The organism is Bradyrhizobium sp. LA6.8, from assembly GCF_040547935.1.
Classification (GTDB): Bacteria; Pseudomonadota; Alphaproteobacteria; order Rhizobiales; family Xanthobacteraceae; genus Bradyrhizobium; species Bradyrhizobium barranii.
This window is the reverse complement of the sequence record NZ_JBEPQQ010000001.1, coordinates 229,315-286,985: the sequence shown is the minus strand read 5'-3', so window position 1 is coordinate 286,985 and position 57,671 is coordinate 229,315. Positions and strand designations below refer to the sequence as shown.

At 64.0% G+C, this 57,671-nt stretch carries 35 protein-coding genes (2 of these 35 only partly in view); 16 read left to right on the top strand and 19 right to left on the bottom strand.

What is annotated here, in order from left to right; all coding sequences use genetic code 11:
* From ABIA90_RS01150 to ABIA90_RS01140, 3 genes are all read left to right on the top strand, one after another.
* Window positions 1-906: the 3' portion of a quinone oxidoreductase family protein gene (locus ABIA90_RS01150; protein WP_354116982.1), read on the top strand. 63 nt of this gene lie to the left of the window's left edge; the window shows 906 of its 969 coding nt (coding positions 64-969); its start codon lies off the left edge, out of view; it ends in the stop codon at window positions 904-906.
* Between the two features lie 256 nt (window positions 907-1,162).
* Entirely contained in the window at window positions 1,163-2,536 is a 1,374-nt protein-coding gene (locus ABIA90_RS01145) for a cation-efflux pump (protein WP_166098345.1), read from the top strand.
* 228 nt (window positions 2,537-2,764) lie between these two features.
* Window positions 2,765-5,095: a PAS domain-containing sensor histidine kinase gene (locus ABIA90_RS01140; protein ID WP_354116981.1), complete on the top strand. Its 2,331-nt coding sequence runs from the start codon at window positions 2,765-2,767 to the stop codon at window positions 5,093-5,095.
* A gap of 106 nt (window positions 5,096-5,201) precedes the next feature.
* Here ABIA90_RS01140 and ABIA90_RS01135 read toward each other — a convergent pair whose 3' ends face one another.
* Complete coding sequence (locus ABIA90_RS01135) at window positions 5,202-6,095, bottom strand: LysR family transcriptional regulator (RefSeq protein WP_014496684.1); 894 nt, start codon at window positions 6,093-6,095, stop codon at window positions 5,202-5,204.
* A 224-nt stretch (window positions 6,096-6,319) separates the two neighbouring features.
* Here ABIA90_RS01135 and ABIA90_RS01130 point away from each other — a divergent pair, with 224 nt between their 5' ends.
* From ABIA90_RS01130 to ABIA90_RS01110, 5 genes are read left to right on the top strand one after another with little or no spacing between them, the layout of a single operon-like run.
* Complete coding sequence (locus ABIA90_RS01130; protein WP_354116980.1) at window positions 6,320-6,796, top strand: formate dehydrogenase subunit gamma; 477 nt, start codon at window positions 6,320-6,322, stop codon at window positions 6,794-6,796.
* Window positions 6,793-8,349, top strand: coding sequence for a formate dehydrogenase beta subunit (locus tag ABIA90_RS01125; protein ID WP_354116979.1), 1,557 nt, complete (start codon window positions 6,793-6,795; stop codon window positions 8,347-8,349). Before ABIA90_RS01130 ends, ABIA90_RS01125 begins: the two co-directional genes overlap by 4 nt.
* Window positions 8,350-8,359: 10 nt before the next feature.
* Complete coding sequence (gene fdhF / locus ABIA90_RS01120; protein ID WP_354116978.1) at window positions 8,360-11,233, top strand: formate dehydrogenase subunit alpha; 2,874 nt, start codon at window positions 8,360-8,362, stop codon at window positions 11,231-11,233.
* A gap of 4 nt (window positions 11,234-11,237) precedes the next feature.
* On the top strand, window positions 11,238-12,068 hold the full coding sequence (fdhD, locus tag ABIA90_RS01115) for a formate dehydrogenase accessory sulfurtransferase FdhD (RefSeq protein ID WP_354116977.1): 831 nt from the start codon (window positions 11,238-11,240) through the stop codon (window positions 12,066-12,068).
* A complete protein-coding gene (locus ABIA90_RS01110; protein WP_354116976.1) occupies window positions 12,055-12,291 on the top strand; it encodes a formate dehydrogenase subunit delta in 237 nt (78 codons plus the stop codon). Before fdhD ends, ABIA90_RS01110 begins: the two co-directional genes overlap by 14 nt.
* Here the strand turns inward: ABIA90_RS01110 and ABIA90_RS01105 are convergent.
* Window positions 12,248-15,235, bottom strand: coding sequence for a bifunctional [glutamine synthetase] adenylyltransferase/[glutamine synthetase]-adenylyl-L-tyrosine phosphorylase (locus ABIA90_RS01105; protein WP_354116975.1), 2,988 nt, complete (start codon window positions 15,233-15,235; stop codon window positions 12,248-12,250). The genes ABIA90_RS01110 and ABIA90_RS01105 overlap by 44 nt on opposite strands.
* The gene (locus ABIA90_RS01100; protein ID WP_063984542.1) at window positions 15,232-16,686 is read right to left on the bottom strand and encodes a sensor histidine kinase; all 1,455 of its coding nucleotides are present in this window, start codon (window positions 16,684-16,686) and stop codon (window positions 15,232-15,234) included. The genes ABIA90_RS01105 and ABIA90_RS01100 overlap by 4 nt, the downstream gene beginning before the upstream one ends.
* 913 nt (window positions 16,687-17,599) lie before the next feature.
* Here ABIA90_RS01100 and ABIA90_RS01095 point away from each other — a divergent pair.
* The 3 genes from ABIA90_RS01095 to fcl all read left to right on the top strand — a co-directional run bounded on the left by ABIA90_RS01095 (window position 17,600) and on the right by fcl (window position 22,006).
* Window positions 17,600-19,909, top strand: coding sequence for a polysaccharide biosynthesis tyrosine autokinase (locus ABIA90_RS01095; RefSeq protein ID WP_354116974.1), 2,310 nt, complete (start codon window positions 17,600-17,602; stop codon window positions 19,907-19,909).
* Window positions 19,910-19,977: 68 nt separating this feature from the next.
* Window positions 19,978-21,048 carry a GDP-mannose 4,6-dehydratase gene (gene gmd, locus ABIA90_RS01090; protein WP_354116973.1) on the top strand — a complete coding sequence of 357 codons (1,071 nt, stop codon included), beginning with the start codon at window positions 19,978-19,980 and terminating at the stop codon, window positions 21,046-21,048.
* Window positions 21,020-22,006 (top strand): GDP-L-fucose synthase, encoded by a 987-nt coding sequence (gene fcl, locus ABIA90_RS01085; protein WP_354116972.1) that lies wholly within the window; start codon window positions 21,020-21,022, stop codon window positions 22,004-22,006. The genes gmd and fcl overlap by 29 nt, the downstream gene beginning before the upstream one ends.
* Window positions 22,007-22,049: 43 nt before the next feature.
* Here fcl and ABIA90_RS01080 read toward each other — a convergent pair whose 3' ends face one another.
* The 9 genes from ABIA90_RS01080 to ABIA90_RS01040 all read right to left on the bottom strand — a co-directional run bounded on the left by ABIA90_RS01080 (window position 22,050) and on the right by ABIA90_RS01040 (window position 32,696).
* Window positions 22,050-22,412 carry a helix-turn-helix domain-containing protein gene (locus ABIA90_RS01080; protein WP_071915570.1) on the bottom strand — a complete coding sequence of 121 codons (363 nt, stop codon included), beginning with the start codon at window positions 22,410-22,412 and terminating at the stop codon, window positions 22,050-22,052.
* A gap of 265 nt (window positions 22,413-22,677) precedes the next feature.
* Window positions 22,678-24,129: an undecaprenyl-phosphate glucose phosphotransferase gene (locus tag ABIA90_RS01075; protein WP_354116971.1), complete on the bottom strand. Its 1,452-nt coding sequence runs from the start codon at window positions 24,127-24,129 to the stop codon at window positions 22,678-22,680.
* Between the two features lie 209 nt (window positions 24,130-24,338).
* Window positions 24,339-25,379, bottom strand: coding sequence for a peptidylprolyl isomerase (locus ABIA90_RS01070; RefSeq protein WP_354116970.1), 1,041 nt, complete (start codon window positions 25,377-25,379; stop codon window positions 24,339-24,341).
* Window positions 25,376-25,969, bottom strand: a complete 594-nt coding sequence (locus ABIA90_RS01065) for a hypothetical protein (protein ID WP_354116969.1) — start codon at window positions 25,967-25,969, stop codon at window positions 25,376-25,378. The genes ABIA90_RS01070 and ABIA90_RS01065 overlap by 4 nt, the downstream gene beginning before the upstream one ends.
* Window positions 25,970-25,971: 2 nt before the next feature.
* Window positions 25,972-27,771, bottom strand: coding sequence for a putative porin (locus ABIA90_RS01060; RefSeq protein WP_354116968.1), 1,800 nt, complete (start codon window positions 27,769-27,771; stop codon window positions 25,972-25,974).
* A gap of 52 nt (window positions 27,772-27,823) precedes the next feature.
* Window positions 27,824-28,543, bottom strand: a complete 720-nt coding sequence (locus ABIA90_RS01055) for an energy transducer TonB (protein ID WP_354116967.1) — start codon at window positions 28,541-28,543, stop codon at window positions 27,824-27,826.
* A 9-nt stretch (window positions 28,544-28,552) separates the two neighbouring features.
* Window positions 28,553-28,957, bottom strand: a complete 405-nt coding sequence (locus tag ABIA90_RS01050) for an ExbD/TolR family protein (protein WP_027534659.1) — start codon at window positions 28,955-28,957, stop codon at window positions 28,553-28,555.
* A 4-nt stretch (window positions 28,958-28,961) separates the two neighbouring features.
* The gene (locus tag ABIA90_RS01045) at window positions 28,962-30,902 is read right to left on the bottom strand and encodes a DUF2341 domain-containing protein (RefSeq protein WP_502916614.1); all 1,941 of its coding nucleotides are present in this window, start codon (window positions 30,900-30,902) and stop codon (window positions 28,962-28,964) included.
* On the bottom strand, window positions 30,903-32,696 hold the full coding sequence (locus tag ABIA90_RS01040; protein ID WP_354116966.1) for a ShlB/FhaC/HecB family hemolysin secretion/activation protein: 1,794 nt from the start codon (window positions 32,694-32,696) through the stop codon (window positions 30,903-30,905).
* A gap of 178 nt (window positions 32,697-32,874) precedes the next feature.
* On the opposite strand from ABIA90_RS01040, the gene ABIA90_RS01035 reads away from it, so the two are divergent.
* Both ABIA90_RS01035 and ABIA90_RS01030 read left to right on the top strand, forming a co-directional pair.
* The gene (locus ABIA90_RS01035; protein ID WP_354116965.1) at window positions 32,875-33,663 is read left to right on the top strand and encodes an RNA polymerase sigma factor; all 789 of its coding nucleotides are present in this window, start codon (window positions 32,875-32,877) and stop codon (window positions 33,661-33,663) included.
* Window positions 33,614-33,877 carry a FecR/PupR family sigma factor regulator gene (locus ABIA90_RS01030; RefSeq protein WP_161495879.1) on the top strand — a complete coding sequence of 88 codons (264 nt, stop codon included), beginning with the start codon at window positions 33,614-33,616 and terminating at the stop codon, window positions 33,875-33,877. The genes ABIA90_RS01035 and ABIA90_RS01030 overlap by 50 nt, the downstream gene beginning before the upstream one ends.
* A gap of 48 nt (window positions 33,878-33,925) precedes the next feature.
* On the opposite strand, the gene ABIA90_RS01025 is transcribed toward ABIA90_RS01030, so the two are convergent.
* The 7 genes from ABIA90_RS01025 to ABIA90_RS00995 form a co-directional block, all read right to left on the bottom strand.
* On the bottom strand, window positions 33,926-34,780 hold the full coding sequence (locus tag ABIA90_RS01025) for a lytic transglycosylase domain-containing protein (protein WP_354116964.1): 855 nt from the start codon (window positions 34,778-34,780) through the stop codon (window positions 33,926-33,928).
* The gene (locus ABIA90_RS01020; protein WP_354116963.1) at window positions 34,780-35,298 is read right to left on the bottom strand and encodes a hypothetical protein; all 519 of its coding nucleotides are present in this window, start codon (window positions 35,296-35,298) and stop codon (window positions 34,780-34,782) included. The genes ABIA90_RS01025 and ABIA90_RS01020 overlap by 1 nt, the downstream gene beginning before the upstream one ends.
* A 61-nt stretch (window positions 35,299-35,359) precedes the next feature.
* Entirely contained in the window at window positions 35,360-36,559 is a 1,200-nt protein-coding gene (locus ABIA90_RS01015; protein WP_354116962.1) for a polysaccharide biosynthesis/export family protein, read from the bottom strand.
* Between the two features lie 329 nt (window positions 36,560-36,888).
* A complete protein-coding gene (locus ABIA90_RS01010; protein ID WP_071915580.1) occupies window positions 36,889-37,101 on the bottom strand; it encodes a hypothetical protein in 213 nt (70 codons plus the stop codon).
* A 288-nt stretch (window positions 37,102-37,389) separates the two neighbouring features.
* Complete coding sequence (locus tag ABIA90_RS01005; RefSeq protein WP_354116961.1) at window positions 37,390-50,817, bottom strand: filamentous hemagglutinin family protein; 13,428 nt, start codon at window positions 50,815-50,817, stop codon at window positions 37,390-37,392.
* A gap of 297 nt (window positions 50,818-51,114) precedes the next feature.
* On the bottom strand, window positions 51,115-51,951 hold the full coding sequence (locus tag ABIA90_RS01000) for a hypothetical protein (protein WP_354116960.1): 837 nt from the start codon (window positions 51,949-51,951) through the stop codon (window positions 51,115-51,117).
* 227 nt (window positions 51,952-52,178) lie between these two features.
* Window positions 52,179-53,681 carry a substrate-binding domain-containing protein gene (locus ABIA90_RS00995; RefSeq protein ID WP_071915583.1) on the bottom strand — a complete coding sequence of 501 codons (1,503 nt, stop codon included), beginning with the start codon at window positions 53,679-53,681 and terminating at the stop codon, window positions 52,179-52,181.
* 547 nt (window positions 53,682-54,228) lie between these two features.
* Between ABIA90_RS00995 and ABIA90_RS00990 the strand changes: the two genes are divergently transcribed.
* The 3 genes in view from ABIA90_RS00990 to ABIA90_RS00980 are tightly spaced (at most 50 nt apart) and all read left to right on the top strand, a layout consistent with a single transcriptional unit that may run on beyond the window.
* On the top strand, window positions 54,229-55,158 hold the full coding sequence (locus ABIA90_RS00990) for a peptidylprolyl isomerase (protein ID WP_354116959.1): 930 nt from the start codon (window positions 54,229-54,231) through the stop codon (window positions 55,156-55,158).
* A 50-nt stretch (window positions 55,159-55,208) separates the two neighbouring features.
* Entirely contained in the window at window positions 55,209-56,123 is a 915-nt protein-coding gene (locus ABIA90_RS00985; RefSeq protein ID WP_085402769.1) for a glycosyltransferase family 2 protein, read from the top strand.
* Window positions 56,124-56,168: 45 nt separating this feature from the next.
* Window positions 56,169-57,671, top strand: the 5' portion of a protein-coding gene (locus ABIA90_RS00980) for a glycosyl hydrolase family 28-related protein (protein WP_354116958.1). The gene runs 693 nt beyond the window's last position; only the first 1,503 of its 2,196 coding nucleotides appear in the window; it begins with the start codon at window positions 56,169-56,171; the stop codon falls past the right edge of the window.

Here is a 57,671-nt window from a genome sequence, read left to right as displayed (position 1 = left end):
AAAGGCACGCAGGTGCTGGTCCGCGTCCGCGCCTGCGGGCTGAACCGCGCCGACACCGGCATGCGCAAGGGCCACGCCCATGGCGCCGCCGGCGGTGCCGGCACCGTGCTCGGCATGGAATGGGCCGGCGAGGTCGCCGAGCTCGGACCGGATGCCAAGGGCGTGAAGGTCGGCGACCGCATCATGGGCTCGGGCGGCGCGGCGTTCGCCGAATACACCCTGGCCGATCACGGCCGGCTGTTCCGCGCGCCCTCGAACATGAACTTCGAGGAAGCCGCCACCCTGCCCGTCGCGCTCGCGACCATGCACAACGCGGTCGTCACCGTCGGCGGTGTTCAGCCTGGGCAAGCCGTGCTGATCCAGGGGGCGAGCTCCGGCGTCGGTCTGATGGCGATGCAGATTGCGCGGCTCAAGGGTGCCAAGCTCGTGATCGGCTCGTCGACCAATGCCTATCGCCGCGGCCGGCTTAGGGAGTATGGCGCCGACCTCGCCGTCGACTCCTCCGACCCCAAATGGGTGGACGAGGTGCTGAAGGCGACGAACGGCGAAGGCGTCGACCTCATCGTCGACCAGGTCTCGGGCAAGGTCGCGAGCCAGAACCTCGCCGCCACCAGGGTCAAGGGCCGCATCGTCAATGTCGGCCGGCTCGGCGGCACCCATGCCGACTTCAACTTCGACCTGCATGCGGCACGCCGGATCGACTATGTCGGCGTCACCTTCCGCACCCGCACCATCGAGGAGGTCCGCGAGATCTTCGACGAGGTCCGCAAGGACATCTGGGGCGCGGTCGAGTCACGCAAGCTGCAGCTGCCGATCGACAAGGTCTATGCCTTCGCCGACATCGACAAGGCGTTCGAGCACATGGAGGCGAACAAGCATCTGGGGAAGATCGTCGTGACGCTGTGATCCCTGGCCGGGCGACGAGCGCCCGGTCTCGTAGGGTGGGCAAAGCGGAGCGTGCCCACCACAGCGGTTGATCAGGAGACACTTGTTGGTGGGCACGGCGCTACGCGCCTTTGCCCACCCTACGAGACTGAGCCGGTGGCATAAGCGAGCATTCAATTCGGAAGCATTCGCAATAGTTTCGCTCCTGCAACTCACTCGCGACTACAGCTGTGGATCGTCGCTTGATGTTCAGCCCTAGGCTGCTAAATCCCCGGCCATGAGCGCACAGCACAACAAGACCTCGGTCGCCGCAATCTCGATCTTCGCCAGCGGCGGCATGGCGGCGGCCAAGTTTGCGGTCGGGATCGCGATCGGCTCGCTGGCGCTGATTTCGGAGGCCCTACATTCCTCGATCGACCTGGTCGCGACCATCATCACCTGGGCGGTGGTGCGGGTGTCCGACAAGCCGGCCGACGAAGAGCACCATTACGGCCACGGCAAGCTGGAGAGCATCTCCGCGCTCGGTGTCACCGCCCTGCTCTACGTGCTGGCCGGGGGCATCCTGGTCGAATCCTACAGCCGCCTGCGCGAGGGAACTCCGCCGCCGACCATCTCGGCCGTACCGTTCGTGGTGCTGGTGATCGACATCGTCGTGAACCTCTGGCGCGCCCGCGCCCTGCATCGTGCCGCGCGGGAGACGCGCAGCCAGGCGCTCGCGGCGGACGCGCTGCATTTCGCCTCCGACGTACTCGGCTCGTTCGCCGTGATCATCGGCCTGATCCTGGCCGCCCTCGGCTTCTGGTGGGGCGACGCCGCGGCGGCCGCCGCCGTCGCCGTGATGATCGCCCTGCTCGGCCTGCGCATGGCCGGCTCGACCGTGCAGACGCTGGTCGATCGCGCCCCCGAGGGCGCGCAGGAGAAGGCCACGGCCGCGATCCTTGGCGTGCCCGGCGTGATCGACGTCGAGCGGCTGCGGCTGCGCATGGTGGGCGCGACCATGTTCATCGACACCATCGCGAAGGTGCCGCGAACCTATCCGATCGACCGCGTCGAGGAGATCAAGCGCAAGGCGCAGGCGGCGGTCGACAAGGCATTCGGCGACGCCGACCTTACCTTCACCGCCGTCCCCGTCGCGCGCGACAACGAGACCGTGCGCGACCGGATCATGGTCATCGCACACAATTCCGGCCTCGCCATCCACCACGTCACGGTGCACGACCTAGGCGCCAAGCTGATCGTCGGCATCGACCTCGAGGTCGACGCCGGGATGCAGCTCGACGCCGCCCATGACATCGCCAACACGCTGGAGCGCAGCATCCAGGAGGAGTTCGGCGCCGACGTCGAGGTCGACGTCCATATCGAGCCATTGGAACCGGAACTGCCGTTCGGGGTCGATGCCGTGCCGGAACGGGTGCGGGCCATCGCCTCCGCCCTGACGGAATATGCCGCCGGCGGCGAGATCTACGACATCCACAATGTGCGTGTCCGCAACACCGACGCCGGCGAGATCGTCAATTTCCACTGCCGTGCCACGCCCTCGATGAGCGTGATCAAGGTACACGAGCATGTCGACGCGATCGAGCGCGCGCTCCGTCGCGCGTTCCCGGGCGTGAAGCGCGTGATCAGTCACGCCGAGCCGCCGCGGGCGTGACGCGAAATGTGCGAGGAGTCACACGTTCTCGTTTCGGACTCGCCGCGCACGTAAGTTTGCGGACGCAAAACGCGCGAACTGCGCGTTGGATAAGAATAAATTCGCGTTAACGATTCGTTGACTCTCGACAGCCTGCGAAAACTGGATTCAAATCAGGCTTGATTCGGAAGCGATGTGGGGCTGCTTCCGAACTCAAGTTGCAAGCAGGTTTTCCAGGGGGCAGAAGGCATGTCGCGTGCAGACGCCGCGAACGTGCGCGTCCAATCCGATTCGATCAAGGGATTGGCGCAATCGATCGCGAAACCTGCCTACCATCGGCTCCTGATCGCGGAGCCGGCGCTGCGCCGCGCCGTGCCGACGCTGATCATCGCGTTCCTGGTCACGATCTGTCTCGGCGCGTTCGTGCAGGTCGTCGATCAGACGCGCCAGAAGCGGCAGGTGCTCCGCCACGACATCTCGGCGCTGGCCGACCTGCTCGCTGAGCGGATCGATCGCCTGACCTCGTCGCGGCAGGAGCGGCTCAAGAACATCGAGAACCTGCCGACGCTGCTGCCCGATCTCATCCCGTCCTGGGGCACTGCCTCCGGCCGCCACGTCGTCGTCACCTCGGCCGGCGTCGATCGCCGCATCCTCGCCCGCATTCCGATCGACCGCGACCCCTCAGGCAACGACCGCGTGCTCGATGCAATCACCACGGCGCAACTGGTCGCGGCGCCGCCGCGCGACAACAACGTCTCCGACATGACGCTGCCGAACGGCAACGCCGCGATGGCGACCTCGCGGCAGATCAAGTCGCTGCCGGGCCTCGTCACCGTGATCCAGGAGCGCAACGAGCCGATCTGGGGCTCGGACGCCGCGCTCTCGGTGACGCTGTCGGCGACCACCGGCTTCGTCGTCCTGATCCTCGGCTTCGCCTTCCACTGGCAGTCGACCCGCGCCCGCGAGGGCGACCTCATCAACGACGCCGTGCGCGGCCGCATCGACACCGCGCTCAACCGCGGCCGCTGCGGCCTGTGGGATTGGGATTTGTCGCGCGGCCGGATATTCTGGTCGCAGTCGATGTTTTCGATGCTCGGCCTCGACGGTCGCAACGAGCTCCTCACCTTCGGCGAGGTCAACGCGCTGGTGAAGTCCGACGACATCGACCTGTTCGAAATCGCCGACCAGCTCATCTCCGGGAAGATCGACCATATCGACCAGACCTTCCGCATGCAGCACGTCGACGGTCACTGGATCTGGCTCCGCGTCCGCTGCGAGAAGACGCACGGAGCGACCGATTCCAGCGTGCACCTGATCGGAATCGCCGTCGACATCACCGAGCAGAAGAGCCTCGCTGAACGCACCGTCGAAGCCGATTTGCGCCTGCGCGACGCCATCGAGACCATTCCGGAAGCCTTCGTGCTGTGGGACGCGAGCGACCGCCTCGTGCTCTGCAACTCGCACTTCCAGCGCCTGCACAAGCTGCCCGACAGCGCCGTCATCCCCGGCACCTCCTACGAGACCGTGCTCGAAGTCGGCCGCATGCCGGAGGTCCGCACCCGCCACAACGAGACGGCCAGCCAGGGTCCGGGCGCACGCACCTTCGAGGCGCAGCTCGACGACGGCAGCTGGCTGCACATCAGCGAGCGCCGCACCAAGGACGGCGGCTACGTCTCGGTCGGCACCGACATCACCCGCATCAAGGAGCACGAGCAGAAGCTGGTCGACAACGATCTGCGCCTGCGCGCCACCGTCATCGACCTGAAGCGCTCCCAGGCCGCCCTCGAGCGCCAGACCAACGAGCTCGCCGACCTCGCCGAGAAGTATCAGCGCGAGAAGACCCGCGCCGAGGAAGCCAACCAGACCAAGTCGAAATTCCTCGCCAATATGAGCCACGAGCTGCGCACGCCGCTCAACGCCATCATCGGCTTCTCCGAGATCATGGGCTCGGGCATGTTCGGCGAGCTCGGCTCGGAGAAGTACCAGGAATACTGCCAGGACATCCTGACCAGCGGCCATTACCTGCTCGAAGTCATCAACGACATCCTCGACATGTCCAAGATCGAAGCCGGCCGCATGAAGCTCGACATGGAAGAGCTCGACCTCGGACAGACGCTCGCGGAGTCCCTCCGTGTCGTCTCCGGCCGCGCGCAGGACAAGCATCTGACGCTCGACGCCGGGATCGAGAAATCGATCTCGGTCGTTGCCGACCGCCGCGCGACCAAGCAGATCATCGTCAACCTGCTCTCCAATGCGGTGAAGTTCACGCCCGACGGCGGACGCATCGTGGTGCGCAGCCGTCAGCTCGACGACAAGATCGTGCTATTGATCGCCGACACCGGCATCGGGATCGCGCCGCATTCGCTGGCACGGCTCGGCCGCCCGTTCGAGCAGGTCGAAAGCCAGCTCACCAAGACCTATCACGGCTCCGGACTTGGACTTGCGATCGCGCGCTCGCTGGCGCAGCTCCACGGCGGCTCGATGCGGCTGCGCTCGAAGATCGAGGTGGGCACCGTCGTCCGCGTGACCCTGCCGCGCGATGCGATCAAGGCGGCGTCCGGGATGTCGGCTGCGGCCTAGAGCATTATCGGCTCTGATTGATTCAGAACCGAAGCTCTAGATTCTTGTTTTGACGCGTTTTCTTCACGCGAACCGGTATCCACTTCGCTCGAAGACGCTGTAGACCCTACAATTGCAGCGACGGCGCCACTTCGCGCGCGACGTTGACCAGCGCCGCGATCAGCGGCGTCATCGGATCGCGCTGCGGGATCACCATGCCGATGCTGTAATTGACATCAGGATCGGTGATCGGGATCGAGCGCACCGTATCGGACAGGCCGAGCGTCTCGGCAAGCTTGGCCGGCATCACGCTCGCCCAGCGCCCCGTCTTCACATGCGTGAACAGCACGAGCAGCGAGTTCGAGGTCAGGGTTGGCGTCGCCTCCGCGCCGACCGAGCGGAGCGCGCGGTCGATGATGCGGCGGTTCTGCATGTCGGGCGTCAGCAGGCACAGCGGCACCTGCCCGACCTCCTTCCACGTCACCGTCTCGCGATCGCCGAACATTCCATCCGGCGCGGTCAGCAGGCGATAGCTCTCGTTGTAGAGCGGGATGGTGCGCACCTTGCCGATCGGCTCGTTCTCGATATAGGTCAGCCCCGCATCGACCTCGAGATTTTCGAGCAGCCCCAGCACCTCGGATGAGGTCGTCGACTGGATGCGGAAGCGCACCTCGGGATGCTTGGCGCGGAACGGCGTCGTCAGCTGGGCGACCATGCCGAGCACGGTCGGGATCGCCGCGATGCGGATCTCGCCGGAGAGCTGATGCTTCAGCCCGTTGATCTCGTCACGCATGGCGCGGGCATCGCCCACGATCCGCCGCGCCCAATCCAGCGCCCGCTCGCCCTCGGGGGTAAAACCCTGGAAGCGGGAGCCGCGCTGCACCAGCATCACGCCGAGGATCTCCTCGAGCTGCTTGAGCCCGGTCGACATCGTCGGTTGCGTCACGCCGCAGACTTCTGCAGCGCGTCCGAAATGCCGCTCCTTCGCCAGCGCCAGCAGCAGTTCAAGCTTGTCGATCAACCGGTCGTCCCCTCGGATGCCATCGTGGCATGCAAGCTAGCACGGCAGGTCATTACCAACACGGAAAAACCGGCAAGCGGAACGCGATTAATTGCATTTCCGTATCGTCCGATTGCACTTCCAGATCGATCGGAATTCGCAATCGCAGCATGAGACAGCTTTATTGATCTTCGAACGATTCCAAATAGTTTGCGATCAAGGGACGCTCAATCTGAGAACAAAGAATGACAGCGGTTTACGAGCCTTGGGACGAGACGCGCGGCGCCGAGATCATCGCCGAACATGCGAAGCAAGAGGGCGCGACGCTGGTCATCCTGCACGCCCTTCAGGAGGCGTTCGGCTACGTGCCGGAGGCGGCGATCCCCATGGTGGCGCAGGCGCTGAATCTGTCGCGCGCCGAGGTGCATGGCGTGTTCACTTTCTACCATGATTTCCGCCACAAGCCGGCCGGGCGTCATGTCCTGAAGCTTTGTCGCGCGGAAGCCTGTCAGGCTGCGGGGGGCGATGCTCTCGCTGCGCGCGCCGAGGCGAAGCTTGGCGTGCCCCTCGGCAAGACCACCGCCGATGATCGCGTCACGCTGGAGCCGATCTACTGCCTCGGGCTGTGTGCGACCGCACCGTCCGCCATGCTCGACGGCCGCCTCATTGGCCTGCTCGATGAGAAGCGCCTCGATGCACTCGTTGCGGAGGCCCAGCGATGAGCATGCGTCTATTCGTCTCACGCGACGCGGGTGCGATTGCGGTTGGCGCCGACGAGGTTGCGCTGGCGCTGGAGCAGGATGCGGCCAAGCGCGGCGTTGCAGTCGAGATCGTCAGGACCGGCTCGCGCGGCATGTACTGGCTGGAGCCGCTGGTCGAGGTCGCGACGCCGCAGGGCCGGATCGCCTTCGGCCCGGTGACCGAGGCCGATGTGCCCTCCCTGCTCGACGCCCTCGCCAGCAACACGCCGCATCTGCTGCGACTCGGAGCGACCGACGAGATCCCCTGGCTGAAGCGCCAGACCCGCCTCACCTTCGCCCGCTGCGGCGTGATCGATCCGCGCTCGCTTGACGACTACCGCGCCCATGGCGGCTATAAGGGCCTCGAGCGCGCGCTGTCGCTCGGCTCGGATGCGATCCTCGCCGAGGTCACCGCATCCGGCCTGCGTGGCCGCGGCGGTGCGGGCTTCCCGACCGGCATCAAGTGGAAGACCGTCGCGCAAGCGAAGGCCGACCGCAAGTTCATCGTCTGCAACGCCGACGAAGGCGACAGCGGCACCTTTGCCGACCGCATGATCATGGAAGGTGACCCCTTCCTGGTGATCGAGGGCATGACGACCGCCGGCATCACCGTCGGCGCGACCAAGGGCTACATCTACATCCGCAGCGAATATCCGCACGCAGTCGAAGCGATGAACGCGGCCATCAAGGCAGCAAAGCGCGGCGGCTATCTCGGCGACAAGATCGGCGGCTCCACCTACAGCTTCGATCTCGAAGTGCGCGTCGGCGCCGGCGCTTACGTTTGCGGCGAAGAGACCTCGCTGCTGGAAAGCCTCGAAGGCCGTCGCGGCCTGGTCCGCGCCAAGCCTCCGCTGCCCGCGCATCACGGCCTGTTCGGCAAGCCGACCGTCATCAACAACGTGCTGTCATTCGCCGCGATCCCCTACATCCTGGCCGAGGGTGCCAAGGCCTATGCCGATTTCGGCATGGGCCGCTCGCGCGGCACGATGCCGATCCAACTCGCCGGCAACATCCGCCATGGCGGGCTGTTCGAGACCGCGTTCGGCGTGACGCTCGGCGAGCTCGTCGACGACATCGGCGGCGGCACGTTCACGGGCCGCCCGGTCCGCGCGGTGCAGGTCGGCGGCCCGCTCGGCGCCTATTTCCCGCGCGCGCTGTTCGACACCCCGTTCGACTACGAAGCCTTCGCCGCACGCGACGGCCTGATCGGCCATGGCGGCATCGTCGTGTTCGACGACAGCGCCGACATGCGCAGGCAGGCGCGTTTCGCCATGGAGTTCTGCGCCATCGAATCCTGCGGCAAGTGCACGCCCTGCCGGATCGGCTCGACCCGCGGCGTCGAGACCATCGAAAAGATCATCCGCGGCGAGCGCGTGAGCGAAAATCTCGCGCTCGTCGAAGACCTCTGCAACACCATGAAATTCGGCTCGCTCTGCGCACTCGGGGGCTTCACGCCCTACCCCGTGCTCAGCGCATTGAAGCATTTCCGGGAAGATTTCATCCCGGCCCCGACCACGCTTCAGGCCGCGGAATAGGAGAACGACGATGTCTCTGATCGAAGAAATCGACTACGGCACGCCACGCTCCAAATCGACGACGATGGTGACGCTGACCATCGACGGCAACCAGGTCACGGTGCCCGAGGGCACCTCGATCATGCGGGCCGCGATGGATGCAGGCCACCAAATCCCAAAACTCTGCGCGACCGACATGGTCGACGCGTTCGGCTCCTGCCGCCTCTGCGTCGTCGAGATCGAGGGCCGCGCCGGAACGCCGGCCTCCTGCACCACGCCTGTCATGAACGGCCTCGTCGTGCACACCCAGAGCGAACGGCTGAAGAAGCTGCGCAAGGGCGTGATGGAGCTCTACATCTCCGACCATCCGCTTGACTGTCTCACCTGCGGCGCCAACGGCGATTGCGAATTGCAGGACATGGCCGGCGCCGTGGGCCTGCGCGACGTGCGCTACGGCTATGAGGGCGAGAACCACGTCTTCGCAAAATCCCATGGCGAGATCAACGCCGCCTGGATGCCGAAGGACGAGTCCAATCCTTACTTCACCTACGATCCCTCCAAGTGCATCGTCTGCTCGCGCTGCGTCCGCGCCTGCGAGGAAGTGCAAGGCACCTTCGCACTGACCATCTCGGGCCGCGGCTTCGACAGCCGCGTTTCGCCCGGCATGAGCGAGAGCTTCCTCGGCTCCGAATGCGTCTCCTGCGGCGCCTGCGTGCAGGCTTGCCCGACCGCGACGCTGACGGAAAAGTCGGTGATCGAGATCGGCCAGCCCGAGCACTCCGTCGTCACCACCTGCGCCTATTGCGGCGTCGGCTGCGCCTTCAAGGCCGAGATGCGCGGCGAGGAAGTCGTGCGCATGGTGCCGTACAAGGACGGCAAGGCCAATCGCGGCCATTCCTGCGTCAAGGGCCGCTTCGCCTGGGGCTACACCAACCACAAGGAGCGTATCCTCAACCCGATGATCCGCGAGCGGATCGAGGATCCCTGGCGCGAAGTGTCGTGGGACGAGGCGTTCTCGTTTGCCGCTGCCAAGATGCGCGGCATCCAGAAGAAATACGGCCGTGACGCCATCGGCGGCATCACCTCGTCCCGCTGCACCAACGAAGAAACCTATCTGGTGCAGAAGCTGATCCGCGGCGGCTTCGGCAACAACAATGTCGACACCTGCGCCCGCGTCTGCCATTCGCCGACCGGCTACGGCCTGTCGCAGACCTTCGGCACGTCGGCCGGCACGCAGGACTTCGACTCGGTCGAGGACACCGACGTCGCGGTCATCATTGGTGCAAATCCCGCCTCCGCTCACCCGGTGTTCGCGTCGCGCCTGAAGAAGCGGCTGCGCCAGGGCGCCAAGCTGATCGTGATCGATCCGCGCCGGACCGAAATGGTGGAATCGCCGCATGTGAAAGCGCTGCACCTGCCGCTGATGCCCGGCACCAACGTTGCCGTCGTGACCGCGCTGGCGCATGTCATCGTCACCGAGGGCCTCGCCAACGAAGCCTTCGTGCGCGAGCGCTGCGACTGGGCCGAGTTCGAGGAATGGGCCGCCTTCGTCGCCCAGCCGAAACACAGCCCGGAAGCCACCGCGATCCTCACCGGCGTCGATCCCCAGGTGTTGCGTGAAGCCGCGCGCATCTACGCCACCGGCGGTAATGGCGCGATCTATTACGGCCTCGGCGTCACCGAGCACAGCCAGGGCTCGACCACCGTGATCGCGATCGCCAACCTCGCGATGGCGACCGGCAATATCGGTCGCCCCGGCGTCGGCGTAAACCCGCTGCGCGGCCAGAACAACGTGCAGGGCTCTTGCGACATGGGCTCGTTCCCGCACGAGCTGCCCGGCTATCGCCACATCTCGGGCGACGCCGTGCGCGACCAGTTCGAAGCGTTGTGGAACGTCAAGCTCAACCCGGAGCCGGGCCTGCGCATTCCCAACATGTTCGATGCCGCAATCGAAGGCACGTTCATGGGCATCTACGTGCAGGGCGAGGACATCCTCCAGTCCGATCCCAACACCAAGCACGTGGTGGCGGCGCTGTCGTCGATGGAATGCGTCATCGTTCACGACCTCTTCCTGAACGAGACCGCGAACTACGCCCACGTCTTCCTGCCCGGCTCGAGCTTCCTCGAGAAGGACGGCACCTTCACTAACGCCGAGCGCCGCATCCAGCGCGTCCGCAAGGTGATGTCACCGAAGAACGGCATGGCCGACTGGGAGGTCACCATCGCCCTCGCCAAGGCCATGGGCTTCGAGATGAACTACAGCCATCCGTCCGAGATCATGGACGAGATCGCGGCACTGACGCCGACGTTTACCGGCGTCTCCTACGCCAAGCTCGACGAACTCGGCTCGGTGCAGTGGCCGTGCAACGAGAAGGCGCCGGAGGGCACCCCGGTGATGCATATCGGCGGCTTCGTCCGCGGCAAGGGCAAGTTCATCGTCACCGAATATGTCGCGACCGACGAGCGCACCGGCCCCCGCTTCCCGCTGCTGCTCACCACGGGCCGCATCCTCAGCCAGTACAATGTCGGCGCGCAGACAAGGCGCACCGAGAACGTGATCTGGCATGCCGAGGACCGGCTCGAGATTCATCCGCACGACGCCGAGCAGCGCGGTGTGCGCGACGGCGACTGGGTGCGGCTCGCGAGCCGTGCGGGCGAAACCACGCTGCGCGCGGAGATCACCGACCGCGTCTCACCAGGCGTCGTCTACACCACCTTCCATCACCCGGACACGCAGGCCAACGTCATCACCACCGACTATTCGGACTGGGCCACCAACTGCCCCGAATACAAGGTCACGGCGGTGCAGATCTCGCCATCGAACGGCCCGTCCGACTGGCAGAAGGCATACGACGCGCAGGCGCAGCACTCCCGCCGCATCGCGCCGGCCGAGGCCGCGGAGTAACGGCATGCACGTGCCGGTCCAGGCCATCGACCGCGAGATCTGGCGCGACGGTGTCGCGTCCGAAGGCGCGCGCCTGATCCCGGAGGAGACGCCGCTGGCGCTGACCTATAATGGCGGCACCTATGCCGTCATGATGGGCACACCGCAAAACCTCGAAGATTTTGCGGTCGGCTTCAGCCTGGACGAAGGCATCATCAGGTCGGTCGATGACGTCAAGTCACTCGAGGTGGTCCGCCTCGACGACGGCATCGAGCTGCGCATGTGGCTGGCGTCGGAAGATGCCGCGCGCATCAGCGAGCGGCGGCGGCACATTGCCGGCCCGACCGGCTGCGGCATTTGCGGCATCGATTCGATCGCCGAGGCCGTGCGGCCTGCGGCCGTCGTCCCACCAGGGTCCAGCTTCACGTCGCAACAGATCATGACGGCGATGCAGGCGATCGCGCCCCTGCAATCGATCAACATGCAGACGCGCGCGGTCCACGCCGCGGCCTTCTGGTCGCCATCGAATGGCATTGTGGCCCTGCGCGAGGACGTCGGCCGCCATAACGCGCTAGACAAGCTCGCAGGTTCGCTGGCGCGCAGCCGGACGGACGCTAGCGTGGGCATGGTGCTGCTGACGAGCCGTGTCTCGGTCGAGATGGTGCAGAAGACGGCCGCAATCGGCGCCCCGGTGCTGGTCGCCGTCTCCGCGCCAACCGCGCTCGCGGTTCGCACCGCGGAGGCCGCCGGCATCACGTTGATCGCGATTGCCCGCAGCGATGGGTTTGAAGTATTCACGCACCAGAGTCGCGTCACGGCTCATCGTGCTCAGGAGATTATCGATGACGTCGCCTGACCGCCTCGTCTACATGGCTAACCAGATCGGTACCTTCTTCAAGAGCCAGGGCCACGACAAGGCCGTGCCGGGGATCGCCGACCACATCAAGAAGTTCTGGGATCCCCGGATGAAGCGCGCGATCTTCGCCCATCTCGACGCGGGCGGCGCAGGCCTGGAGCCGAACGTGCGCGAGGCTCTTACCTCGCTGAAGCAGACGACGTCCCTTCCAGCAGCGCCGTAAATACGCGCCTCACCTCGCTCTGCGTTTCCTTGACGCGCGCCTCCAGCGACGAGAAGTCGGGCGCATCGCCGGCGCGCGCCATCACGCGCTGAAGGTCGGTGCCGGCGGTCTCGGGCTTGAAGCCGTCGCTGACGCAGAGCCGCAGGATCTGCGTCAGGTCGTGATAGAGCCGCGCCGCCGCGCGAAGGATCTCCGCCTCCGATTGCGGGAGCACGTTGAGCTTGGCGGCGTTGTCCAGAACCTGAAGGGTGCTGACGTCGAGAATTTCAGGCTTGTCATGGGCGTGCACGAGCTGGAGATATTGCGCGATGAAGTCGATATCGACCATGCCGCCTGCAGCGTATTTGAGATCCCAATGGTCGCTCTCGCCCTTCTCCTGCGCGATGGCGCGCCGCATGTCGGCGACGTCGTTGGCAATGGTCGCCCGATCGCGGCGGCGGGTCAGGACATCGCGGATGATACGCTCGATCCGCTCACGGAATTCATCCGAGGCCGATACCACGCGGGCGCGGGTCAGGGCCATGTGCTCCCAGGTCCAGGCCTCGTTGGCCTGGTAGTCCGCGAATGAGACGAGGCTCGACGCCACCGGACCGGCGCGTCCCGACGGGCGCAGCCGCATGTCGATCTCGTACAGCACACCGTAATTGGTGCGTGTGGTGAAGGCACTGATCAGGCGCTGGGTGAAGCGCGCGAAGTAGTGGGCGCCCTGAAGCGATTTGGCCCCGTCGGAGTCCGGATTGTCGCTGTCGAAATCGTACAGCAGGATCAGGTCGAGATCGGACGATGCCGTCATCTCGCGACTGCCGAGCCGGCCCATCGCGATGATCGCGGTCTCCTGATCCTTGATACGTCCGTGTTGGGCGGCGAAGCGTTCGGCGACAAGATCGTGCACGGTGTGGACGATGCCTTCGGCGACATCGGCGAAAGCCGTGCTGGCCTGCTGCGCCGAGACCGTACCGGAGAGAATGCGCGTGCCGATCAGGAACAGGCTCTCCTGCCCGAACAGGCGGAGACGGTCGAGAAACTCCTCATAGGAGTCGGCGTCGCGCACCGTCGCGGCCAATCGCGCCGACAATTCCTGCTTGTCCGGCATCGCGCCGAAGAATCTGGGATCGATCAGGCCATCCATGAGCTGCGGCTTCCGCGCCAGCATCTCGCCGAGCCGCGGCGCCGCGCCGAGCACCAGCGCCACGAGCGCGACGAGATCGCGGTTCTGGCCGAGCAGCGTGATCAGCCGGCCGCCAAGCTGGAGTGCCTGGAGGAACTGATCGAACGCCACGACGGCGCGATCCGGCTCCTCGGCCCGCGCGAGGCCGTCGATCAGGGCCGGCACGAACTCGACGAAAGCGCTTCGCGTCTGGTCGTTGCGGAACACGCGGTAGTCGCCTGTGATCCAGTCACGTATGGTCTGCGCGAGTGCGGCCGGCTTCTTGAAGCCGAGCGTCGTCAAATATTGCAGCAGGCGCGGATCGTCAGGACCTGCACTGTAGTCGAGCGCCGGCAGCTTTGCCGTGCCGGTCGGGTCATCGCCCTCGAACAGCTTTTCGTAGTGTCCCTGCACGATCTGGAGCTGCCGCAACAGGTCGCGCGCAAAGGCTTCGCGATCCGGATAGCCGAAGAAGCGCGCAAAGCGCTCGACCGCCTCCTTGTCGTCGGGCAACGCATGGGTCTGCTCGTCGGCGATCATCTGGAGGCGGTGCTCGACACGGCGCAGGAATTCATACGCAATGGTCAGCTCGTCACGCGCGGCAAAGGTGATCCAGTTGCTGGTGGCGAGAATATCGAGCGCGGCGAGCGTCGGCCGCACCCGCAACTCCGGATGGCGACCGCCGGCGATCAGCTGCTGCGTCTGCGCGAAAAATTCGATCTCGCGAATGCCGCCGCGCCCGACCTTGACATTGTGCCCCTCGACCGCGATCTCGCTCTGGCCGCGATAGGTCTGCATCTGACGCTTCATGTCGTGGACGTCGGCAAGCGCGGCGAAGTCGAGATGCTTGCGCCAGACGAAGGGCGCGATTTCGGCGAGCAGCGCCTCGCCCGCTTTGGCATCGCCGGCGCAGGCACGCGCCTTGATCATCGCAGCACGCTCCCAGGTGCGCCCTTCCCGCTCGTAATAGTTCAGCGCGGCGTCTCGCGAAATCGCCACTTGCGTCGAGGACGGATCGGGACGCAGCCGCAGGTCGACGCGGAAGACGTAGCCGTCATAGGTACGCTGCTGGAGAATGCGCGCCACGCCCTGCGTCACCCGCACGAAGAACGGCTGCGGCTCGATGTCGGGCGCGAGCGTCGTGGCATCGGGATCGAAGAACACGATGAGGTCGATGTCGCTGGAATAGTTCAGTTCGCCCGCCCCCATCTTGCCCATCGCGAGCACGATCAGGCCGCAGCCCTCTTCCGGAGCTTCGGGATTGGGCGGCAGGATCTTTCCACGTGCGGCTTCCTGCCGCAGCTGGTACTGGAGCGCCGCCTGCACCGAGGATACCGCGACATCGGTCAGCGCCGCCGTCACCCGCATCACCGGCCAGACGCCGCCGATATCGCACAGCGCGGTGAGAAGCGCCGCTTCGGCCTTCATCCTGCGAAGCAGCCGCATCACCTCGGCTTCGTCGCCTGCCGCGAGCACCGCGTCCCTCGCCTCCGCGATCAGCAGGGCGAGATGCGCATCCGGATCGCATTCCAGCAACCGGATCAGCCGCAGCGGGTCAGTGCGCACCAGATCGAACAAATAGGGCGAGAATTCTGCGATGCCGGCCAGAATATCCCGCGCGAAGGGATGAGCCAGCAACACGCCAAGACGGGCCGATTGCGCCGGCTCGAGCTCGGCCAGCCAGCTTTCAAGACGTCGTTCGTCGGTGGTGGAAGCGGCAATATGGGGAGCCTCCGCGAAGCGCGCGGCCAGGCCCTCTCCATGCTTGTCCGCGTTTCCCGGCGCGGAGTGGTTCATGCCACCTTCTGTGGCACATCCTGCATTGGCGGAGCAACCCTGTCGCCGGCGCGCGCCGGGAGCACCAGCGTGGCGACGAGGCCGGGCTGGGCATCACCCAGCCGCAATTCTCCGCCATGCAACGTCGCAACCGCGGCGGCAAGGCTGAGACCGAGGCCGGAGCCCGGCAGCGTGCGGCTGGCTTCAAGCCGCACGAATCGCTCGACGACATGCTTGCGGTCGGCTTCGGGGATACCGGGGCCGCGATCGGTGACGCTGAGCAGCACCTGGTCGCCCTCGCGCCTCGCCTCGATGATGATCTGCCTGGAGTCCATGCTGACCACGGTTCCACCGGTCTGCGCGACCGGCTTGCCGTACTTGATTGCGTTCTCGACCAGGTTGGCGAGCGCCTGGCTGATCAATTCGCGGTTGGCGTGAACCGGCGTCGGCTCGGCCTTGACCTTCAAGGTCATGCCGTCGTCCTCGGCCAGCGGCTCGTAGAGCTCGTGAATGCCGCCCGCGACTTCGGCGGCGTCGAAATCATCCATGTTGCCGCGCGCCTGGCCGGACTCGGCGCGCGCGATCATCAACAGCGCATTGAAGGTGCGGATCAGGCCGTCGGATTCCTCGATGGTCCGCTCCAGCGCCGCTCGGTAATCGGTCTCGCTGCCCGATTTCGCCAGCGCCTCCTCGGCGCGGTTGCGCAGACGCGTCAGTGGCGTCTTGAGGTCGTGGGCGATGTTGTCGGAGACTTCCTTCAGCCCCGCCATCAGCGCCTCGATCCGCTCCAGCATCGCATTGAGGTTTTCCGCAAGACGATCGAGTTCGTCGCCGCTGCGTCCCACCGGCAGGCGCCCGCTGAGATCGCCGGTCATGATGCGCTGCGCGGTGCCGGTCATCGCGTCGATGCGCGTGAGCACGCGGCGCGCGACGAAGATGCCGCCGCCGAGGCCCAGCACGACCACGATCAGGATCGACCATTGCGCGGCCTTGGCGACGATCCCGAACAGGCGCCGCCGCTCGTCGAGGTCGCGGCCGATCAGGAGGCGGAAACCGTTTTCGAGCTCGGTGACGCGCACCAGCGCGCGATGGTCGCGCTCGTCGGCGTCCTCGATCCGCTTGTAGGCCGTCTCCGACCAGCCGCGCGTAGCCATTACGCCCGGCGCCAGCGAGCCGACATTGCCGGCGATCGCCTGCCCGGTCGGCGTGGTCACGAGATAGAGGTTGGCGCCCGGCCGCAGCGCCCGGTACTCGATCGCGAGCACGAGGCCGCGCAGGCCGCGACGGCCGTAGATCTCGTTGATCTCCGAGGTCTCGGCATTGACCGTCTGCGTGATTTCCTCGGTGATCAGCCGCCGCGTATTCCAGGCGAAATAGCCGAGCAGCGAGGCCGCGAAAATCGCAAACAGGAACAGGTAGACCAGCGTCAGCCGGAATGCCGTGGTGCGGACGAGTTTACCGAATGCCGTCACGGATCCGGTACCCAATCAGAGCGCTGCGCGTGCTATCACCGGTCATCGCAACTTCTCTTATTCCCTTTTGTTTCAAGCAGTTACCGCATCTTTTGCCGCCTAGTTCCCGGCCGTCTCTGGCGAAAAAGCGGCAAGTTGGCGCGACTCTCTTCCGAGGCATCTGGTCGGCAGAATGGAACGTTAAAGTGGCACTCAATTCGAACCAAGTTAAATCCCTGCAAGCTAGATGCGGACGGCGGGGCTATCTGGTCATGGGCGGGAGCGGCGATCGGGTGTGGCCTTCCGCTTCACTGACCTTGACGGTAAACGGCGCGCAAATGGTGTTCGCCAGGACCGGCGAACGCGAAGCACGGCCGCGACGTACCGACGTTGAGCGGCGAGTCCAACGATGCCCGCGAATACAAGGTCACCCTGAAGTGCGATAGCGTCGTTCCGCGCGTCGAGACGCCAGCCCGGCAAGACGTGAGGCATGGACTGCAAGCCACTGAACCTTGCGAGATCACGGAACGGAACCCGCCCCGGCGGATGCGCCATTTCCTCGACATGCCGACGCGAAACGACGGCGCGTGACATCCGGCGTCGTCCGCCGCGATAACACATAACATATCGAACGACGCACCTACATCAGTTCATATCAAACTGTTGCAAATGTGTATTATTTGTTCGCTAGAGAAAGCCATCAACGTTACGGGGGCTGGCGTCACAACTCGGCGGGCCGGGCTCGGTCATGGCAAGACCATGAGTCGAGATACTCCTAGCTGGTAGAGTTATGCGACGATCAATGCGTCTCCCGCTGCCCTTGGGACCAGACAGGGTGAGATGCCCCGGTCAGGTGGAATTTCCCTGCGGTCGTGGTAGCGCCTTTTTGCTCCGAGCAACCGCCCGCCCGCCGAGGATGTGATCGACGATGGACATGCCGTTGCACAGAACCCGCGTCAACTACAGCGGTGGGCGGGAAGAAGCTTCGTCCTCGATGTCGGCCTTGATCGACCAACTGTCCGGACTGGCCCGGCGGCAGTATCGGGTCATTCTCATCGTGCCAGCCGTGGCCTTAGCCATCGGCCTGCTCTATCTGCTCATCACTCCCTCGCAATACACCGCGACCGCTACGCTTTTGATCGACAGCAGCACGCTGCGGGTCCTGCAGAACCAGTTGCAGCCGCAGGGGGATATTCCGCTCGACACGCTTCAGGTGGGCTCCCAGGTCGAAATTCTCGCGTCGCGCAAGCTGGGACTCGACGTTGTAAGGAGCCTCAAGCTCGCCGACGATCCGGAATTCGCCGGCGGCTGGAGCCTGTTCGCGCGTCCGGACGTCACCTCAAACACGGTGGAAGAACGTGAGCAGAGGGCGCTCGATGAGTTTCTGGCCCACCGCTCCATCACGCGCGGCGACAAGACTTATGCGCTGAACATCTCATACACGTCGCGTAGCCCCGAGACCGCGGCCAAGGTCACCAACGCGATCGCGGAGGCCTATATCGACGACCAGCTCGGCGCAAAATACCAGACAGTCACCCGCGCAGGCGCCTGGCTGCAGGACCGGATCAACGAGCTGAAGTCGAAGGCGGCGACAGCCGATCGCGCCGTCCTGGAGTTCAAGGAAAAGAACAACATTGTCGACCTCGGCGGACCGAACGTATCGGCCGGCAGCGCGAGCCGGCTCATCGGCGAACAACAGCTGTTCGAGCTGAACAGCCAGCTCGCCGCCGCGCGCGGCGCCACCAGCGAGGCCAAGGCCCGGCTCGACCGGATCGAGCAAGTCCGGAAAATGGACGTCAGCGAAGGCGCCGTCGCAGATATCCTGAAAAACGAGGTCATTACGCGGCTCCGCAATCAGTATGTCGACCTGTCTGCGCGCGAGGCCAACATCTCGACGAGATATGGTGCGGATCATACGGCCGCGATCAACCTGCGCGACCAGATGGAGGAAACGCGCCGAAACATCCGCGGGGAGCTCGGACGGATCGCTGGCAGCTACAAGAGCGATTACGAGATCGCCAAGACGCGCGAAGAAAGTTTGGAGCGGTCGCTGGCCAGCCTGGTATCCGAGGGCCAGCTCACCAACCGCGATCGGCTTGGATTGGCCGAGCTCGAAAGCTCGGCCAAGGTATATCACACGCTCTACGACACTTTCCTGCAGCGTTATATGGAGGCGATACAGCAGCAGTCGTTTCCGATCACCGATGCACGCGTGATCAGTCCAGCCGTCGCGCCGAAGAAGAAGAGCAAGCCGGTGGCGTCATTCGTCCTTGCCATCGCGCTCACGATGGGCCTGATGGCGAGCTTTGGAATTGCAGCCTGGCGCGAGGCAGTCGACGGCGTCTTCCGCACGGGATCGCAGGCCGAACAGGAATTGGGCGTCCGTTGTCTGTCGGTGATTCCGCTCGCGGCTGGACAGGCACCTCGTGCACCATCACCTCCGCGATCGATCGCGACCGGATTCGATGCAGAGGCCGGTCGACTGGGTCCGCCACCGCAAACCGTGGAGAACGTGGCGGCGGATACACCCCATTACGCATTCATCGATCCGTTGAAGCGACGCGCAGTCGACGATCCGATCTCGGTCTTCACCGAAGCGTTTCGCGCAATCAAGATGAGAGCGTGGCTGGAATCCACCATCCGCGAGAACAGGCTGATCGGCATCACCTCGACCGTCGCGGGCGAAGGCAAATCCACTGTTGCCGCGAACCTTGCGTCGCTGTTGGCCGATGCCGGTCGACGCGTGATCCTGATCGACGCAGACCTTCGCAATCCTACGCTTGCCCGCTCGCTCACGCCACGGCCGTCAGCCGGATGGCTGGAGGTGCTGAGCGGGAAGATCGATCTCGCACAGGCCACGGGCCGAGACGCCGCCACGGGACTGGCGCTGCTGCCTCTGCTGCTGACCGAAGCTCCGGTCCATTCCGACGAGGTGCTGGCGTCGCAGGGATTTCGAACCCTGCTTGATCGACTGCGCGAAAGCTATGATTATGTTATCGTCGACCTTCCGCCGATCGCACCCGTCGTCGACGTGCGTGCGATCGTCCCGGTGATCGACTCCTTCGTGTTCGTGGTAGAATGGGGAAGCACCAGGATCAAGGCGGTGCGGCGCCATCTGCTAGCCGAGCCGGACCTACACGATCGCCTGCTTGGCGTGGTGCTGAACAAGGCCGATCTGAGGGTTCTCGAAAAATTTGAGCAGCCGGGTGTTTATCAGAATGGATACTACAGAAGTGGCAGCTAGAGGTGCCGTTGAATTGATGCTGAGAGGGCGCAGCGCCGGATCCCCGCTGCGGCGGGACGAGCCCTAGGATGAGCAAGCGGATCGCTCTCATCACCGGCGTGACCGGTCAGGACGGCGCCTATCTCGCCGAATATCTGCTGTCGCTCGGCTATGTCGTGCACGGCGTCAAGCGGCGCTCGTCCTCGTTCAACACCGCGCGCGTCGATCACCTCTACCAGGACCCGCATGTCGGCAACGTGCCGTTCCTGATGCACTATGGCGACATGACGGATTCGACCAATCTGATCCGCCTGGTGCAGCAGATCCGGCCGACCGAGATCTACAATCTCGCAGCTCAAAGCCACGTCGCCGTCAGCTTCGAGAGCCCGGAATACACCGCGAATGCCGACGCCATCGGCGTGCTGCGCCTCCTGGAAGCGATCCGCATCCTCGGCATGGAGAAGGAGACGCGGTTCTACCAGGCCTCGACCTCCGAGCTCTACGGCCTGGTGCAGGAGATCCCGCAGAAGGAGACGACGCCGTTCTATCCGCGCTCGCCCTATGGCGTTGCAAAACTCTACGGCTACTGGATCACGGTGAACTACCGCGAAGCCTACGGCATGTTCGCGTCGAACGGCATCCTGTTCAACCATGAGAGCCCGATCCGCGGTGAGACCTTCGTGACCCGCAAGATCACCCGCGGCGTCGCGCGTATCGAGGTCGGGCTGGAACAGACGCTCTATCTCGGCAATCTCGAAGCCAAGCGCGACTGGGGTCATGCCAGGGACTATGTCGAGGGCATGCACAGGATCCTGCAGGCCGACAAGCCCGACGACTTCGTGCTTGCCACCGGCGAGATGCGCTCGGTGCGCGAGATGGTCGAGCTGTCCTTTGCGCATGTCGGCCGCCGCATCGCATGGCGCGGCAAGGGCGTCGAGGAGACCGGCGTCGACGAGACGAGCGGTAAGACCGTGGTGAAGATCGATCCGACCTATTTCCGTCCGACCGAGGTCGATCTCCTCGTCGGCGACGCCAGCAAGGCGCGCGAGGTGCTCGGCTGGACGCCGAAGCGCAGCTTCGCCCAGCTCGTCGAGGAGATGATGACGAGCGACCTGGCGGAGGCAAAACGGGATGCGGCCAGTGGCAAACGCACCGTTTGAGCTGAGGGGCAAAAGCGTCTATGTCGCCGGCCATCGCGGCATGGTCGGAGCCGCGCTGGTGCGCCGGCTGGCGCGGGAGGACGCGCGGCTCGTCACGGTCGACCGGCGCGAGGTCGATCTCTGCAACCAGGCCGCCGTGTTCGACTGGTTCGCCAGGACGCGGCCGCAAGTGATCTTCCTCGCCGCGGCCAAGGTCGGCGGCATCGTCGCCAACAACACGCTGCGTGCCGAGTTCATCTACGACAACATCGCGATTGCCGCGAACGTGATCCAGGCCGCGCATCTCAACGGCGCCGAGAAGCTGATGTTTCTGGGCTCGTCCTGCATCTATCCGAAGCTGGCGCCGCAGCCCTTGCGCGAGGATTCCGTGCTATCAGGTCCGCTGGAGCCGACCAACGAGCCCTACGCGATTGCCAAGATCGCCGGCATCAAGATGGCGGAGGCCTATCGCAGCCAGTATGGCAGCGACTTCATCAGCGTGATGCCGACCAATCTGTACGGGCCCGGCGATAATTATCACCCCGAGCTGAGCCACGTCGTCGCCGCGCTGATCCGGCGTTTCCATGAGGCAAAAGTCGCAGGCGCAAAGAGCGTCATCGTGTGGGGCACCGGCACGCCGCGGCGTGAGTTCCTCTATGTCGACGACATGGCGGATGCCTGCGTGCACCTGATGAAGACCTATTCGAGCGCGGAGCTGGTCAACATCGGCACCGGCGAGGACATCACCATCGCCGAGTTCGCGCGCGTCGTGGCCGCCATCGTCGGCTACGGCGGCGAGATCAGTTTTGACACCTCGCGTCCCGACGGCACACCGCGCAAATTGCTGGACGTCAGCCGGCTTGCCAAGCTCGGCTGGCGCGCCACAACCTCGCTCGAGGATGGCGTGAGGCGCGCTTACGAGGCGTTCCTGTCGAGCCATCCAGCCGCGGTACGCCAGCTGTCTGAGGTCTTGCGCTAGACGAGTAGGGATTATAGGGCGGCCCGAAAGGCCGGTTCTGGCACTAGCCGCTGTCGGGGCGCCGCAAGCGCGTTCCTTGGCGCGCCCGAAGTTCCTCTTCGTATTTCAGCTTTTCCAGCAGCATGTCGGTCACAAGACGTCGCAATTGCGCGTTTTCGAGCTCTAACCGCTTGATTGTGTCCACACTGCTGGCGTCGGCCGAACCGAGCGGCCGGCCATCGGCTTCGCTGCGCCGGCCACCAACCGGCTCGGACGAGTCGGGCATCTTCTTCCAGCGGTGGTAGGTCATGATGCTGACGCCAAGCGCCTTCGATATTTCCCGCTGGGTCTTCCCCTTGGCCGCAAGTTCGTTGGCTTGCGCCAGCTTGGCCGAAATCTCCTCCGAGGCATGCCTCTTGCCAACCATCGTGGTCCTCTCCGGCCAGAATCTTGCCAGTCCGGACTTAGTAAGCGCGAATCGTGAACGTTTTCAATAGGCCAGCGAGAAATCCTGGACCGGCTATCGGCCGGCAGACCCGTCAGCGCATGCGTCCGCCGATGCGAGAGGACATCATAAAGTGCGGTCCCGTGCTCCAACCGGTCGCACCGCCGAACAGATCATTCCCAAATGTACTAATGTTAACTCTTGCGACGACACCGCTTCGAGGCCGGTTGCGGCCGAAAAGCTCTGGTCAATATGCGTTGCGCGGCCGGACCAATTCAAACGCCGTCCTCAGCATGATATGAATATCCAATATCAGGCTCCAATTATCAATATACCATAAGTCGAGTGCAACTCTCCGTTCCATGAGCTCGAGCCGCGGCGTGCCCCCGCGATAGCCTTGAACCTGCGCCCAGCCGGTAATTCCCGGCTTGACGTGATGACGGAACGCGTAGTTCGCGATCACGCTGCCGTATTCGTAGTCGTGCACCAGCGCGTGCGGGCGCGGCCCGACGATCGACATATGGCCCTGGATCACGTTGAGGAGTTGCGGCAGTTCGTCGATGCTGGTCTGGCGGATCAGGCGTCCGACCCGGGTCACGCGCGGATCCTGCTTCGTCGCCTGCACAACCGTGCCGCCGTCCTCCTGGACGCTCATGCTGCGCAGCTTGTAGATCACGAACGGCTTGCCGTTGAAGCCATGGCGGCGCTGCCGGAAGATCACCGGCCCCTTCGACTCCAGCTTGATCGCGATTGCGACGAAGATCAGTGCGGGGGACAGCACGACCAGCGACGTCGCCGCGACGATGATGTCGAGCAGCCGCTTCGTCAGGCGATCGAGAACCGACAGCGGTGCCGGCTGCACCTCCACCATGTAGAGCCGTTGAGGCATCGAAGTCTGGTGGCGCAGCACGGTCGACACCGCGCGATCGGGTAACAGGCGCACCGGAAGCGGAATGACGCGCAACCGGTCGAGCAAAGCCTCGATGTCGCGGGGACCGGACCAGGACAGCGCGAGCACGATCTCCTCGGCAGCGGCCTCCCGTATGCGCTTCATCAGCTCGTCTTCGTGCCTCCCCGGAGCAGAGAGTTCTGGCGCTTCGTTTCTCGGCAAAATGATGCGCTCGACCTCGTGCAGGCCAAATCTGGCGAGCAGGTCGCTCCTTCCGAACTGGGCCAGCTCGCCTTGCGTTCCGATCACCACCACTCGCCGCCCGCGGATCGTGCCGGCGACAAGCGCCGAACGAAGGCGTCGTTTCCCCAGCCAGCGCGCGACGAGAAGGCCGGCGCCGCCGATCGCGAAGAGGCAAACGACCGAGCCACGCGAGGCGTCGCCGCCGGATTTGAACAGAAACAGCACGACCGCGAGGACGAGAGCAGCAAGACACCAGCCGGCCAGGACCCGCCCGCCGTCGAGTTCGTCGTCCAGCAGCTGGTTCAACCGGTAGAGACCGAGGAAATGCGCGACCAGGACATAGGCGAAACTCGCCACCAAACCGAGCCCGGCATAGAAGGAGCCGTCGGCGGTGCCACCAAGCGCGCCCTGATAGGCGATGCCGCCGATAGCGCCCGCTGCGACGATGATCGAGCCGTCGACGGCCGCGAACAAGGGCTCGATGAAGCTGAACGGGATAGCCAGACGGACCCGCGATCGGCCCTCGAACGCCGATATCGGCTCACCCGCATTGGTCAGGTCGGTCACTATTCGCCCCCGGGGTCGGTTCCCGATCCGGATAACACGGGCATTGTACCATAATTATGATACTTTTACTGTCGATTAACCAATGCATCATCCGTGGATGACGGCGCCTTCGCCTCGTCATCCGATTGACATGAATCTGCAATCCGCCGCGTGCTCAAGCGCGATGAGATCAGGCTGAATTGCCATCGCGCTTCAGGCTACTTGTTCGACTAGCGCGACGGCGCAGCGTCCGGCTTGGCGTCGGGTTTGGGCTCGATCAGCCTGGACAGCGCGATCTCGTTGACCACGGGCGGGGTCTGCTTCAGCAGCTCCGCCACATAGGCGCGGCGGTTGGCCTCGATGCGCTCGGCCCGCATCCGCTGCACGAGAGCCTCTCGCACGTCCGCCAGCGGCCGCGTATGCGACGCCTCGGTGTCGAGCAGCTTCAGGACGTGCCAGCCGTCCTCGAGCCGGATCGGATCGGCAATGCCCGACTTCGGCAGGCCGGTGACCTGCCCGCGGATCTCGCTGCGCATGTCGGGCTCGGCGACCCAGCCGATCTCCCCTTCCCGCCCCGCGGTTGCCGCATCGTCGGACGATGCCTTCGCGATCGGACCGAACTCCGCGCCGGGCTGCTTGATCTTCCGCACGATGTCATCGAGCTTTTTGCGCGCGGTGTCCTCAGCCGCCTTGTCGGCGTCCTTGGCGAGGTTGACCACGATCTGGGCGAGACGGAAGCGACGGGGAACGAGGAACGCGCTGGCGTTCGCCTCGTAGACGCTCTTGATGTCGGCCTCGCTCGGATAGCTGTCGCCGAGCGCCGTGACCGATTGCAGGTAGCTCTCGACGATCAAAGTATCGCGTGCGCGCGCAAGCTGCGTCACGACGACCGGCTGCTGGTCCCACTTCTTGGCCGCGGCCTCCTTGAGCACCAGGCGGTTGGCGAGGATCGCGCGCACCGTCTGGCTCAGCAGCGCCGGATCACGCGCCATCGCAGCCTGCTGGCGCGCATCGAGAAGCTGGATGGTCGCGCGCACTTCTTCGGCGGTGACGTCGCTGTCGCCGACGCGGGCGATGATCTCGCTGCCCTTCACGGCCGCATTGTCCTGCGCCGCAGGAGCTGGTTGGGCCGCCGCCGGAGTGGCCGGCGCAGGCGTTGCGCGCGGAACTGCGGGCTGGGGCGGATTGCGCGTCTGCGCGAGTGCCGGCGATGACGCCGCGGCGTGGAGCGCACCGGCTAGCAGCACGAGCTTGAAAACGTTCCGGGTCATGGCTTAGCCTTCTGTTCGATGATCTGGTCGCGAAGATCCTGGGCGGCGCTCTGATGCTCGACCCGCTTGAACCCGATCACGGGATCGTGGTGGATCACCTTCTCCAGCGGATCCATCTTCTCATATTGCTTGACGGTATCGTCGGCGATCCTGACGAGACGGACATTCTTGGCCTCGCAGGCTTTGGCGCTCGCCTTCCAGCTCGTCGCCTCGCCTTCGAACTTGGAGCGCTCCGCGTCCTTGGTCCGCGCAACGCCCGCCGCCTCGCCATAGGCGGCCTTCCACTTCTCCAGGGAATCGTCGCGCTCGGCGATCCGCTCGTTGAAGTCCTTCACCGCCTGGCGATAGGCCTGCTCGGCTTCCTTGACCTGGGCGCGATAGCCCTCGATCTGCTTACGCAGGCGGTCGCGCTCCTGCTCGGCCGCGGTCAGCTTGGCCTGGACTGCGGCCCGTTGATCCTCGGCGGCCCGCGCCTGCGCGGTGGCGCTGCGCAGCGCCTCGCGCAAGCGATCGCTTTCCTGGTCGGCATGGGCGGCCGAGGCGACGACGAGCGCCAGTGCAGCAATTGACGACAGACGCAACAGCCGCATGATCAGAACCTCGCGTTGAGATCGAGCTGGACAATGTCGACCTTGTACGGCAGGCCGGCGATGTTGTTCGCGCTCATCCAGCGCACCGAGCCCCAGATGTTCTCGCCGAGGCCGACATTGCCGCCGATGAAATAGCCCTTGAGATTGGTGCCGCCGAGGCCGAAGTCGGAATCGACGAACGCATCCACCATCGCGTCGGACTCGAGATATTTGTAGCCGACATGCGCGTTCCAGTCCCAGAGATGCTTGATCTCCTTGTTGCCGACGGTCATGCGCGCAAGCCAGCCCTGGTTGCCGCCGTTGTACACGCTCGCGCTGCCGTCTGTGGTTGATCCGAAATTGTTCGGAAACACCGCGACAGCGGCAACGGCGCTCCGGTTAAATGCCGTATTCCAGATATACTCACCGTCCAGGATGATGTGAATCGGATTGAACTGCGCAAAATCAAGCTGCGCGCTCGCGACCACCGGCCGGAAGTCGCTGGCAAGGCCGTAGTACTGATATTGCGCCGTAGTGAGGGGCGTGAACGCAAGGTTGCGCAAGCTCATATACGTGTTGCCCTTTTGCGCGAAGGAAGGTCTCAGCACATCCGTGTCGCAGATATCGCTCGCAGTGATGACCAAGCACTCGCTGGAAAGTTTGCCCTTCACATTGGTGAAGTCATAGTAGGCGAATGCCAAGGTGAGATTGGTTTCGGAATCTAGTCTTGCGCCGAAACCACCCTGGGCGCCGAACAGCCACTTGTCTCGGCTCGGCATCTTCGCTGGTCCCGACAGGTCGGCAGTATTAAGCCCCGCGTTGAGATCAGTGTTGAAGACCGGGAAGGCGCCGCCGACGAAGAAGGGCGTGAAACCCTCTGCAACTTCCTGCTTGGCCTGAATTGCGAAACCATCGAAACCGAGATCCTTGTACCAGACCAGATCCGTCGGCGACCAGAATGGATTGTCGAAGCGGCCGACAGAGCTGACGAAGTCCCGTACCGGCTCATACTTGAGGAAGGCGCGGTCGAGCCAAACTGCGTACTTCGAGAAGTTGCCGCCATTTCCGCCGAACGTCTGATTGGTCGAAATGGGTGAGCTGCTCTCCCCGGTCGCGATCCTCAAGCCTGCGGTGAACCCGTCGAACAAGTCAACGTCGGCTCCCAGTCGCGCACGAAAACGAAAGCGGGTGCGGTTCTGCGTCGCGTTGTAGGTCGGTGGGAAGTAAGGATTCGTCGCGACATCCTCATTGAACGGCGAACCTGTATTGATGGCGTTGAAGTTCTCGAGGTACCCATTATTCCCCGCCGGGAAATAATCTCCCTCATACCGCGCACGGATGTCGCCGTAGAATCGGATCCGCTGCGCCCATTCCGGGTATTTCCCGGGCGACGCCCAATTCTCCTTGTGAGCGCGGTCCATCACCTCGGCCCTGATCTCCTCGCGCAGCTGCTTCTTGACGATCTCGGGCACGTAAGTGACGCGCTTGGTGCCGGGCGGCGACGTCGCATCGGCGGCGCTGGTCGCCGTCTTCTCCGCGCCTTCCGCCTTGGCCGCGGCATCGCGCGTCGCCTGGCGGGCGACATAGGCTTCGTCGTCGGCCTGCTTGACCAGGACTGCGGCCTGCTCCTCGCTCAGCGTTCCCTGCTTCACGAGTAGATTGATCAGGTTGACCGTCGCGTTCGATGAAGGCGGCGCGTCGCGCGAGACGGTCGGACGCTTGCCCTGCGGCATCCCGTCGTCCTGCGCCGCGGCGGGGACTGCGAGCGCAAGCAGCACCGCTGCCGTCGCTGCCAGTTCTCGCGTCTTCATTTCACGCCACATGACATCACCTCTTCTGCTCTCAACTCACTCACAGTCACTCGTCTCACCGCACTCACCCCCGGTTCTGGCCCGTGAGGCGGATGATCATCGGCATCGGCATGTCCTTCGGCGGCGGCTCGCGCGCGCGCAGGCCGCCCACCACCTGGTCTCGGATGGCCACGTCGAGCGCATTGTCGCCCGTCGATGGCGACAACTGCACGCGACTGACCCGGCCGGAATTGTCGAGCCACACCCTGGCGACGGTGCGGAACGCGGCATCGCGAGATTTTTCATTCGCCTGCAGTCCCGCGTCGATCTGCGATTGCAGCATGCTCGCGTACCAGCCGAAGCGGCTGTTGCCGCCGCCTCCGCCGCCCCCGCGCCCCTTGCCCTGTGCAAAGCCGCCGCTGCCCGGCCCGGTGCCGAGACCGAGATCCGGCGGCCCCGGCGTCGGATCCGGTCCGGCATCGGGCGGCGCGTCCTTTGGAATGTCGACCGGCTTCTCCTCGGCGACATCCTTGACCGGCGTCTGCTCAATCACCTTTTGCTCGGGCTGCTGTTCCGGCTGCTGCTCGGGCGGGGGCGGCGGTGGTGGCGGAGGCGGCGGCGGCGGAAGCACCATCGTCACCTGAAGCTCGTTCACCTTGCGCGGCGGATCCTTGTCGCCACTCATGACCATGATGACGACGCCGGCCACCAACGCGATCACGACCAGCGCCGAACCGCCGAGCAGCAGATAGCGCCGCCATGCCGGCGGGCCGTCGTCGTCGTTGCTGTCGTCGTCCCACGCCATCGTCCCGTCTCATCGCGCCGACGGCTTGGTCGCCATGCCGACCTGGGTGAAGTTGAGGCGGCCGAGCAGATCGAGCACGTCGACGACGTTCTGGTACTGAGTCTGGCTGTCGCCGCGCACGACGATCGGAAATTCGGGCGTCAGCGCACGCTGCTGCACCAGTCGCTGCTCGAGCTCGGGCAGCGTCACGGGAATGGTGTCGAGGAACAGCTTGCCGTCGTTGGCGACCGTGATCGCCTTGGTGGTCTGCTGTGCGAGGCTCGGCGCCGCGCTCGCCTTCGGCAGGTTCACCTTCATGCCCTGCACGGTCGCCGTGGTCATGATGATGAAGATCACCAGAAGCACGTAGGCGAGATCGAGCATCGGCGTGATGTTGATGTCGTCGTACGGCTTGCTTTCGGACTGGACTTGCATGGGTTCACTCCGCCGCCTGCTTCACCGGCTCTTCCGGCAATTCGTAGGACTCCGCGATCCGCGTGATGAACTCATCGACGAAGACCTGCATCTCGCTGCTGACATCCTTGATGCGGATCGTCAGGTAGTTGTAGGCAAACAGCGAGGGGATCGCGACGCCGAGGCCTGCGACGGTGGCGACCAGCGCGGCCGCGATACCCGGCGCAATCGCATTGACGTTGACGTCGCCGCTGGCTGCGATCGCCGCGAAGGTGATCATGACGCCGACCACTGTGCCGAGCAGGCCGAGGAACGGGCCGCCCGAGATCGCGATCGTCAACATCACCATCAGGCGATTGAGGCGCTGGCTCTCCCGCACGAAGCCGCTGTCGAGCACGGCGCGGATCGACTGGATTGCCTGCGGCGACAGCCGGCGGTAACCGCCGCCCGCAAAGCGGCGCCGGATCTCCTGCGCACCGGCCGCGAACAGGCGGTAGAGCGGCGCGGCATGGACCACCTTGCGCTGCTTCTTGCCGAGCTCGCCCCCGAAGCTGGGATCGTTCTCCTGATTGTCGAGCTGGAGCAGCCCGCCGATGTCGGTCGAGGTCTCGCGAAAATGCTTGAGGAAGATCGTGTTGCCGGCCGAGACGCGGTTCAGATACGAGATGCGATCGACCATGACGTACCAGCTGATCAACGCCATGATCCCGAGCAGGCCGATGACGACCCAGCCATCGAGCGTCACCGAGCGCAGGATCACGCCGAAATAGCCGCCGCTGAACCAGCCCGCATTCTCCTCGTCGACGCTGAACGAGATCAGCTTGGCCTGGTCGGGCCCCTGCCCGACCGCCGACAGCTTGATGAAGCCGGCCGAGCGCGCGATCTTCGCGATCGCAAGCTCGTCGACGTCACCGGCAAAGCCGGCGGCAGAGCCAGCAGGCGCGGCCGCGGTCGGCGTCGCCTGTGCCGCGTCGGCTGCGGGCGCGGCTGCATCCGCGGCGGGAGCTGCCGCGGCAGCGGCGCGACCGAGTTGCGCCACGCCGGTCATGGTGGGCAGGGCCGCAGCAAGCGTCGCGACCTGGTTGCCGTCGACGTAAAGGATGATCTGGGTGCCCTTCGCCGTGAATGCGACCTGGTGCCAGGTCCCGGCCGCGATCGCCGTCCCGCCGGCGGCACGCTGCGTATTGCCGCCGCTCGTGACCTCCACGAACGCCACACCGTTGTCCAACCCAACCGTCAGCCCGTTCGCGCCCTCGTTACGAGAGAACAACACTGCGCCCGGCTGCGGCGCAGTCATCTTGATCCAAAGCGACCAGCTGAGTTCACCGCCTTCCGCGGTCACGAGCGAGGGCGAGCCGGGAAGCGTAAGCGCAGTCTGCCCATCGAGGCGCGCGCCCTGCCCGATGATGGCGCCGTCGGCAGCCGGGACCGCGTTCTGGGCGGTGTTCGCCCAGGCGGTGATGTCCTGCGCCGGCGTCGAGCGGTCGTTGAAATGATAGACCAGCAGGGTGTCGGGATCGTAGGTGCCCTTCGCGTCGACCGCGGTCGGCGCCTTCTGGTTTCCGTAGTAGAGCCAGATGTCGTTCTTGGTCCCCGGCTTCAGCTCGGGAACGCCGACCCAGACCAGCGCTTCGCCGAGCAGCGAGTCGTATTTCTCGACATGGTGCTTGAGCGGCGTCTTGTCGTCACCGGCAACGAAGCGAAGGTCGCCGCCGTCCTCCTTCGCCCCACCGAAGCGAAAATTGCCGACATGCAGACGCACGAGAATCGGCGTGGTGCCGATGGCATCGCTGATCCCTGCGCCGGACGGACCGGTGTCGATCGTAATCTTCTTGCGCAGCGTCCACTGATCGTTCCACCACGCCGCCGCGGGCGACGGCCACAGTGCGGCGAGGAAGACGAAGGCGAGCATCACCGGCCCGCTCAGGCGAAGTCCGGGGCGTGATCCAAAGCGAAGGAGCGACATCTAGAATTCTCCCCAGACCCGAAAGCTGAACCGTGGATGATTGGCGACGGTGACCTGCTGGCTGGTCAGCGGCATACCGACGAAAACAATGCTGTTGAGGTAGCGAAGGGTCTTCATGCGCATGCCGACTCCGTAGCTTGCGAGGTCGAAATGCGATTCCTGATCGATGAGCGGCTTGTGGATTCTGGTATTGCCGCCGTCGGCGAAAGCGAAGAAACGAACATCGTCGAAGGCGTTGTACTTGATGGATTCGCCGAGCGGATTCGGCAGCTTCTGCTCGAGATATTGTGCGAGATTGGGCGTGCGCAGCTCCAGCGTCCCGGCGACGCCGTAATCGCCAATCACCTCGGATTCGAGATAACCGCGCACCGTGTCCTGTCCGCCGAGGCTGAATTGCTCGCTGGACACGAGCGGCTGATCCGCCGCCTGTCCCTGCAGTTTTGCGTAGAGCTGGAACCCGCCGGCGAAATCCTGGGTGTGCGAGATATCGGCGTGCAGCGTGATAAAGCTCGCGGTCGCGTCGAAGCGCTTGGCGTCGAACTCGTCGCGGCTGGAGCCGATGCCGCGCAAGCCTGCCGTGATCGTTGCGTTGAGCTGCGTGAGCCGCCCCTCGCCCTGCCAGGTTGCACCATAGGTGCCGACGAGCGGCACGTAGGTCACGGGCGAGTCAAAGGCATCGGAGCCGAGCTTGAGCGACTGCTTGAAATCCTTGTAGTCGATCCCGAGGGACAGCGTGTGGAACAGTTCGCCCCTGGACGGCAGCGTCAGCACCGCACGTCCACCGACCACCTGGCCGGGGCCGACAACATTCGAGCCGCCGACAGTCGCGACCGAGCTGTCCGAGGTCAGGCCATAGACGAGGACGCTGAGCCAGTCGATTTCGGTCCGCGCCAGGTACGAGCCCGACACGACCATGGCGTCCTTCGGATTCATCGGCGAGACCTGGTACGTCCAGGTCATGGAGTGACCGAGCTGCCAGAGATTGTCGTAGCGCATCGAGATGCTGGTACGCAGCGGCGTGGTGCTCGGGCTCTGCTTGTTGTTCAGCTCGATGCTGCCGTGGAGCGGAAGCGTGTCCTCGATGTTGAGATCGACGTCGACGGTGCCGGGCGCGACGCCAGCTCGCAGCGCCGGCGTGACGCGCCGGTCGGGCCAGCGGTTCAGCGCGACGATGTCCTTCGTGACGTCCTGAAAATTCGGCAGCGTTCCTTCCTTCAGTGATGGCGCGCTGCTCTTGACGTTGTCGAGGTCGAAATAACGCGAGCCCTTGACGCGCAAACGTCCGACCCGGTTCTCGGTAACCTTGAGCACGACGAAGCCGCGTTGCGCATCCTGCTGCGGCACGGCCACGCTGACGGTCTGAAGGCCCTTGTCGTGATAGGCCTTCTCCACCGCGGCGCGGGCCTTCTCGACATCCTGCGAGCTCTTGTCCGGACCGAGGAAGGGATAGACCGCAGCCTCGATCTCGATCTGCGGCAGATTGTCCGCGCCCTCGACACGATACTCGTCGATATCGAAACGGGTTTCCGGTGCTGCCGGCTTGGCCGCCTCCGCCTCACTCTTGGCCGGCTTGGCGTTTGCGGGCGCAGCAACAGCAGGCTTCGCCGCAGCCGGCTTGCTCGCGTCGGCCTCGGATTTCGCCGCGGCCGGCTTCGTGCAGATCGCGCAGATGATCAAGCCGCAGATGGCGAGACGCGAGGCACATGCCGCATCAGACCGACCACTCCGCACAGCGCGCAGCGGCGGCGGCGCATGACGGCGCGCGCCATTATGATACAGACGACGCGAATTCACCCCAGCCTCGATATCATGCTCGCATTGCAGACGCCCTTCGGCGACCGCAGCGTCCTTCGGACAGCCCGAAACCGACCGAGACGCCGGTCTGCGAGGGCCTTATCCGATAGACGTTGCGCGCGCAGGCGCAGCGAAAACTTTTTTACGATGCTCGCGACGCCACTCGATCGTTCGTGTGATGATTTCACGCAACATAACGCCACCATCACTCGATGTCTGTTACTCGATAACAGTTCGTCACATTACCGTTGTGCGGCCTTACTACCGTCCGGCCACAAATTGGGGACTGAGTGAAGTGGGGCGTAGCATGACCATCGACAGCATCAGCAGCTTGCGGACGCTTCTGCTCGCAGAGTATGTCGACTTCGATCGCAGGTTGACGCGCCGGCTGGGCTCCTCGGACCTTGCTTCCGAAGCGCTCAACGAAACCTACCTTCGTCTCGAAGGCATGCGCGAGCTTGGGCCGGTGCGCAGCCCGAAGGCTTATTTATTCCGCATCGCGCTCAATATCGCTGCGGACCGCCGCCGCGCCGAGAAGCGCCGCCTCACCGTCGACGAGGTCGATGCCCTGCTCGAAATTCCCGACGACCGGCCCGACGCCGCGCGCGTGATCGAGGATCGCTCCGAGGTCAATCTGCTCAGGCACGCAATCGCCGAGCTTCCCGAGCGCCGCCGACGCGTGCTGACGCTCTCGCGCATCGACGGCATGCCGAACCGAGAGATCGCGGCCCTTCTCGGCGTTACCGTCCGCACTGTCGAGACCGACCTCAAGCAGGCAGTCGAGCATTGCGCTGATCGTCTCAAACGTCCCGTGCGGACCAAATTCGGTTTTCAGCGTCCAGCTTCGTCTTACGTACATAGATATGCCGATCGCGAGCATCCGCTCACGCCCGGCGTGTGCGGGAAAGCGCTGGATCGTGACGAAGCGAAGCCATCAGGTCGATCACTTGGATCCCTTAATCCGTGAAGCCCTTTCATGGATCATGCGCCTCAAGTCGGGCGAGGCGACGCTTGCAGATGCCGAACAGCTTATGGACTGGCGCGGGCGAAGTTCCGCGCATGAAAATGCTTTCCGCGATGCGGTAAAGTGCTGGCGCGCCATCGGCCAGGCGCTTGCAACCGGCCGTCCCGCGCCGGCAAGCCGGCGGCGGCGCGCATCGAAGGGCAAAGCCCGCACATAATGCATCAGGCTCGACCTGCGAGCCGCAGGTTCCGCCTCCTGCAGCCTGTCAATGCAAATCAGACGGCGTCTTGCGAGCGGCCACGCCGCGCAGGCGCGTGTTCAGAGCAGCGAAATTGATCGTGCTGCCTCCCGTCAGGACCCGACCACGTGCGGGCGCGCCGCCCGCCGAAGTCCGTCCGAACGTCGGTGGTGGAACGGAGCCAGTGACGGCGACGCCGTTGGCCGCCAGATGCGCGCGGACGCGTGTGCAATACTCGACCGACAGATACGAGAATCGTGTCTCGCCATGGCCGGCGCGATATTTCATCGTCGCGGTGCAGAGATCGCCGTTGGCCCGGCGCCAGGCACCGGCGAGATAGCGGACGCCGTAATGCACGTTGACCTCGGGCGAAGCCAGCTCCGCCGGCGTCCCGGCAAAACCCATCATCCGTGCAGTCGGCAGCATCACCTGCATCAACCCGACTTCGCCGTCCATGCCGACCACGGCGGGATTGTATCGGCTCTCGACCGCCATCACTGCATCGACCAGCGCGGGCGGCAGGCCGAAAGCCAGCGCTTCGCGCTCGACCAGTTGCCGGTACTCGGCACGGCCGGCGCGCCAGTCGCGACCGAACATGGCGCTTGTGCGGTACGTGAAATTGGCAAGCAGCGGATTTGCGGGAGGAAAATCGGCGGCAGTAAGCGGACGCGGCGCAAACGGCTCGAGCGCCAAAGGCTCCACCGCGCCATCATCCGCATCGTCCACGGAAGCCGCGACGTGGCCGATTTCGGCCTTGCTGCCGTCTTCGTGCTCCTGGGCGCGCCCCTCGCCGCTCGCGACGATCAGCAGGCACAGCGCCGCGACCCGCCACGACCAGCGTGTGCTTCGACTGGCTTGCAGATGTGAAGCAGATCCAGGCATCAGCGGTGCGGCGGCACGATGGTAGGAGCGGATGGCCTAAAGGGAACGGCCGAACGACCGTAATTTGAGCCATATTGCTGGCGAATCGCCGCCTCGTTCGGGTTGCCGACACGCACGTCGGACGAGCGCGCGTCGACCGGTGGCAGGTTGAGCGAAGGATTGACCTTGTTGACCTCGCGTTTGAGTTGCTGGTTGATGCAACCGAACGCGCTCTCGTTTCCGATCTGCACATCGACGCAGCGTTCGTATGTGGGCTTCGTCCCCTGCCCGCCGATGATTGTGCCCTGCCGCTCTACCGGCGGATTGCCCGGATTGGCGGATTGCGCCCCCGCACCTCCCGCCGCCGCGAGCGCGACGAGACCGGCCGCGAGAGCGCGGCCCCCCGTGCGCGCGGACCAATGCAAAACTCGGCTCATGGCCCTGTTCCTCCACCAGCCGGCAGGTTCGTTGGCCGGGCCGCGGGCGAGCATTAACATAATTCGATATCGTCGGATCGTATCCTGCATGATGAGTAACATTTGCGGACCCGCCGTCAAGCCGCCTCCTCCGCCTCCATCATCAGAATGCCCGCCCCGCGCTTCACTGCAAGACGGTGGTCGTCGAGGAGGTCGGCCCCGGGAAGCGGATGTTGTTGACGAGGCTCACTCCGCTCTCTGCAGTCACGAGCGCCGTGTTGATGAAGGTCAGAACCTTCGTGACATCCACTTGCGCGGCGTTGGCGGCGTAGAGCACGTCGAACGGACGCATCGATAGCTTGGTGGCGATGAAATATCCGGCCGGATCCTGGAAGTTGACGTTGAAGACGATCGGCACGGAATCGCCGTCGAACCTGGAGCAATCGACACCGAGCCGTTGCGCCACCTCGCGCGGCTCGCGGCGATAGAGGAAGACGGATGCGGGATCGGCCTGGAGGTCGAGCAGGCCGCGCGCCTTCGCGACCGCTTGCGTCAGATTGATACGCCAGGCATCGAAATTGAACTCGCCCTGCTGGCCGGTGGCGCCGAACGCGATGAATTTCATCGGCTCACGGTAGAGATAAAGGCGGTCTCCAGGCTGCACGAAGGCGTTGCTCGCCGGGAAATAGACCAGATTGCCGAACGGCACCGTGGCGCGCTTTCCGTCGCGCTCGAGCACGACCCACGTCTCCCAGCCGGCGCCGCTGATGCCGCCCGCCCGCGTGATCGCGTCGGTGATGCGGTCCTGCGCGCCAGCCGACGGCATGGGGAAACGCACCGGCGTCCTGACCTCGCCGAACACGCTGACGAGCGAGGAGCGCTGCTGGCTGGATGTCACCACGACCTGCGGGTCGATCGCGCGTTTCTTGATCTGGGCAAGAATGTCTTCCTGAACCTGCACATTGGTGCGGCCCGCGGCGCGGATCCGGCCGGCATATGGCACCGTGATGTTCCCGTCGTTGTCGACGGCCTGATCGGGCAGATTCACGAAATTGCCCGGGCGCACGCCGGCTTCCAGCGGCACGTAGAGCCCGCCCGCCGCGGCCTCGAAGATCGTGACGCTGATGACGTCGCCTATGCCGAACTTGATGCTCGAGGGCGGACGCGTGTCCGCGAGATTTCCGGATAGTCCGTTGGGCTCGTATTTCTCGAGCACCTGCAGGACCTCGGGATTGAGCTTGACCACGGCAAAGGGCAGCACCGCCGTGTTCTCGTTCCTGATGTCGAGACTTGCCGGCCCTGACATCGGAATGAACCCACAGCCGCCGAGCACGGCCGACGAGATCAGGCAGCATGCGATCAACAAGAACTTCCAAAATCGCATGACCGTTCGTTTCACACCAAGCTGACGCACACCTGGACCGGCTTGCGGGACGCCTCGCGGCGGAGCATGCCTCCCGCGCCGCCGGCGCAGGTGATGTGCGGTTCCTGCTGAGTAGACGCTCGGCGCAACGCATCTGCGAAAACGAGCACGGCAGCCGACGAGACTTCAGGGCCACAAATCCCGCGGACGCCGCCGCGCGTTTCGCGCGCGGCCGATGAACCCGACGGAATCGGTCAACCGAACGTGTCACCGCCCCCGCAGCGATCGCTCGGGTGGATCGATTGCTCAAATCGGCGAAGACGCGGCGGCCGAACAGGCCCCGGATCACATCAGTTCGAGGACAACAGCTCGCGCAGGCGCGCGAGCTCGATCTGAGTTTCCGAGACCATACGCATCAACAATGCATTCTCGTGCTCGAGATCTCTGATGCGGCGAAGCCGGCCGTCCTCGTCCTGTTTCAGACCAAGATCGTAGACGTTGGCCTTCAATCTAGGCAGCGCGGACTCGGAGCAGACCGGTTCGGTCGGATTCGTCGCGCGCATTTCAACCCCCAAAAACAAAATTACAGACAGGCCGTCTCCAAAATGGGACGGACAGCAGCCCACTGCCCGTCTCCCAGAAGCCTGTTGCCGACCTTGTAGGTCTGTTTCTTATCGTTGCTGTGACCAATCCTAAACAAGAAGTCAGATTTCTGGACGAAAAGCGTTCATTCGATGGCGGGTGTGCTCAGCTTCTCCCGCGTCTCGCTCAATCGTGATGGATGACGGCGACACGGAGCTGTCGACCGCGATCCCGCAAGCCGATCAATCTCGAGTTGAACGCGCAGACCATCACTGCTTGTCGTTCCCCGATGGCGTCGTATCGGACTCCTTCTTGTCAGTCGCCTGGTCATCCTGACCGTCGCCGCCGCCATAGCCGATCACCTCGACGATGAAGATCGAACCCTGTCTGCGGGCCCCGGTTGCGGTTGGCGTTTCCGCCGACTTGGCGGCCGCGCCGGCCGTATTCGAGCCTGCCGTGAGCGCGCCGATATTGGGAACGGATACGGTCGGAATTCCGGTCGTGCTCCCCTGCACCTGGAAATTGCTGGCGTTGGCGATGACGGGGGCGACGAAGACGGCGCTGCCCGAGGCGCGCACGCCGGCGGTGCCGAAATCGATCGTGCCGCGCGGTGCGAGAAGATAAAGCTGGGACGCGGCTGCTTGCGACGACGCCTGCAGCGTGCCGATGCCCGCGCCGGTCACGAAGCCGCCAAGATCGATCGACTGGTAATCATCCTGATCATACAGCACCTGCAGCGCCGGTGCCGACAAGGTCGTCTTGGAGCCGCGGCCGGCGTCGAGATTGCCGTTGGAGCTCCACATCAGGATGTCGCCACCCTGGGTCGTGAGCACGCGGCTCGAATTCACCAGCACACTTTGGTCTGTGAAGGTGTTGATCGCGCCGCCACCAAGGGTGAGGATGCCGATATCCCGCAGCTTCAGCGCCGAGTTGGGTTCGGCCGCAAGCGAGCCGACGATGATGTTGCCGCCCGGGCCGAACATCGAGATATCGCCGCCGAGCTGGGTCTGGACCGTGGCATGCAGCAGGTTCATGTCGCCAGTCTTGACCAGCTGGCTGGCGCCGTTGCTCCCGCTGCCGAGCACGTTTGCCGTGTAGCCCAGTCTCGCCGGGAACATCGTCTCGATCATGCGGTAGCCGCGCTGCGTGTCCGACGACGTGCCGCCCTTCTGGCCGATGCCGACCGCTTTGAGCTCGGCGAAGAATACCTGGTCGATAAAGACGTGCTGGAGGTCAGCGGGCAAGGCATGGAAGGCCGCGAACACGCTGGCATCGGTGTCACTGTCGCCTGCCGGCTTACCGATCCGGCTCAAGAAGGAGCGCAGCTCGGACATGTAGTTATGTTTGACGCTGCCGGCATTCGCCGGATCGATATAGGAATTCACCACGGCGGCGTAATCGACACCGAACTTGGTGCCGAACATCGTGATGATGTCGGCGCCCTGCTTGGTGCCGGCAGCGTCCGTCAGCGTCGCATTGCGCCGCGGATTATTCTCCGGGCCGAGCAGCGACTGGTTGTAGATGCCGACCGAACCGCCTCCCGTTTTTTCCGAAATATAGATGTTTCCGACCGGCGTCGGGCTGGAATTGCCCACCGACAAAATGCCCTCCTGAACCGGAGCCTGGGTCGCATTGTCAAACGCCGCCGGGAGGAATGGGCCAATATCGCCGCCGGCCTGAACCACGAGGAAGCCGGGTCCGGCCACCTGCAAGCCACCGCCATTGTTAAAGCCGGTGTAAGTGATGTTCCGGCCGGCTGCGATCGTGCTGACGTCGCTGGTATGGATGTTCTGCACGATGATGTTGAGATCGACGATGTCGCGCCCCGCATAGATGCTGGTCGGGCGATTGATCTCGATGCGCTGATAGACATTTTCAGTCGAACTGGTGGTCCTCTTGCCGTAGCTTCCCGTTGCCTTGATATCGCCGGTCGCGGCGTAAATGCGGGCGGTCGTGTCGAAACCGTCGGCTACATCGTTCTCATGCGCAAGGATCGCACGGCTGGACGACTCGTCATTGCCGCTATTGGGACGGAACGGATCGAACGCAGCGTCGATCAGAGACGGCCCGGCGGAAATAAGCGGGCGTGAGATCGATTGCGACGTCGATGTCTGCGGGTAACCGAACGTGAGGTCGATGCTGCCCTGCGCCAACAAATTGAAAGTGCCGTGCTCGGATGGGCTGAGCACGATGCCCGGCGCTGGAACCGCAGCCGAAGCACCCGAAGCATTCTGATTCAGGATGTTGCTGATCCCGGTCGTTATCAGATTGCCCTGCAACGCGATGGCCTCGAAGCTCGCAGGATAAGTCGCCGGAGCCGCCTGAACATTCAGGCTGTTGGCGGGATTGATGGAGATCGCGGTGGGCGCGATCGCGATCGTCACGTCGCCCGACTGCGCCACCAACCGAACCTTGCTAGCGGAGCCGTAGGCATCAAAATACAGCGGTATCGTCGGGTCGGGCTTCGGCTCCAGGGGATTCGCCTTGCTCGGTTGCTGGGCGTGCAAGGCAGCCGGGTTGACAACACCCGCCATCGCGATCGAGCCGTTTGCCGTCATCGTGATCTGCCCGGTATCGACAGCAAGCAGCGGAAGGTTCGGAAGCTTGAGCGTGCTGTTCGCGTATCTGTAGACATAATCGTTCTGGCCGATGTCGCCGCCCGCGACGATGCTGGCGTGGCCGGAACCCTCGTAGAACGAGCCGCCCCGGATGTCGCCGCCGGCGCGCACGACCATATTGCCGCTGCCGTAGAGATGGGTCACGGGCGTGCTGTTCGCCGACAGGCCGCCGGTGACGCGCCCAGTCGTCGGAGCCGATACCGACACATCGAGCATATTGCGGCCGGCAAGAACGCTCACATTTCCGCCTGCGCTCAGGAAGCCCTGCTGAAAGCTGCCATACTGGATCCACCACGCGGTTTGCGAGGCGATCTGCGTTCCAACCGGCGCGAAGACACCGGCTCCGACGATCGAAGCACCGGCGCTGGGCGTCACACCGGAATTGGATAGCAGCCAAGGCTGATAGTACTGAGGCACTTTCTTGTAGACCGTGTTGCCGTTCGCATCCTTTGTTGCGATCACCTTGGTGCCGCCCACGACATCGCGCTGCGCGTCGATGACGACGTCCCCGCCCTTTTCGGGGAATGCCGCAGCGGTCGGCGGGCCATAATAGAGCTCAGTGGCTCCGGCCGCGAAAGCCGCGTTGCCATATCCCAGCACGCGGGGCTCGAAGAAGCCGTCCGGATTGGTCACGACAACGACGGAGGCCTGCAAGCTGTAGGGATTGGCATAGGTCGCGGTATTGACGCCAGCCGCGTAGATCACGCCAGGCGCAGCGACGTCCCTCATGATCACATCTTGGGCTGCCGAGATGGTGATGTTGCCAGTGCCCGTCCGTATCATGGTCGGAATGCTGACATCGACCTTGGTGGTGCCGTCTTTCAGGAACTGGCCATAGCTGCCGTGCTTGTCGACGATGACGTCTCCCCTGCCGTTCGCAAGGGGGACCCTGCCGGTCGGATTGGCGCTCGAGACATCGGAACCGGCGGTCAGGATGTAAGCCCAGGACGACGGCGCCGTCGCCGTCTTGATGTTCGCCTGGCTGCAATCGACGGTGCAGACGAGCAATGTGTGCGGGAACAGATCGGCACTCGCGAGATCCTGCGAAGTCGGGCTGATGCCGTTGCCGCTATCGCCGATCTTGTAGGGCGCGATCGGCAGCTGGCCGGTGGTATAGTCGTTCAGATAGATCGAACCGAGATCGACCGAGCGGCTGGTCGCATAGTTCGCGAGCTTGTCCGTGTAGCCCTTGTCGAGATAGTTCGCGAACTGGAAGAAGCCGTCGGAAATCGAGGCGTTGACGTTGATGTTTCCGGCAGCGCGCAGCGACAGCACGCCGGCGTCGAGCCCGCCCCAGGGTGTCGCGAGACGGTAGGTGAAGTTCACGTAGCTCGATGCCGGATCGAAATAGGTCACGCCGCCGTCGGTTGCGAGGTTGCCCACCGTACCAGCCGCCAGATTCCAGTTGCTGCTGACGGTGATGTCGCCCTTGGAGTTCACCAGGTCGACGCCCGGCTGCACGTGCACGACGTCCGCGCCGAGGCTGTTGACCAATGGAGCAAGGCGCGTGAACAGGTTGGTGAAGCCGTAGCTCTGCCCGTTATAGCTCCACGTTCCCTTGGTGATCTGGGAGACCGTGTCGCCGAAGAAGGCATTGCCCGTGCCGGCGCCGCCGGTAAAGGAGGCAACGCCCGGCTTGCCTTGGTTGGCCGGATCGAACGCCGCGTAAACGCCGCTCGACGTCAGCGGAATGTAGTCGTTTGTGGTTGGCACGAACTGCAGGTTGCCGTTGACCAAGGTGGTCGAGCCCGACATGTTCGATACTTTTGTGAATGTCGCCGTCGCTTGGCCGTTGTTACCGCTGACGCCGAGGGAAACGGATAGCGATGTGCCGTCATAACCGGTGGAACCAGGCGCGAGCGACAAGGATGCTGAAACGATCTTGACGGTTGACAGCACACGACCGAACAATCCGGTCGCAGCCGGCACGTCCGTGACATTGCCGATTTGAACGCTCGTAACTCGCGTAAGGTAACCGGTACCAGCATCCGTGATGGTGACCGTAGCGTCTCCGCTTGCACTGAACGACACGCGGCCCTGGGCAGTCCTGCCTCCAGGCGTAGCTGGCGGCGGGAATGTGATGGGAATATCGCTCTGACCGAAGTATTGCGACAGCGTCGTCGTGTTCGGCAGAAAAGTATCTATCCCGCCGGACACATTGATAGTCGCGATCTGGATTCCTGCGCTGTTTTTGACCGCGACAGACGTCGGCACGCTGGGAAGCCCCGTTCCACCGCTTATCGTCTTATCAAGCTGAAATCCCGTAACGTTGGTCCAGGTCCCGTCCGTGGCAGGTATCAGATTTCCGTTCTGGTCCACGCCCTTGTACCAGCCGGCCGGGTCGATCGTCCCGAACCAGCCAAGGCTCGACCCGTCGATGCCGTAGCGGCCGGCGGTGGTGTCGAACGCGATGAAGCCGTTCACGGCGACCGAGCGCGCGCCGACGATGCCGACCTTTGAGCGGTCGTTGACGTTGTTGGTGGCATCGATCACGGGAAGCGCGTCGAAGGTCTTGTCGCCGTCGGCGTAGAAGTTCGTGCCGTGCGTGCCCGACGGGTTGGCGACATTGCTGATCGCTGCAATCTTGACGTCGTTGTTGCCATCCAGTGGGGCGCGGAACGTCACGGTGCCGCCGCTCAGGCCGCCCCTGGTGCCGCCGGAGACGTTGATCTGCGTACCCTGTTGCAGCCAGATTTTCGACTTGGCGTCCCAGCCGATTCCGATGGTGACGTCGCCGCCACGCTCGTCGGCGTGCGTGGTCGAGGCGTCGATCACGCCGCTGCTCGCCAGGAACACCGAATTGGCACCGTAGAGCGCGACCTTTCCGCCGGCCTGCCCGGTGCCGTCGATCGTGCTGCCGCCATAGCCGGTGGCATCCAGCGTGCCGCGGATGATGACCTGACCCAGTTGCCTTTCCTGGAAGATGGGAATCCAGGTCGGATCGTCCGCCGTAAGCGTAATGTTATTGGCCTTCAGCGTGTGCCCTGCCGCCAGTTCGAGATTGCCGGTGCGGGTGTGGATGTCGATCGCGCCGGTGAGGCCGCCGGCGAGCAGAATGTCCGCAAGCGCCGTCAGGTCGGCCGCACCGCCTGTATCAAGCTTGAACCGGCCGCCGAGGCCGGGACCGCCGGTGCCGAGCAGCCGGCCGGCGAGCATCGCGCCGCCGCGGAGCGCGTCCACCTCGATCGTCCCGCCATAGCCTTGACCACCGCTCGTCGTCGCGACGTCGATGGTGCTGCTGGCGTCGGTGATGACCTGGCCTCCGCCCGTGGCGTTCGACCCGATGTCGGCATACAGCACGACCTTGCCGCCTGACAGATAGGTGTCGACGTCGATCAGCGTCTTCTTGTAGCCGCGCGCCGAGATATACGCGCCGGGATTGAGGGTAACGTTCCCCGCGATCGCACCGAGCGTAATCGTGCCGGCCTGCGCCTGAATGGTGCTGCCGACGGCAATGTTCGACGCCGTGACCGTGAGAATGCCGCCGGTCTCGTCGCTGTCGGCAGGCGCAGTTGCGGCCGAGCCGCGCGTCACCGGATCGACGATGGAGATATCGCCCGACGCCGTCAGGACAAAACCCTGAGGAGTTCCCGCGGTTGCGCCGGAGACCAGAATGCGCGGCGTGCTGACGGTGAGGTCGGTCTTGTCGCCGTTCGCGCCGAGCGTCATCGTGCCGGGGCCTTTGACGACCACGCTGTCGTCGGCCGACCATTTGACCTTGGAGAAACCGGCAATGGTGAAGTCGCCGTTGACGACATTCCCATTGACCCGGCCGCTGCCCAGGTCGATTTCCTTTGCAGCCAGTTCGAGGCTGTTGCCGTTCGCCGCCGGAGCGCTGACGGGCGGGCTGGCCCCGGTGTTCTTGAGCGTGATGTTGTTGCTCGCCGAGATCAGACCGTCGCGTGTCAGGGTGGCGCCACCCGAACCCGCCACGGTCATCGTGCCGGTGGATGCGACACTGACCTTGCTGTTGGGATCGAGCGCGATCTGGGTGTTGGCGGCGTAGGTCGTGGCGACGCCTGCGGCGGATGTGACGGTGACGCCGACGCTGAACTCGACCGTCGCCGAGGAGGAAAACGCCAGCACCGTTCCGGCGCGCAGATTCAGGCTGGTGCCGGGATTGAGCACCTCGCTGCCGAGCGCGATGCCGGTGGCGTCCAACGACAGACTGCGCGCACCGGAATTGAAATCGCCATACACCGTAACCGGACCAGACAGCGCGCGCAGGGCCAGTGTCTGCACGTCGGCGAACTGGGTGCTGTTGGCCGGCAGCACCAGGCTCTTGCCGGCAACCGCCGAGGCCGCTCCGACGCCGATGGTCGGCGCGATCAGGTTGACCAGATTGGCGTGCAGGTCCGTTGTATTGATGGCGATCGCGTTGTTGGAGGCGGTGGCTTGCAGCGTCAGCGTGTTGGTCGAGATCTTGACGCCGTCGGCGATCGCCACCTTCCCGCTGTTGCTGGTGTCACCGCCCGCCAATGTCAGGCTTCCGGTCACCGGCCCGGCCGGCAGCACGGCCGTTGCGGTCGCGACATCCTTGAATTTGATCGTGAGTGCTGGCGCCGAAACTCCGGTCGCAGTCGGCCCCGTCAGTTGCAGCGTCGGGTCGTTGCTCGCCACGAACAAGGCGCCGCGCCCCGGCTGTTGCGCACCGCCGTTCGCGTAATAACCGAGAGCCAGCCGCGCGGGGCTCGTGGGATCGAGGAGTTTTGCAAGATCGGCACCCACGATCTCCGTTCCAGAGAGCGTCCCGCCTAAAGCCGCGGCGAGGCTCTGGGCCGTGACAGGCGCCTGCCCGTCCGCAGCAACGACGTAATGGCGCCCGAGCCCGGCATGAACGACACCCGTAGTTTTGATGATGCTGCCGGTATTGATGGTCACCGTGCCGCTACCGGCCTCCGGGACATAGACCGGAAGATCCAGCAGGACGGACTGCGATCCGACCGTCACCGATTGCGTGACTTCCTGCCATTGGCCGACCTGCTGGGCGACAAGCAGGATCTCCGGCGCGCTGAACGTCTCGCCGCGCGTATCCACGACGACATTGCTGGCCGTCGGCGTGATCAGCGTGCCCGTTGCGAAGTCGCTGCGGCTGCCGCCGATCAGAATGCTCTCGAAGTCGTTGAGCTGGGCAACGTCAAGGCCGACATAGCCGGCCGGAATGTCGTTGTTGACGTACCCGGCATGGCCGACCACCGCTAGCTTGGGCGCGCTTATGTCCAGCTCGCTGCCGCGGCCGGTGTTGCCGTTTTTGTCTTGTCCCGGCAGCGTCCGCGCAACGCCGTTCATCACGATCGACTGGAGCGCGGAGATCGACAGCCGGCCCGCATCCATCGGCAGCCGCGGCGCCGTGACATTGTTCTTGGCCGCCAGTTGGGCATAATAGGCGTTGGCGCCGTTGAAGCTGTACTCGCTGTATTGCTGCCAGACCGAGCTTGTCTGCACCGCGAACACCGTCTGGCCGGACGACTGCTTTCCGGGCGCGGTCGACTGCGTGTAATGACCGGTCACCAGAACGGTGCCATCAGGCAGTTTGGTTCCCGTGGCAATGTTCTTGCCGGTGTTGTCGCTGGAATAGACGACGACACGCATAGCGCCCGGCAGCGTCGCATAGTGCGCCGGATAAAGCGTATAGGTCCCCGCCGGGATGCCGTTGCCGCCGTCGATCGTGATCTGGGTGCCGGCCAGCGGGATCGCGTCGCCGGCGGTGACGGTCTTGCCCGCATCGGCACTGCGCGCGGTCGCAAAATGGATGTCATACGCAGCGATCGGATCGGTCTGCGACGGCAACAGCGCGTAGACGGTCTGGCCGGAAGGTGTCGTGGTCAGGCTATCGCGCGAGCCGCCCTTGCCCGCAATCCACTCCATGGCCTGGATATCGCCGCCGCCACGCAGGTCGATCGTCGAACCGTCGGCGCGCGTTACGTTCGATCCGGCCAGGATCAAACCCTTCGACGGCGGTTGCGCCAGCGGATTGAGATTGGCGTTGTAGTACCAGTTGGTGCCGTCGGACGTCGCACCGTAGGGAACGGTCGTGTCGGCCAGCGACACCGAGGTGAGGCTCCCGGCCTCCAGCACCACCGACTGCGTGATGATCTTGGATACTGCACTGTCGGTATTGCCGAGCGCGATCTTGCCGAGCGGCGCGAACAGATTGCCCGCTTGCTCGATGGTCCCGGCATACACGGTGATGCCGCCGCCGGCCGATAGCGGAATCCCGGTGTAGCTGTTGGCGGGCGCGGCGAACTTTACGTTCCCCGGCGTCTCGATCGTGAAGTTAACGGCGGAGACCGGATAGATTCGCTGGGCGGAGAGCAGGAGATCGCCGGCCGAGACCAGCTTGCCGGTGAAACTCGACTGCTCCGCCGTCGCGCTGGTGTCGTTTCCATTGGTCTTGAGACCGTTCACAACCTTGAGCGTGCCGAGGCGGAGGTCGCCGCTCGCAATCAGGTTGATCTGGCCGAAGCCCGAGAAGTCGAGGCCCGGCTGAGCGTCACCCGGTTTGAAATTGGACGGTCTTCCACTCTCCAGATCGATCGTCTGTGCATTCACCGTCAACGTGCTGGTGCCGGCCACCGGCTTAATACTGGAGAAGCCGGTGAGCACGACATAGGGCGCCGCAATGCGTGCATCGATCGAGCCGGATCCCGGCGCCTTGATGTCACCTGCCGCAATGTGCAGACGGCTGGTTACGGTCCAGTTCAGCGAACTGGAAATCGTGAGCGCTTTCCATGACGGATCGCTGTCGCCGTAGGTGGTGCCGGGCACATCGGTGAAGATGCGCGCGGCGCCGCCCTGCGCCGCGGCGGCGTAGAGATAGACGTTGTCAAACGGCGCGAGCTGATCGGCCGAAACGGTGAGCGTCGTCGGCGCGCTAATGACGCCGGCGGCGCCCTGCTGCAGGAATATGTTGCCGCCTCCGAGCAGGATGGTCCCGCCATTGGCGCGCGCGTCAGCATGCACCGTGCCATCGCCGGCGACATAACGGCCACCGGCCGCGGCGAAGCTGCCGCCCCAGGAAAATCCGCTGACGTCTGCGCTCACCGTGCCGGCGTCGCTCCAGGACCATTGCGACGTAGTCGCGCCGCGCGCGCCTGCCACCTGGATGTTGCCGGCCGCGCCGGAGACGTCGACCACCGCGCCGGCATCGGCGACGAGGTAGCTTTGCTGCGGGGTGCCGGCGGAGCCAGGAGCGCCATAAGCGAAATAGAACTTGTTCTTGTTGGTATCTGTCGGGTCTGTGTAGGTGTTGACCGTAGTAATCGCTCCACCTTCCACCGCGCACGTACCGCCAGCGATGTAGCTACCGCTCGTCCTTGGACCGTTGACCGTCCCGAACAGGGAATTGGCGACGAATGTCCCGGACAGGTCGATCTTCGCGTCGGACGAAAGATGCGTCGCCAGCGAGTTGATGAAGACGGAGCCGCCATGGTCGATGATCGTGCCACGCAGCTCGACGGACTGCGCTGGGACGCTCCAATCCGGAGTGCTTGGCTTTGGACTGGTAGATGTCGACCCGCTGCGATCTTTTGTGACCGCAGCCATCGTGATGCTCGCCTTGGGATCGGTGATGATCTTCGAACCCGTATCGAGCTTGATTTTGTCGGCCCTGAGCGTGAGATCGACCGGCTTGCGCCGGTCGTCCGCAAGCAGTGCCAGTTGCGGCGCGGGCTGCTGGCCGAGCTTGGTCCCGGTCGGCGTCGCTGTGTAGTCGGCGAGACTCGCCAGGTTCTTCTGCTGAAGGGTCAGGCTGGTCCCGGCCGAGACGATGATCTGGGCGTCCGCGCCGGACCAGTCGTCGCTCACCGTCTCGATGATGTAGGAGCCGAAGCCGCCGCCCGTCAGCAACGAGACAGGCAGCGTGCTCGCTTTGCCGCCGATGCGGATCGACGACGTCTGACTATCCTCGATCCGGATGGTGCCGACCGCGGCAACCCTCAGGCTCCCGTTGCTCTCGAAGCCATAGCCACGCAGGGTGCCGTCGAGCCCGATGACAGCCGGCTTCGCTAGATTTGGCGTTGGATGATGTGGGCCATTGATATCCTCCCACTGTCCACCCGAGTACAGGGCGAGCGAAATGCTGCCTGCCTTGCCAGCCATCACGCCATTGGCTGCGGTCTTGGCCTTGCCCTGCGGCGAGATGTAACCACCACTGGATACATCAAGGACGCTACCGTTTGCTAACAAGATGCTTCCGGTCGCGTCCAGGTAGCCATCTACGACAGCTGTGCTGTCCTTGGTTGTGGTAATCGAAACTGTGCCGCCATTGGTGAAGGCGGGACCAGCCGCGTCAACTCCCGCCACTCTTCCGATATCGTTTACAAATCGACCGCTGACATCGATCGTGCCCTCGACGAAAATGTTCGCGGCGATCGCGTGACCCGATTGATCGGTTGGGGCCTTGAACAAAGAACTGAATTTGCCTCCAACCGAGACACGATCCGTTGATAGGCTGACGCTTCCCCCTGCCGCCGAAACCGTTCCAGCGATATCGATCGCACCACCCGCCGTGACGGAAAGGCTGCCGCCGGCCGCGAGATTGAGCATGCTGCCATCCGACAACACGAAATCGTTCGCCGTCACCTTCAGCGAGCTGAGGCCGTAACCCGACAGGATGTCGGCCGACAGATTCGTCGTATAGGTGCTTTGCGTCGTGTAATTGGCCGATGCCGTCGCGCCGATCTGCACGCTCGACGGTGTCGTCAGCTCGAGTGAGCCCTGCAACGGCAACTGCCCGCCGCTGATCTGCCGCTCGCCGGCTGTCGAGCCGAAATACATCGTCCCGAGCAGCGCCGGATTGACGGTCACGACGCTTACGCGTCCGGCGTCATGCCCCTCGGTGAAGCCTGCCGAATAGATCTGGGTTGGCGTGGACCAGGTTTCCGTGACGCCCCAGCGCGCATGCTTGACGATGAACTGGCCCGCGATCCCGAGATAGGTCATGTTCGGGTCGGCGTTGGTCATGCTGTAGATGCGGCCGTCGCTGCCGATCAGGCGCGTCGTGTTCACCATGCCGGGCAGGAACTTCACGCTGCCGCCCGCGACATTCATGATCGAGCCGTCGGTCTTGACGCTGGCAGCACCGTTGCTGGTGGAGAGGTCCGTCGCGAGAGACACGCTGCCGCCGACGGTCATCAGCTGGTAGATGCTGCGCGGGACCTTGGCGACATAGCCGCTGGCGTCCGCGAGCGGCGTTCCCACCCACGTGGTGCCATCGCTGCGGGTGCCGGTGTTGCGGATGTCGATATACATCGTCTGGCCGTACAGCGCGCCGTTGCGCTGCAAGGGCATGTCGGCGAACTCGGCGCGCGGCTGGAACGAGATGATGTTGTAGCTCGCCGGCAGCTCGACGTTCTGGAGCCCGGCGACGTCGACCGTTGCACCCGGCGAAAGCAGGACGCTCTGCGCAGCGTTCGAGTTGGAAAGGACGCCGCCTTCGTTGCCTCCGCTCGTGCCGACCCTGCCCTGCTGGAAAGGGTTTGGTACGTCGCCCGTCGGAAAGAGCTTCGCGTTGAGCGAGACCTGCGCCGATGGCGCCGAGATCAGCCCGTTCGATCCGACCGTGACGTTGGTTTGCGCCGACATCTCGATATAGGCCGGCGCGAAGCTCTGCGTGCTCGCCAGTCCCGCCGCGCCGTCGTCGACCGGAAGGCTCGAGATCACGCCGTTCATGGTGACGCTGGTCGCCGCGCGGAGAAGCACGAAGCTGTTGCGGTCGATACTTGTATCGACCGAGATCACGCCCTGGATCAGTTTTCCGGCGCTGTCGGCCAGAGCGTGACCGCTCGCATCTGTGGGATTTCCGATCGCAACGGTATCGCCATTCATCACCACGATGCCGCGAGAAGCGTCGATCACACCGTCATGTTTGACTGCACCAGTGCCAGCCAGATAAGTGCCCGCAGCACCAGTTGGATAGCCAAAGGGTTTCGATGGATCTCCCGCTACGTCGTAGTACGACGATGCAAACTGCGACAGCCTGAATTCGGTGCCGCGGAATTTGATGGTGTTACCCTTGTCATCCTTGCCCAGTACACTGTCCGGCAGCGCCGAATAGCCGTTCGGAACGACATCGATCGTTCGCGCCGCCACCATGGCGACCTCCCCACCGGGCGTGGTGATCGAGCCGGAATTGTAGACGTTGGCGCCGAACAGATAGACCGAGCCGGGCGAGCCAAGCGAAACCTGGTCTGAGAGGATATTGCCGGTGATGGACGCGCCGCGCTCGACCTTGATGTCGCCGGCGATCAGCTTGGTCGCCGCGCCGCCGTCCTTGTCATAGATCGAGAACGAGTTGAGATCGGCGATGCCGTTGTTGAGAAAAAACTGGTCGCGCGTCGCCAGATCGCTGCCGAGCTTGCCGACATCGAGGCTGGAGGCGATCAGCGTGTGAACGTTGACCTGCGAGCCGGCGCCGAAGATGATGCCGTTGCGGTTGATCAGGTAGACGCCGCCGATGGCATTGATCTGGCCAAGAATGCGGCTCGGCGAGGCGCTGGGATCCTGCACCCGGTTCAGCGCGATCCAGTCGGACGCGGACTGCCTGAAATTGACCGTGGTGTTGGTACCGACGTTGAACGTGTCCCAGTAAAGAATGCTCTTCTTCTGGGTCTGCTGGATATCGACCGAGACCTTCGAGCCGCTCGTCGTCTGCTTCGGCAAATTCGCGCCGAGCCATTTGGAGGCATCGGCCTTGATGCCCGCCAATGGATCGCCCGCGGTGCCGCCGAACGGCATCAATCCGCCCGGGGTCAATCCATTCGGGACGGACGACGCAGCGGCCTGGGCGGCGGCGGCAGCATCCGACTGGAGCTTGCGCGCGGCGGCAAGCGCTGCTGCCGCGCGGGCAAGCGAGGTCTGGGCCTGGGTCGCTGCGCCGGCAGCCTGCTGCGCGGCCAAAATCGCCGCCTGCTGCGCGGCCGCCGTCGGCACCACCGTGCTGGCGCCGGGCGTGAGGCTGCGCGCATGGCCGAAGCCGCCCGCGACCGACAGCGCCAGCAGGCTGACGCCGCAGAGCAGCGTCCGTTCAAACGCACGCCGCATCCCGGGGGGAGAAACAAGGATATCGCGATGGGGCACGCTGCGGCACTTTCTGATTGCAAGTTCCAGTCGAGCACGCCGCTGATGCAGGCGCATTCGCGCCCCGCATTTACTTTTCGTTTACTAACATTCATATGTCAGATTTGTAGCATTGACGCACTATGTGCATCTGCGACATCGCGTTCCGCCGGCCGAGGCGCGGCAAAATCGCTTCAATTTCAGCAGGAAAGCGTGCGATTAATTATGTTATTGTTTGTTATCAACGCGATATCGCGTCGATGCGAGCTGCGGCGGCCCGGCCAGAATGGTTCTAAAGCATGAGGAGATTGGGAGGCCCTAGCGCTGGCCCTGGTTGGCAAACGGGCTAAGCAGACCCGGCGGCAGCTTGAAATTTGCCGGCTGCGCGCTCTTGTTGATCGTCAGGTTCTTGCTGGCGCCAGGGTGGACGTCGGAAGCCGGGGTGGGCCCACCTCGCGGAGGCGGGACCGGCATGGCGACCGGAACGGGCGGCGGCCCCGCAAGCACTGGCCCGCCCGGAACCGCACCGGCCTTCATGTCGGGCGACGGGATGTCCAGCACGGTAATATCGAGTCCTCTTGCGAACTCCACCTGGCGCCGCTCGACCGCCCGAAGGGTCCATCCTTTGTGGTTTTCGCCTGCTTTCAGCCGGACCACGGACTTGCTGGCGGAATCAATGAACAAGCCGATCTTTTCGCTGCCGACGATGGTGCCCAGCAGAGAGAGCTGCGGCCTCTCGGGTTCGGCCGGCGGCGGCGGAGCTACCTGGACGGGCGCCGACACGGCAACCGGTGCAGGCGCCGGCGGCCGTCGCGTCGGCGCAAACAACGGCCGCTCACGGCTGGCCGTCAAACGCCCGAGCGGGATAGCCCACAGCGGGTTGTCGCTGAGCGCGCGTTGTGCCGGTGCAGGCGCCGGCGGCCGTTCGACAGTCGCGGGTGCCGGCACGACGGCGGGAGCTGGGGCCGGGCCGGCCGGCTTCGTGGCAAACAGATCATCGCGTGACTCGGTGGAGGGAGAATCCATCGAACCGGGCGCGCTGACGGCAAACGCCTGGACGCTTCCCCCGGCAAGGACGCCAGCGAGCAAAGCAATGAATAGGCGCGTCGACATGGCACTGACCGTCCCTGATCGGATCCGAGCGATAACCGTCATGAATATCAATCATGTGACATTTGCGAGCAGGGAACCGATGCGCCAGACCGGTCCGCGAGATCGCAGGGCATGGGGAGATCAATGCGCGCGCCCTATCGTCCGCCGCCATCACATCTACTGGCGGCACGATGTTGGATCAAAGCCGGGCGCGCTTCAAAAAAATGCACCCGGCGCGAGCCGGGTGCAAAGTGTTGTCGATCGTCGATCAGGCTGAGACCTGATAGCGATCAGTAAGCGCCGACCTTGCCGGTGCAGCCGCTGGCGTTCAGACCGTTGGTCGGGTCGTTGAGGAGCGTGTAGATTTCGCCCTGCCACACCGCCGGAACCTGAGCGAAGCCGTTGTCGTTCATGATGGCGTTCGAGCCGCTGCCGTAGACGTAGTCGAGGAAGGTCTTGAACCAGATGAACGCGTTGTTGCTGTTCGCGTGCGTCTGATAGCACTGGTAGATTTCGAACCAGGAGAAGCCGGAGATCGGATACGAACCGGAAACCACCGGATTCGGATTGACACCCTGCAAGCTCCAGGTCAGCGGGTTCGCACGGCTGACGCTGTCGAACTGCGGGATGGCGGTCGCCATCGCCTTCTGCGCACCCTGGAAGGTCGGCGGCTGGAACTTGCCGGTCGCGCCGGTGATGTCCCACTGCGACTGGAGGTTGGCGGTCTTCAGGCCACCGGCCTTGACAGGCAGCCAGAAGTCCTGGGAGGCGTAGCCGATCGCACCGTTCGTCGAGGTGACGAGGGTGACGAGGGCGCCGCTGCCCGAGGCGTTGGCGAAGGTGCCGGGGCTGGTCACGGCGTTGCCGCACTGGTCGGTCGGGAACTGATCCGGCCAGTTCAGCTGGTTCGCACCGCGCGCGAGCAGCGGAGTGGTGCAGGCCTGCGAACGATCGGTCCAGGGGAAAGCGTACGACACGACGGTCGCATCGCTTTCGCTGTTCGGTCCGAACTCATAACGGCACTGCTCAACCAGCGCGTTGGAGAGCAGGAAGGTGGTGCCGCTGCCGTCCTGACGATGCACGAAGGTGATGTTGCCGGTGCCGAGCGTGCCACCGTTGAGCGTGGTCAGGATCGCGTTGTTCCACTTGGTGATGTGGCCCGACGCGATGCCGCAGAACGCGTTACGCGACAGGTTGAGGCCGCTGCTGCCGCCAGCCGGGGTCGCCGGCAGAATGTTCAGGGTAGCGCCGGCACCATCCTTGCCGTTCAATCCAAACGCAACGGCGCCGATGACCGCCGGAATCTGGATGAGATTGCCGAACTTCGACTGCGCGCTGCTGGCGCCGCCCGTGTTCCAGGCGGTCATGTCGGCGGCGTTGACGACGTCGTCGCTGCCGATGAACTGCACGCCATCATAGTCGGAGATGTTGTTGATGCCGAAGTTGCTGCTGGTGTAGGCGGGAGCGGAAGAGGAAGGCGTTCCGATCTGGGTCTTGTCGTTGGTGCGCAGCACGGTCTTGCCGTTGCCCGAACCGGTACCGGCATAGAGAATCGCGCCGCCGATGCCGCTGGTGTTGAAGCTACCGCAGCTCGCAGCCTTGGCCATCGGACCCGGCTTGCCGGGGCTGCCCTGCGCCTGGGTGTAGATGCAGTCCATCAACTGCCGATAGACAACCTGCGGGAACGTCGCGCCCGCGCCAAACGCAACCGACTGCGCCTGAGCAGATTCGGAAGCAACGCCCATCGCAGCGAACGCAACCGATCCCAAGAGTAAAGTCTTCAAGTTTCGCATAACCTCAGTCTCCCTGTTTGGATACCCCAAGCCTGCTACGATCAGCAGCCGGGCCCCGGAGCGAGGCGGACGCTATCGGCGGTATGTGAGACTTTGATTGTTGTTTTGTGAATTATGATACTCATCTCATCTACAATGAGATCGATCTTCGTGCCGACCTGACAACAAGCTCAGGATTTCACGAGCAGAAGCATGGAATTCTCGCTCTCGCCAAATGTTATCCACACATCAAATCGCGTCGTAAAATATGTGGACACCGTCGGATCGGACGTCTCGCACGTATCCCGAAGCTTGAAGCGCGAACATCCGCGGCGCAATCGACCCGCCCTATTTCGACGATCATCTCCTTACGACGTGCTGTGAGCAAATGCCGGCGCGCTTTCACAGACCTGTCTTGTCGACATCACATCACCGTTAATGTCGCATCGTTAAAAAGCACCCCGGCAATCCGTCCGCGCCGCACATGATGCCTCGTATCATAACAATATCGTTCGCCATCGTGTGAATGCTGCGCGGATAAGACCAGCAAGCAAGAAGGACCTACGAAATGAACGCTCTGCCCGGTTTCCGCATGCCTTACCGTGCAATGACGGCACGTGCCGGCTTAGCTACCGTCTGGCTGGCCGTCATGCTCGGCGCCGGAGCACCGGCATTTGGCCAATCGCCGTCGGCCGATCCCGTTGTCGCCCTCGTCAATGGGAACCCGATCCATGAGAGCGATCTGGAGTTGGCGGACGAAGTCATCGGCCGAAATCTACTGGTCCAGGACCCCATCGAGAGGCGCGAAACCCTTCTGAAGATGGTGACCGACGCCGTGCTGCTCGCGAAGGTGGCGACCGATCGACACATAGAAGACCCGGCCGATCTTCAGCGCCGCGCCACTTTCGCGCGCAATCAGGGCCTCACCAATCATCTTCTGACTGTCGTTGGTCAGCAGGCGGTGAGCGAGGAGGCAATGCGCAAGGCATATCAGGAGGTCGTGCTCAATGGGGTGACAACCGAGCCCGAGCTGCATCTGCGCCACCTTGTCTTCATGATCGCTCCGCCCGCGGACGATGCCGCGGTCAAGGCGGCCGAACAAAAGGCCAAGGCGGCGATGGACAGGATCAACAAGGGCGAGGACTTCACAGTCGTCGTCGCCGACGTGTCCGAGGACCCCGTCACCAAAGCGAGGGGCGGCGACTACGATTGGCGGCAGCGCGGCGAAATGGGCAAGGAATACGCCGACGTGGCGATCAAGCTGAAAAAGGGCGAGGTGTCGCAGCCGTTCAAGACTGCAGTTGGCTGGCATATCCTCAAGCTTGAGGATACGCGTCCACGTAAACCGGCCGACTACGACAAGATCCGTGATCGCCTGGCCGCGATGGTCGCCTCTGCAGCGCAGATCGAGCTCGTGGATAAGGTGCGCGCCGAGGCGAAGATCGAGCGCATGGACCAGATTCATAAGGCAGACAAGGAAGGCGCCAAAGTCAGGTAGCGCCCCTGCCCTGCCTGCCAATCCCGCGATATCCCGGCAGTGAGTAAGCTATGGGCCTTGCCGTCATCATCCTGACGCACAACGAAGAGCGCCACATCTTGCGGGCTCTCGCCTCGGTTGCCAAGATTGCAACCGAGGTTTTTGTTGTCGACAGCTTCTCAAGCGATCGAACGGTCGAGCTGGCGCGCGCTCAAGGCGCAACCGTATTGCAGAACCGGTTCGTCAACTACGCGAAGCAGTTTCAGTGGGCGCTCGAGAATGCCCCGATCACCGCCTCGTGGATCATGCGGCTCGATGCCGACGAAATCATCGAAGCCGATCTCGGCGCCAGAATTCGCGATGAACTGCCGCGCCTGAGCAACGAGGTCGTCGGGATCAACCTCAAGCGCAAGCACATCTTCCTTGGCCGCTGGATTCGCCATGGTGGCCGCTACCCGCTCCTCCTCTTGCGGATCTGGCGCCGCGGCCACGGCCGCATCGAAGACCGCTGGATGGATGAGCACATGATTCTGTGGGGCGGCCAGACCGTTACATTCGATGGCGGGTTCGCCGATCACAATCTCAACGATCTGACGTTCTTCACCGACAAGCATAACAAATACGCCACACGCGAGGCAATCGACGTGATCAACGAACGTCATCGTCTGTTCGGGCGCGATGTTGATCTGATATCGGAGGAAGGCTCGCGCCAGGCAGCCATCAAGCGCTGGATCAAGGAACGGCTGTACAACCGTATCCCTTATCAAATCAGCGCACCGGCCTATTTCCTGTTTCGCCTGATTTTCCAGCTCGGTTTTCTCGACGGCAAGGAAGGCCTTGTCTATCACGGATTGCAGGGTCTCTGGTATCGCTTCCTTGTCGGCGCAAAGGTGGAAGAGCTGGAAGCCGCCATCTCTCATCTGAAAGATCCGGCGGAAATGCGCGCGGAGCTACGACGCCTGACCGGCCTCGTCATCGAGCTCTGATCAACATGCGCTCGAACGCCAGAATGATTTCAATGGGCACGGTCCATGACGCGTAGTATCGCGACCATCGTCGCCCTGTTTCAGTTGCTCTGGATGGCGGAGGCAACCGCACAGTCCGCGATGTTCTGGTTCAACGATCCCGTCGGTCCGGACGAAACAGTGCTCGTCACCGGCGCCGAGCTCGACAAGATTACATCTGTGACGGTTGCCAGAATTGGCGACGGCCCCTCCCGCGAGAGCGGACGGGATACCTCCGTTCCGATTCTGCAGGCCAATCCCCTCTCCCTTAAATTCACGATCCCGGAGCAGTTCACGCCCGGGATCTACCGCTTCAGCCTGACCCATCCCCAGGGCACTCTCAGCGGCCGCATCAACCTGCCAACAATCTACTGGACGCAGGGAAATCTCGGCGACGAGGTCTCGCCTTCGGGCTGGCTCCAGGTGTTCGGTCGCAACATCGTTCGCCAGGCAAGCCGTGCACAATTGTTGCTGCTGCCCGATGCCGGGAATGCGCCGACGAAAGCCGTTCTGACCAAAGGCGACCTGTGGCGCGGTGCGTTTCGCATCCCTGATCAGGTTTCACCCGGCCGCTACCGGTTGCGCCTCTCCAACGGAGACGGCGGCGACGCCGAATGGGTCGATGTGGGCAGCATCGTCGTGCGCTCTCCCGAAGCGAACGCGGTGCAATCCTTCGATGTACGGGCATTTGGCGCGAACGGCGACGGCAAGTTCGATTGTACGCGCGCCGTCAAGGCCGCCATCGAAGCTGCGAGCCAGGCTGGAGGCGGGACCGTGTACTTCCCGCGCGGGCGCTATCTGATCTCGGACATGATCGTCATTCCACCTCGCGTCAAATTGCAGGGGGAACGCATCGATCTCGTCAATTTGGTCTGGCCTAGTCTGGCAACGCTTCCGGCCGCGCTGATACAGGGAAGGTCGCAGTTCTCGGTCGAAGACCTCACAATCTACGCATCGAACCACCCGCACATCATCGCGGGGGGCTTTCAGTTCGGCGACGCCCCGATTCCTGACGCGGCCGATATCGCCATCCGACATGTCCGCATTCGCGGTTCGGCCTTCCGGGGTCTCATGGAGGCTGAAGCCACCCTGCAGCAAATGAACGACTTCCGCCGGATTTATCCCGATGGATCTCCCGACACCATTCGATTGAGCGGAAACAGGATCGAAGTATCCGATTGCGACATTCTGGGATCCGGACATTCGCTTCGCCTCTTCAAGGCAACCAACGCGATTGTGGCCCGCAATATCCTGACCAACGGCCGCTATGGCTCCTACTCGATCGTAGGATCGCGTCAGGTCGTCTTTGAAGGCAATACGGTCACTGCCGCCGATCTCCAGGGGACGGGCGGAGGAATATCGACGCTGTCAAAGTGGGTCAGCGCATCCGAGAACATCTTCGTCGGCGGCAATACGTTCAAGGCTATTTATGGCTGGGATCGGGAAGCCATGACGTCGGACGGGCCAGGCGGATTCTATTTCGGTCACGCGAACAGCACTGGTGCGGATCGGTTGTCGCTGCTGGATGCA

Excerpts from the sequence above, each read along its gene's own strand:
- ABIA90_RS01125 (WP_354116979.1), top strand. The coding sequence starts at position 6,793 with ATGAGCATGCGTCTATTCGTCTCACGCGACGCGGGTGCGATTGCGGTT.
- ABIA90_RS01080 (WP_071915570.1), bottom strand. The coding sequence starts at position 22,412 with ATGGTTGGCAAGAGGCATGCCTCGGAGGAGATTTCGGCCAAGCTGGCG.
- fcl (WP_354116972.1), top strand. The coding sequence starts at position 21,020 with ATGCGGCCAGTGGCAAACGCACCGTTTGAGCTGAGGGGCAAAAGCGTC.
- ABIA90_RS00995 (WP_071915583.1), bottom strand. The coding sequence starts at position 53,681 with ATGCGAAACTTGAAGACTTTACTCTTGGGATCGGTTGCGTTCGCTGCG.
- ABIA90_RS01015 (WP_354116962.1), bottom strand. The coding sequence starts at position 36,559 with ATGCGATTTTGGAAGTTCTTGTTGATCGCATGCTGCCTGATCTCGTCG.
- ABIA90_RS01145 (WP_166098345.1), top strand. The coding sequence starts at position 1,163 with ATGAGCGCACAGCACAACAAGACCTCGGTCGCCGCAATCTCGATCTTC.
- ABIA90_RS01020 (WP_354116963.1), bottom strand. The coding sequence starts at position 35,298 with ATGTTACTCATCATGCAGGATACGATCCGACGATATCGAATTATGTTA.
- ABIA90_RS01050 (WP_027534659.1), bottom strand. The coding sequence starts at position 28,957 with ATGCAAGTCCAGTCCGAAAGCAAGCCGTACGACGACATCAACATCACG.
- ABIA90_RS01065 (WP_354116969.1), bottom strand. The coding sequence starts at position 25,969 with ATGCGGCTGTTGCGTCTGTCGTCAATTGCTGCACTGGCGCTCGTCGTC.
- ABIA90_RS00990 (WP_354116959.1), top strand. The coding sequence starts at position 54,229 with ATGAACGCTCTGCCCGGTTTCCGCATGCCTTACCGTGCAATGACGGCA.
- ABIA90_RS01000 (WP_354116960.1), bottom strand. The coding sequence starts at position 51,951 with ATGACGGTTATCGCTCGGATCCGATCAGGGACGGTCAGTGCCATGTCG.
- ABIA90_RS01025 (WP_354116964.1), bottom strand. The coding sequence starts at position 34,780 with ATGCCTGGATCTGCTTCACATCTGCAAGCCAGTCGAAGCACACGCTGG.
- fdhF (WP_354116978.1), top strand. The coding sequence starts at position 8,360 with ATGTCTCTGATCGAAGAAATCGACTACGGCACGCCACGCTCCAAATCG.
- ABIA90_RS01095 (WP_354116974.1), top strand. The coding sequence starts at position 17,600 with ATGCCGTTGCACAGAACCCGCGTCAACTACAGCGGTGGGCGGGAAGAA.
- ABIA90_RS01070 (WP_354116970.1), bottom strand. The coding sequence starts at position 25,379 with ATGACCCGGAACGTTTTCAAGCTCGTGCTGCTAGCCGGTGCGCTCCAC.
- ABIA90_RS01060 (WP_354116968.1), bottom strand. The coding sequence starts at position 27,771 with ATGTGGCGTGAAATGAAGACGCGAGAACTGGCAGCGACGGCAGCGGTG.
- ABIA90_RS01035 (WP_354116965.1), top strand. The coding sequence starts at position 32,875 with ATGATTTCACGCAACATAACGCCACCATCACTCGATGTCTGTTACTCG.
- ABIA90_RS01130 (WP_354116980.1), top strand. The coding sequence starts at position 6,320 with ATGACAGCGGTTTACGAGCCTTGGGACGAGACGCGCGGCGCCGAGATC.
- ABIA90_RS01110 (WP_354116976.1), top strand. The coding sequence starts at position 12,055 with ATGACGTCGCCTGACCGCCTCGTCTACATGGCTAACCAGATCGGTACC.
- fdhD (WP_354116977.1), top strand. The coding sequence starts at position 11,238 with ATGCACGTGCCGGTCCAGGCCATCGACCGCGAGATCTGGCGCGACGGT.
- ABIA90_RS01055 (WP_354116967.1), bottom strand. The coding sequence starts at position 28,543 with ATGGCGTGGGACGACGACAGCAACGACGACGACGGCCCGCCGGCATGG.
- ABIA90_RS01010 (WP_071915580.1), bottom strand. The coding sequence starts at position 37,101 with ATGCGCGCGACGAATCCGACCGAACCGGTCTGCTCCGAGTCCGCGCTG.
- ABIA90_RS01140 (WP_354116981.1), top strand. The coding sequence starts at position 2,765 with ATGTCGCGTGCAGACGCCGCGAACGTGCGCGTCCAATCCGATTCGATC.
- ABIA90_RS01105 (WP_354116975.1), bottom strand. The coding sequence starts at position 15,235 with ATGAACCACTCCGCGCCGGGAAACGCGGACAAGCATGGAGAGGGCCTG.
- gmd (WP_354116973.1), top strand. The coding sequence starts at position 19,978 with ATGAGCAAGCGGATCGCTCTCATCACCGGCGTGACCGGTCAGGACGGC.
- ABIA90_RS01045 (WP_502916614.1), bottom strand. The coding sequence starts at position 30,902 with ATGTCGCTCCTTCGCTTTGGATCACGCCCCGGACTTCGCCTGAGCGGG.
- ABIA90_RS00985 (WP_085402769.1), top strand. The coding sequence starts at position 55,209 with ATGGGCCTTGCCGTCATCATCCTGACGCACAACGAAGAGCGCCACATC.